The organism is Bacillus sp. DWP3-1, from assembly GCF_049896565.1.
Classification (GTDB): Bacteria; Bacillota; Bacilli; order Bacillales; family Bacillaceae; genus Bacillus.
This window is the reverse complement of sequence record NZ_JAFCUN010000001.1, coordinates 572619-630289: the sequence shown is the minus strand read 5'-3', so window position 1 is coordinate 630289 and position 57671 is coordinate 572619. Positions and strand designations below refer to the sequence as shown.

Annotated in this window: 47 protein-coding genes (2 of these 47 cut by a window edge); 29 read left to right on the top strand and 18 right to left on the bottom strand. The window is 43.1% G+C overall.

Annotated features, from left to right (window positions below):
* Positions 1-2016: the 5' portion of a molybdopterin oxidoreductase family protein gene (locus tag ACP7A0_RS03120; RefSeq protein WP_426004240.1), read on the bottom strand. 27 nt of this gene lie to the left of the window's left edge; 2016 of the gene's 2043 nt are visible here — the first part of the coding sequence; its start codon is at positions 2014-2016; its stop codon lies beyond the left edge, outside the window.
* Positions 2017-2144: 128 nt separating this feature from the next.
* Positions 2145-3341, bottom strand: a complete 1197-nt coding sequence (locus tag ACP7A0_RS03115) for a cytochrome P450 (protein ID WP_060596527.1) — start codon at positions 3339-3341, stop codon at positions 2145-2147.
* A gap of 470 nt (positions 3342-3811) precedes the next feature.
* On the opposite strand from ACP7A0_RS03115, the gene proC reads away from it, so the two are divergent.
* The 3 genes from proC to ACP7A0_RS03100 are packed head-to-tail and all read left to right on the top strand — an operon-like array spanning position 3812 to position 7042.
* On the top strand, positions 3812-4609 hold the full coding sequence (gene proC / locus ACP7A0_RS03110; RefSeq protein ID WP_426004238.1) for a pyrroline-5-carboxylate reductase: 798 nt from the start codon (positions 3812-3814) through the stop codon (positions 4607-4609).
* Between the two features lie 27 nt (positions 4610-4636).
* Positions 4637-5755, top strand: a complete 1119-nt coding sequence (gene proB / locus ACP7A0_RS03105) for a glutamate 5-kinase (protein ID WP_060596525.1) — start codon at positions 4637-4639, stop codon at positions 5753-5755.
* 18 nt (positions 5756-5773) lie between these two features.
* A complete protein-coding gene (locus ACP7A0_RS03100; protein WP_066030789.1) occupies positions 5774-7042 on the top strand; it encodes a glutamate-5-semialdehyde dehydrogenase in 1269 nt (422 codons plus the stop codon).
* 63 nt (positions 7043-7105) lie between these two features.
* On the opposite strand, the gene ACP7A0_RS03095 is transcribed toward ACP7A0_RS03100, so the two are convergent.
* Positions 7106-7675, bottom strand: coding sequence for a GNAT family N-acetyltransferase (locus ACP7A0_RS03095; protein ID WP_426004235.1), 570 nt, complete (start codon positions 7673-7675; stop codon positions 7106-7108).
* 90 nt (positions 7676-7765) lie between these two features.
* Here ACP7A0_RS03095 and ACP7A0_RS03090 point away from each other — a divergent pair, with 90 nt between their 5' ends.
* On the top strand, positions 7766-8587 hold the full coding sequence (locus tag ACP7A0_RS03090) for a MerR family transcriptional regulator (RefSeq protein ID WP_095285268.1): 822 nt from the start codon (positions 7766-7768) through the stop codon (positions 8585-8587).
* A gap of 49 nt (positions 8588-8636) precedes the next feature.
* On the opposite strand, the gene ACP7A0_RS03085 is transcribed toward ACP7A0_RS03090, so the two are convergent.
* The 3 genes from ACP7A0_RS03085 to ACP7A0_RS03075 all read right to left on the bottom strand — a co-directional run bounded on the left by ACP7A0_RS03085 (position 8637) and on the right by ACP7A0_RS03075 (position 13193).
* Positions 8637-10466: an ABC transporter ATP-binding protein gene (locus tag ACP7A0_RS03085; protein ID WP_275718178.1), complete on the bottom strand. Its 1830-nt coding sequence runs from the start codon at positions 10464-10466 to the stop codon at positions 8637-8639.
* Complete coding sequence (locus ACP7A0_RS03080; protein WP_060596520.1) at positions 10463-12196, bottom strand: ABC transporter ATP-binding protein; 1734 nt, start codon at positions 12194-12196, stop codon at positions 10463-10465. The genes ACP7A0_RS03085 and ACP7A0_RS03080 overlap by 4 nt, the downstream gene beginning before the upstream one ends.
* A gap of 94 nt (positions 12197-12290) precedes the next feature.
* Positions 12291-13193: a LysR family transcriptional regulator gene (locus ACP7A0_RS03075; RefSeq protein ID WP_034660886.1), complete on the bottom strand. Its 903-nt coding sequence runs from the start codon at positions 13191-13193 to the stop codon at positions 12291-12293.
* A 153-nt stretch (positions 13194-13346) separates the two neighbouring features.
* Here ACP7A0_RS03075 and gltB point away from each other — a divergent pair, with 153 nt between their 5' ends.
* Both gltB and gltD read left to right on the top strand, forming a co-directional pair.
* Positions 13347-17918, top strand: coding sequence for a glutamate synthase large subunit (gene gltB, locus ACP7A0_RS03070; protein ID WP_426004231.1), 4572 nt, complete (start codon positions 13347-13349; stop codon positions 17916-17918).
* A 16-nt stretch (positions 17919-17934) separates the two neighbouring features.
* Positions 17935-19419 carry a glutamate synthase small subunit gene (gene gltD / locus ACP7A0_RS03065; RefSeq protein WP_034660884.1) on the top strand — a complete coding sequence of 495 codons (1485 nt, stop codon included), beginning with the start codon at positions 17935-17937 and terminating at the stop codon, positions 19417-19419.
* Between the two features lie 62 nt (positions 19420-19481).
* Here gltD and ACP7A0_RS03060 read toward each other — a convergent pair whose 3' ends face one another.
* On the bottom strand, positions 19482-20684 hold the full coding sequence (locus ACP7A0_RS03060; protein ID WP_034660883.1) for a nitrate/nitrite transporter: 1203 nt from the start codon (positions 20682-20684) through the stop codon (positions 19482-19484).
* A 169-nt stretch (positions 20685-20853) separates the two neighbouring features.
* On the opposite strand from ACP7A0_RS03060, the gene nirB (ACP7A0_RS03055) reads away from it, so the two are divergent.
* The 9 genes from nirB (ACP7A0_RS03055) to ACP7A0_RS03015 all read left to right on the top strand — a co-directional run bounded on the left by nirB (ACP7A0_RS03055) (position 20854) and on the right by ACP7A0_RS03015 (position 33554).
* On the top strand, positions 20854-23112 hold the full coding sequence (gene nirB, locus ACP7A0_RS03055) for a nitrite reductase large subunit NirB (RefSeq protein ID WP_426004228.1): 2259 nt from the start codon (positions 20854-20856) through the stop codon (positions 23110-23112).
* Positions 23109-25247 carry an assimilatory nitrate reductase catalytic subunit NasC gene (nasC, locus tag ACP7A0_RS03050; RefSeq protein WP_106037296.1) on the top strand — a complete coding sequence of 713 codons (2139 nt, stop codon included), beginning with the start codon at positions 23109-23111 and terminating at the stop codon, positions 25245-25247. The genes nirB (ACP7A0_RS03055) and nasC overlap by 4 nt, the downstream gene beginning before the upstream one ends.
* Before the next feature lie 87 nt (positions 25248-25334).
* The gene (gene nirB, locus ACP7A0_RS03045; protein WP_066030796.1) at positions 25335-27749 is read left to right on the top strand and encodes a nitrite reductase large subunit NirB; all 2415 of its coding nucleotides are present in this window, start codon (positions 25335-25337) and stop codon (positions 27747-27749) included.
* 23 nt (positions 27750-27772) lie between these two features.
* Positions 27773-28096: a nitrite reductase small subunit NirD gene (gene nirD / locus ACP7A0_RS03040; protein ID WP_034660879.1), complete on the top strand. Its 324-nt coding sequence runs from the start codon at positions 27773-27775 to the stop codon at positions 28094-28096.
* 27 nt (positions 28097-28123) lie between these two features.
* Positions 28124-28867: a DUF421 domain-containing protein gene (locus ACP7A0_RS03035; RefSeq protein ID WP_170938391.1), complete on the top strand. Its 744-nt coding sequence runs from the start codon at positions 28124-28126 to the stop codon at positions 28865-28867.
* An 82-nt stretch (positions 28868-28949) separates the two neighbouring features.
* Positions 28950-29930 (top strand): pectinesterase family protein, encoded by a 981-nt coding sequence (locus ACP7A0_RS03030; protein WP_426004225.1) that lies wholly within the window; start codon positions 28950-28952, stop codon positions 29928-29930.
* Between the two features lie 127 nt (positions 29931-30057).
* Positions 30058-31542, top strand: a complete 1485-nt coding sequence (gene dacB / locus ACP7A0_RS03025) for a D-alanyl-D-alanine carboxypeptidase/D-alanyl-D-alanine endopeptidase (RefSeq protein ID WP_426004223.1) — start codon at positions 30058-30060, stop codon at positions 31540-31542.
* Positions 31543-31561: 19 nt separating this feature from the next.
* Positions 31562-32929: an MATE family efflux transporter gene (locus tag ACP7A0_RS03020; protein ID WP_060596512.1), complete on the top strand. Its 1368-nt coding sequence runs from the start codon at positions 31562-31564 to the stop codon at positions 32927-32929.
* A gap of 64 nt (positions 32930-32993) precedes the next feature.
* A complete protein-coding gene (locus tag ACP7A0_RS03015) occupies positions 32994-33554 on the top strand; it encodes a CatB-related O-acetyltransferase (protein WP_426004221.1) in 561 nt (186 codons plus the stop codon).
* A 20-nt stretch (positions 33555-33574) separates the two neighbouring features.
* Here ACP7A0_RS03015 and ACP7A0_RS03010 read toward each other — a convergent pair whose 3' ends face one another.
* Positions 33575-34057, bottom strand: coding sequence for a BclA C-terminal domain-containing protein (locus ACP7A0_RS03010; protein WP_426004219.1), 483 nt, complete (start codon positions 34055-34057; stop codon positions 33575-33577).
* A gap of 137 nt (positions 34058-34194) precedes the next feature.
* Entirely contained in the window at positions 34195-34446 is a 252-nt protein-coding gene (locus tag ACP7A0_RS03005) for a hypothetical protein (RefSeq protein WP_426004217.1), read from the bottom strand.
* 183 nt (positions 34447-34629) lie between these two features.
* Between ACP7A0_RS03005 and ACP7A0_RS03000 the strand changes: the two genes are divergently transcribed.
* Positions 34630-35649, top strand: coding sequence for an LLM class flavin-dependent oxidoreductase (locus ACP7A0_RS03000; RefSeq protein ID WP_060596504.1), 1020 nt, complete (start codon positions 34630-34632; stop codon positions 35647-35649).
* Between the two features lie 38 nt (positions 35650-35687).
* On the opposite strand, the gene ACP7A0_RS02995 is transcribed toward ACP7A0_RS03000, so the two are convergent.
* The gene (locus ACP7A0_RS02995; RefSeq protein ID WP_060596503.1) at positions 35688-36308 is read right to left on the bottom strand and encodes an acetate uptake transporter; all 621 of its coding nucleotides are present in this window, start codon (positions 36306-36308) and stop codon (positions 35688-35690) included.
* Positions 36309-36450: 142 nt separating this feature from the next.
* On the opposite strand from ACP7A0_RS02995, the gene ACP7A0_RS02990 reads away from it, so the two are divergent.
* Complete coding sequence (locus ACP7A0_RS02990; RefSeq protein WP_282066705.1) at positions 36451-37272, top strand: uroporphyrinogen-III synthase; 822 nt, start codon at positions 36451-36453, stop codon at positions 37270-37272.
* A 40-nt stretch (positions 37273-37312) separates the two neighbouring features.
* Here the strand turns inward: ACP7A0_RS02990 and ACP7A0_RS02985 are convergent, their stop codons facing one another.
* Entirely contained in the window at positions 37313-37915 is a 603-nt protein-coding gene (locus ACP7A0_RS02985) for a DedA family protein (protein WP_095285257.1), read from the bottom strand.
* A gap of 357 nt (positions 37916-38272) precedes the next feature.
* Here ACP7A0_RS02985 and ACP7A0_RS02980 point away from each other — a divergent pair, with 357 nt between their 5' ends.
* Both ACP7A0_RS02980 and ACP7A0_RS02975 read left to right on the top strand, forming a co-directional pair.
* On the top strand, positions 38273-38503 hold the full coding sequence (locus ACP7A0_RS02980; protein WP_034660863.1) for an excisionase family DNA-binding protein: 231 nt from the start codon (positions 38273-38275) through the stop codon (positions 38501-38503).
* Between the two features lie 79 nt (positions 38504-38582).
* Positions 38583-39572 carry a hypothetical protein gene (locus ACP7A0_RS02975; protein ID WP_223250437.1) on the top strand — a complete coding sequence of 330 codons (990 nt, stop codon included), beginning with the start codon at positions 38583-38585 and terminating at the stop codon, positions 39570-39572.
* A gap of 12 nt (positions 39573-39584) precedes the next feature.
* Here ACP7A0_RS02975 and ACP7A0_RS02970 read toward each other — a convergent pair whose 3' ends face one another.
* The 6 genes from ACP7A0_RS02970 to ACP7A0_RS02945 form a co-directional block, all read right to left on the bottom strand.
* The gene (locus ACP7A0_RS02970) at positions 39585-40685 is read right to left on the bottom strand and encodes a Ger(x)C family spore germination protein (RefSeq protein ID WP_426004213.1); all 1101 of its coding nucleotides are present in this window, start codon (positions 40683-40685) and stop codon (positions 39585-39587) included.
* On the bottom strand, positions 40682-41782 hold the full coding sequence (locus tag ACP7A0_RS02965; protein WP_426004211.1) for a GerAB/ArcD/ProY family transporter: 1101 nt from the start codon (positions 41780-41782) through the stop codon (positions 40682-40684). Before ACP7A0_RS02965 ends, ACP7A0_RS02970 begins: the two co-directional genes overlap by 4 nt.
* Before the next feature lie 12 nt (positions 41783-41794).
* A complete protein-coding gene (locus tag ACP7A0_RS02960) occupies positions 41795-43282 on the bottom strand; it encodes a spore germination protein (RefSeq protein ID WP_060596497.1) in 1488 nt (495 codons plus the stop codon).
* A gap of 73 nt (positions 43283-43355) precedes the next feature.
* Complete coding sequence (locus tag ACP7A0_RS02955; protein ID WP_426004208.1) at positions 43356-44699, bottom strand: (Fe-S)-binding protein; 1344 nt, start codon at positions 44697-44699, stop codon at positions 43356-43358.
* Positions 44696-46105, bottom strand: a complete 1410-nt coding sequence (gene glcD / locus ACP7A0_RS02950) for a glycolate oxidase subunit GlcD (RefSeq protein WP_426004206.1) — start codon at positions 46103-46105, stop codon at positions 44696-44698. The genes ACP7A0_RS02955 and glcD overlap by 4 nt, the downstream gene beginning before the upstream one ends.
* 77 nt (positions 46106-46182) lie before the next feature.
* On the bottom strand, positions 46183-47316 hold the full coding sequence (locus tag ACP7A0_RS02945) for a CdaR family transcriptional regulator (protein WP_426004204.1): 1134 nt from the start codon (positions 47314-47316) through the stop codon (positions 46183-46185).
* A gap of 125 nt (positions 47317-47441) precedes the next feature.
* Between ACP7A0_RS02945 and ACP7A0_RS02940 the strand changes: the two genes are divergently transcribed.
* Positions 47442-48020, top strand: coding sequence for a branched-chain amino acid aminotransferase (locus ACP7A0_RS02940; RefSeq protein WP_426004202.1), 579 nt, complete (start codon positions 47442-47444; stop codon positions 48018-48020).
* 24 nt (positions 48021-48044) lie between these two features.
* Here the strand turns inward: ACP7A0_RS02940 and ACP7A0_RS02935 are convergent, their stop codons facing one another.
* Complete coding sequence (locus tag ACP7A0_RS02935) at positions 48045-48815, bottom strand: DeoR/GlpR family DNA-binding transcription regulator (RefSeq protein ID WP_426004200.1); 771 nt, start codon at positions 48813-48815, stop codon at positions 48045-48047.
* A 122-nt stretch (positions 48816-48937) separates the two neighbouring features.
* Between ACP7A0_RS02935 and ACP7A0_RS02930 the strand changes: the two genes are divergently transcribed.
* The 9 genes from ACP7A0_RS02930 to ACP7A0_RS02890 form a co-directional block, all read left to right on the top strand.
* Positions 48938-49744: a tyrosine-protein phosphatase gene (locus tag ACP7A0_RS02930; RefSeq protein ID WP_060596491.1), complete on the top strand. Its 807-nt coding sequence runs from the start codon at positions 48938-48940 to the stop codon at positions 49742-49744.
* A gap of 24 nt (positions 49745-49768) precedes the next feature.
* A complete protein-coding gene (locus ACP7A0_RS02925) occupies positions 49769-51307 on the top strand; it encodes a glycoside hydrolase family 10 protein (RefSeq protein WP_426004197.1) in 1539 nt (512 codons plus the stop codon).
* A 142-nt stretch (positions 51308-51449) separates the two neighbouring features.
* Positions 51450-52592 (top strand): acyl-CoA dehydrogenase family protein, encoded by a 1143-nt coding sequence (locus ACP7A0_RS02920; RefSeq protein WP_106031129.1) that lies wholly within the window; start codon positions 51450-51452, stop codon positions 52590-52592.
* Positions 52593-52634: 42 nt separating this feature from the next.
* On the top strand, positions 52635-54272 hold the full coding sequence (locus ACP7A0_RS02915; protein WP_106071673.1) for an AMP-binding protein: 1638 nt from the start codon (positions 52635-52637) through the stop codon (positions 54270-54272).
* Positions 54273-54280: 8 nt separating this feature from the next.
* Positions 54281-55630 carry an acetyl-CoA carboxylase biotin carboxylase subunit gene (locus ACP7A0_RS02910; protein WP_275718186.1) on the top strand — a complete coding sequence of 450 codons (1350 nt, stop codon included), beginning with the start codon at positions 54281-54283 and terminating at the stop codon, positions 55628-55630.
* On the top strand, positions 55627-55842 hold the full coding sequence (locus tag ACP7A0_RS02905; protein WP_034660850.1) for an acetyl-CoA carboxylase biotin carboxyl carrier protein subunit: 216 nt from the start codon (positions 55627-55629) through the stop codon (positions 55840-55842). The genes ACP7A0_RS02910 and ACP7A0_RS02905 overlap by 4 nt, the downstream gene beginning before the upstream one ends.
* Before the next feature lie 11 nt (positions 55843-55853).
* The gene (locus ACP7A0_RS02900; protein ID WP_426004194.1) at positions 55854-56762 is read left to right on the top strand and encodes a hydroxymethylglutaryl-CoA lyase; all 909 of its coding nucleotides are present in this window, start codon (positions 55854-55856) and stop codon (positions 56760-56762) included.
* A gap of 14 nt (positions 56763-56776) precedes the next feature.
* Complete coding sequence (locus tag ACP7A0_RS02895; protein ID WP_413545475.1) at positions 56777-57559, top strand: enoyl-CoA hydratase; 783 nt, start codon at positions 56777-56779, stop codon at positions 57557-57559.
* An 18-nt stretch (positions 57560-57577) separates the two neighbouring features.
* Positions 57578-57671: the start of an acyl-CoA carboxylase subunit beta gene (locus ACP7A0_RS02890; RefSeq protein ID WP_106037285.1), read on the top strand. Its footprint extends 1430 nt past the window's final position; only the first 94 of its 1524 coding nucleotides appear in the window; its start codon is at positions 57578-57580; the stop codon falls past the right edge of the window.

Below are 57671 nucleotides of genomic sequence, written 5' to 3'. Positions count from 1 at the left end.
GCCAGAAAAGAACGTCGCGCCGCCGCCCATATCTGCCAAGCGATCTGGTGTTAATCCATTGACTAGATGTTTTTTGCCTTTTTGATCTGCCCATAATCCTTGACTGACCACAACACCAGATAATACATTTTGACCGACTGATACGACAAGCTCACATTCTCCTCGGTCATTCAGCACACGCACCATGTCACCATCTTCAATCTGTCTTGCCTTTGCATCTTGTTCATTCATATGAAGCTTAGGAAACTTCTCGAGCTTTTGATGCTTTTCATGAAGTGAGAAGGTTGAGTTAAGAAAATTATGATTCGGTCCCGGTATAAAGGTAAGCGGATATTCACTTTCCTGATAAAGGGGCATATAGGTTGGTAATGCTGGATAGCCGTCTTTTTTCATTTGTTCAGAATAAAGCTCAATTTTCCCGCTTGGAGTAGAGAGCTTTAAGTCATGGAAAGGTCCTCGTTTTGCTTTGATCCATTTCTTTTCTTTTAATGCTTCGTACGAAATGTCCTCATAATGCGGATTTTCCGGATGATGAAGGGCTTGTTCCATGAGCTCCGCATCTGTCTCGCGGAAGGCTTCATCTTCAAAGCCCATCGCATGGGCTAACAGGCGGAACACTTCCGTATTGGATTTACTTTCTCCATAGCGTTCAATCACCGGCTCTTGAATTTGAATATAATGGTGCCAGTATGATGTATAGAAATCCTCATTTTCAAAAGCGGATGTTGCCGGCAGGACAATGTCTGCATACGCAGCTGTCTCTGTCAGAAATAGGTCATGAACCACTGTAAATAAGTCCTCTCTCAGCAAACCTTCTCTTACTTTATTTGCTTCAGGTGTCACAACGGCTGGGTTGCACGAGTAGACAAAGAGTGAATCAATGGAAGGCGCTGCATTCGTCAGCACACTGCCTAGCTGATTCATATTAAATGATCTAGGCGTGCGGTCCTTTAATAGATCCGGCCGCTGAAGAGCGGTTTCATTATAGCCGAGAAAAGAAGAGTTTGATTTCATCGCACCGCCGCCCTTGTAGAGCCATTGACCAGTCAGGGCAGGGAGGCAGGAAATGGTTCGAATACTCATCCCGCCATTATCATGGTGCTGCAAACCATTGCCAATGCGAATGAGAGATGGCGATGTCTCTGCGTACATTCTCGCAAGTGTAAGGATGTCCTCTTTAGAAACCCCAGTGATACCCCCAACGGTATCTGGATCATACTGCTTCACATGCTCACGCAGCTCTTTATGACCGGTTGTATATTCCTCTAAAAAGGCTTCATCTGTCAGTCCTTCTTTAAAAAGGACATGCATGATGCCAAGGGCAAGTGCGCTGTCAGTACCAGGTCGAAGCGGAATAAACCAATCTGCCATCCGTCCGGTTTGGTTCTTGTGAACATCAATCACGACAATCTTTGCTCCTTGCTTTCGCGCTTTTTGTGCGAGGGTGATTTGGTGCATATTGGTCGACACAGCATTGATGCCCCAAAAGATAAATAGTTTCGTATGAATGGTGTCTTCTGGGTCTGTCCCGATGCTTGCACCCATTGTATATTTATAGCCAGTCGTTCCTGCTGACTGACAGATGGTCCGGTCTAACTGACTTGAACCAAGACGATAGAAAAAGCGGCGGTCCATGCCTTCTGCATTCAGATTGCCCATGTTCCCATAAAAGCTGTAAGGCAGAATACTTTCTGGACCTTTTTCTTCAATCAGCTTTGTCCATTTTTGACGAATGGTTTCAATGGCTTCTTCCCACGTAATCGGTGCAAATTGACCATCGCCTTTGCGTCCAACACGTTTCAAAGGAGTGGTCAGTCGTTTTTCATCATATAAACGGGCTGTGACATTCCGCACCTTGTTGCATATGTTGCCTTGGGTAACTGGGTGGTCTGGATCTCCCTGCACTTTTACGATCTTTCCATTTTCTTTATGTATCAAAAGACCGCACTGATCCGGGCAATCTAACGAACAAACTGATTTGAATATTCCGTCTTTCATTGCTGTATAATCGGTCATGAATTTTTGGCTCCCTTTCTGCAATCCGTTATCACTTTGTATGGACTTTATTTTAGCATGTTCGGAGATGGAAGGTAAGAAAGAGATGATGAATTGAGGAAAATGAAAAAGCCCCTCAAAAGGGACTTTTAAAAACGGGTGACCTGTACAGGAAATTCTTTTACCCCAAAAACAAATGTGCTTTGAATGGGTTTTAGCTGATCTGCCGCACAGGTGATGTCTTGAAACGTCTGGAGTAAAACCTCAAGGGCAATGTTGCTCTCAAGGCGGGCAAGCGGTGCACCGAGACAAAAATGAATGCCAAAGCCAAAGCTCATATGAGGATTTGATTTCCGGTCAAGGCGGAACGTATCTGGATCGTCAAATTTCTGTTCATCGCGATTTGCAGAAGCGACCCAGCTAATGAGATAGTCACCTTTTTCAATTTTTGAGCCTGCAATCTCCACATCCTCGGCCGCGATTCGCCCAATGGCTTGAACAGGCGGGTAATAGCGTAATGTTTCCTCGGTCAATTGAGGAATAAGAGAGGGGTCCTGCCGTACTGCTTCGGCGATATGCGGCTGCTCTGTAAGCAGTCGTACTGCATTTGTAATTAAATTGGTCGTTGTCTCATTACCAGCAACAAGTAATAGAATACAAAAGCCAAGCAGTTCATTCTCGGTTAAACGCTCACCATCGATTTCCGCTTGAATGAGAAGTGAGATCAGGTCATCAGCAGGGGATTCTTTTCGTTTTTGGATTAAGTGAGCAAAATAAGCGGACAGCTCTTCCTCTGCGCGTTTCTGCATATCGACAACTGCCTGAATGGCTTCTTTTGATTCATCCTTAGCACCTGCCACTAGGGCATCAGAATGTTTCTTAATCAGATCTCTATCTTTTACCTCTGCACCGAGAAGCTCAGCAATAATCATCACAGGAAGGGGAGCTGCTAGATCTTGCACGATATCAAACGTACGTTGATCCTTGACTTGTTGCAGCAGGTCATGTGTCAGGTCTTTAATCTTACCTTCTAATTGCTTGATCGCTTTTGGCGTGAATGCTTTATTCACGAGTGCTCTCATCTTTGTATGTTTTGGAGGGTCCATTGTTAAAATACTCGTTTTCGAGGTGCTTCTTCCTCGCTGTGAGGAGAACACTTTCGGCTGCTTGAGAACAGATTGGATATCCGCATATCGAAAGAGATCCCAGCACTTTCTTGTCTCATCATATCTCATATCACTCTGCGCACGTAGCTCATTGTAAATAGGGAATGGGAAAAGAAGGTCATCGGTAGAACGGATTTCTTTCATTGGAATGACATTGACATAGTTTTCTTTCACTTTCATTATGAACGCTCCTTTTTCACTTGGTTTCTCTTTCACCGTATCACCAGTAAAATGTCATTTCAACGGACATGTTTTCTAAAATATGTCAATAGTCTAATCGGAAGATTCAAGCACATTCATCGTATAGGAAAATAGAAAGTCATTAAAAATGATAGCGCTTTCTAAAAAATAGAATTGAAGTCACCGAATCAAAAATAAAATGGGGAATTCAGTCGAAAGAAAGGGTACTATGATGCTAATTCGAATAGTTCTTTTGATCTAAATTGTTGTTTCGTAAAAGCGCAGTCAGCATACATATAGCAAGCGGTTCGCTATACAATCGGGACTTTTGAAAAGCACTAGCTCTTTCTTGACACGATTTCTCATCATGTTACGATAACTAACGTGTGAAAAACACGAACAAAAAGCGAACAAGGGAGAGGATCCATATCATTGATCAAAAGAAAGTTGCTTTCATTGGAGCAGGCTCTATGGCGGAAGGAATGATTGCAGGGATTGTGCGATCAGGACAGATGCCGCTAGGCCAAATTTACGCAACAAACAGACAAAATCAACATCGATTGAATGAACTAACGAAACGATACGGAATACAAACAGCCACAATGGATTCTTTTCCTTTTGAAGAAATGGATATGTTGATCCTGGCCATGAAGCCAAAGGATGCTGAAACAGCACTTGAATCGTTAAAACCTCATATTCAGAGAGACCAGCTGATCATGTCTGTCCTTGCAGGCGTTAAGCAATCATATATTGAAAATATGCTGCATGAAGGGCAGCCTGTTATGAGGGTGATGCCCAATACGTCAAGTACGATTGGGGCTTCAGCGACCGCTTTATGTGCTGGACGTTATGTGAAAGACGACCATATCAGCATGAGTCAGGCTCTTTTATCTGAAATGGGCGAAGTCTATACCATTCAGGAAGACCAAATGGATATTTTCACTGGAATTGCCGGAAGCGGCCCAGCCTATTTTTATTTCTTAATGGAGAGAATCGAAGAAGCAGGAGAAGAAGCAGGTTTATCTAAGGAATTGTCTCGTCAAATTGGCGCGCAGACACTTCTCGGTGCTGCGAAAATGCTGCAAGAAACAGAAGAAGACCCTTCTACTCTAAGAGAGAAAATTACGTCACCAAATGGAACAACGGCTGCTGGATTGAATGCATTAGATGATTTTGGCGGTGGAGAAGCGATCAAGCAGGCCGTCAAACATGCTGCTAATCGATCAAAAGAGATCAGCAATCAGCAAAAACAAAAAGTATCTATATAAATAGAGCTCAGGTACAGGAGTGATAAGGTGTACGCAGATAAAGAGAGAAAACGAATTGTTGTGAAAATCGGAAGCAGCTCGCTTACTAGCTTTCAAGGGGAGATTAGTTTAAAAAAACTAGAAAACCTCGTCAATCAAATTGTGAAACTCAAAGATGCAGGACACGAAGTCATTTTGGTTTCATCTGGTGCGGTTGCAGCTGGTTACCGAAAACTAGGATTTATCGATAGACCCAAAACACTGCCGGAAAAACAGGCATCTGCCTCAATTGGGCAAGGCCTTTTAATGGAATCATATTCTACTTTATTTTTATCACACGGTTATATTGCCTCACAGCTTTTAATCACAAGAAGTGATTTTTCAGATGAAACGCGCTATCAAAATGTACGCAACACGATGAATGTGTTATTAGATCGAGGCATCATCCCAATTATTAATGAAAATGACACAGTGACGATCAATCGGCTGAAGTTCGGAGATAACGATACATTGTCTGCAAAAGTAGCTGGATTGATTGATGCGGATTTCCTTGCCATTTTATCTGATATTGATGGCTTGTATGAAGATAACCCGCATACAAACCCAAATGCGAAGAGAATTCTTGAAGTCACAGACATCACAGAAGACATCGAAGCAGCGGCTGGAGATGCAGGCAGCAGTGTGGGCACAGGCGGAATGAAATCAAAGCTTGATGCGTTTAAAATTTCCATGGCCGCTGGCATCAACGGCTTTTTAGGAAAAGCGGATACGCCTCACATTTTAGATAAAGCGATCAATGGGACAGAGGACGGCACTTATTTTACGGCTGATGAAAATTTAGCTCCGCTGAATTACAAGAAGCAGTGGATTGCCTTTCATTCTGGACCAAAAGGCGAGATCGTTGTTCAAAAAAAATCACAGGAGCACCTCATGCACCGCGAGAAAAGCCTTGATTCCGATGGCATTGTCAATGTAAAGGGTTCGTTTAAAAAAGGCGATGTCGTCCGTATTTTAGATCAAGATGGTAGAGAAATAGGGCTTGGTATTGTGAATTACCCAGCTGACGAACTTGCACTGAGCAGTGACTCGTTACAGGATGAAGTGGTTCATGTCGTCGATCTTGAAGCGTTTGTTTGTCATTTAGAATTATCGATACCAGTTTGCTAACCAAAAGGGAGGAATTCCATGACACTGACAGCTGAAGTTGTCACATCGGTCAAAGAAAAAGCAAAAAAAGCAAAGCACGTTTCAAAAAAACTAGGTTTACTTCATACAGAGGATAAAAACGAGGCGCTGCTTAAACTAGCAGAAGCGTTAGAACAAAAAAGCACCTTCATTTTACAGGAGAACCAAAAGGATGTAGATGCCGGGAAGGAAAAGGGCTTCTCAGAGGCACTCTTGGATCGTTTAATGTTAAATGAAGAAAGAATTCATGAGTTTGCGGAAAGCTTACGGCTTGTGACGAGATTAACAGATCCTGTTGGAGAAATATTGGATGAATGGACTCTTGAAAACGGCTTGCACGTGAAAAGCCGAAGAGTACCGCTCGGCGTGATCGGGATGATCTATGAAGCGAGACCGAACGTCACTGTCGATGCAGCAGGGCTTGCCCTCAAGGCAGGCAACGCAGTGATTTTAAAAGGCGGTTCCTCCGCTATTTCTTCCAACAAAGCCATTGTCCGTGTCATTCATGAAACATTAGATCAAACAAAGATTCCGCGTGATGCGGTGCAATTGATTGAACAAACAGACCGTTCATCGGTTCAAGCGATGTTCCATCTAAAAGAATGGATCGATGTCTTAATTCCGCGAGGGGGAGCTTCTTTAATCAAAACAGTGGTTGAACAATCCACTATTCCCGTCCTTGAAACAGGGACAGGAAACTGCCATGTCTTTATTGATCAAACAGCCAATGTAAAAAAAGCCATTGAGATTGTCATCAATGCAAAAACGAATCGTCCGGCTGTATGTAATGCACTTGAGACGCTGATCATCCATCGCGATTGGCTGAAAGAGAATGCGGCATCATTGAATGAAGCCCTGCTGGAGCACCATGTCACTGTACATGGTGACGAGGCAGCATTGTCTCATTTTTCAAACGCCATTCCTGCTGAGGAAGTGGACTGGACAGATGAGTATTTAAGTCTTGATCTTGCAGTAAAGGTAGTCGATTCAATCGAGGAAGCCATACACCATATTGATCAGTACGGTACAAAACATTCAGAAGCCATCGTGACAGAAGATGAAAAGCAGGCACTCACGTTTTTAAACGCAGTCGATGCGGCGGCGGTTTATCATAACGCATCTACCCGCTTTACAGACGGCGGCGCACTTGGGTATGGGGCTGAAATTGGCATCTCCACTCAAAAACTGCATGCAAGAGGTCCAATGGGACTTCCTGCACTCACGACAACGAAGCTGCTTCTATCTGGCGATGGCCAGATTAGAGGCTAGAAGAGATGCAAAAAACACTACCTTTTTTATGGGGTAGTGTTTTTTAGTGTATGATGAAGATTTTCATTTGCTAGAGCAAGTTTTCTTCATGACTTTCTCAAATTTAAAGAATTCAAATTCCTCAGGTGCTGAAAGCTCATTTTCTTGATCATCTGCATGAGGTGCGTTCGGATCTGGATGTTTCATGTGATAAAATTCAACAATTTGAAAGCCGCACTTATTGACATAAAAATGAATGTTGCGTTTTTCAAAATAGGGGGTCACAACCTCCCAAACAATCGTTTCTGGATATTGCGCCTCGATGGCTTTCCATGCTGCCTGACCAATGCCTTTTCCGTGTGAGGATGAAGAGATGTATAATAGGTCAACTGAGTTGTGATGGGTCTCTTTGTTGATTTTAATGACAACTCCGCCTGCCTTTTCACCATTTAGCTTAATATGATAAACAATGTGTTCATTTGATTGAAAAGATTCATCAATCACTTCATCTGGAGGAATCGGTCCATCATGCACATCGCCAAATGCATCGATCACGCCAGCTGTAAAAGCTTTCTGCAGCTCTTTTTTCATAAAAGGGAAATCCTCTTTATTTGCAATTTCTAATGTCACTTCATGTTGAGTTATGTTGTTCATGTTTTTATCCTTTCCCAGCGTAGTGGTGGTTCTGCATGTTATCATGATAAAGGATGGAGTAACTCCATAGTCAAGAGAGGAGCCTTAATCATGATCAATGATGTGCAAAAAACGTTTTTCACTGGAGAATTTGCCAAGCTATTTGATGTAAAAAAAGATACCCTGTTTTATTACGATAAAATTGATTTATTTAAGCCAGCTGGTGTCCATGAAAATGGGTACCGTTACTATACACTCGAGCAATTTGATCATTTTATAGCGATTCAATCCCTTCGAGCTGTTCAATTTCCGATAAAAGAGTTAAAACAATATTTTACAGAGCCTTCCCGCGAAAGGCTTCAAAGCCTAGCAGCCGAACAAATAGAAAAGGTCAAACAAGAGATTGAAAAACTTCAAGATATCCAGTCTTTTCTTATGCGGGTGATGGAGACGACGCAAGAACTATCATCTATAAAAATAGGAGAGGTTCTGTTTCAAGAGATGCCAGAAGAACCTGTTGTATTAAGTGCATCGAACCCAATTGACATGAATACATCCGTAGAAGAAATATCACGTATTGTTGGAAAATTTCTAAAGGGAATTGGTATAAAAGGTGCTGCGGCAAATGGTGCTGTCTTAAAAAAGGAGCAGTTTCTTCAGCGTCACTATCATCAGTCAGATCAGCTGTTTTGCCGAATGGAAGCGCCAGGAGCAGTTAAAAAACCTGCGGGCCTCTATGCGGTGATGTATGATCAAGGATCATATGAGGAGATTGAGTCTGCTTATTCGCGCTTGTTAGATGAAATCGAGAAAGAGGAAATGATGCTGGATGGAGATGTATTTGAGGAGTATTTGCTTCATTCACTCATGTCTAAAGATGAAGCAGAGTATATAACGAAACTCAGTGTAAAAGTGAAAAAGCGAGCTGATTAACAAAAAAGAGGATAGACCGCATGGGCGCGTGTCTATCCTCTCTTTATATTTAACCCACTTGATTCTCCGAAAATTGGCTCATATATAAGTCTGCATAAAAGCCTTTTTGTTTCAAGAGTTCACTGTGCGTTCCTTTTTCAATGATGGTGCCATCTTTCATGACTAGAATAAGGTCTGCATCCTTGATCGTCGACAGCCTGTGTGCAATGACGAAGCTCGTTCTGCCTTTCATCAATTCATTCATCGCTTTTTGAATGTGCATCTCTGTCCGTGTATCCACACTGCTCGTCGCTTCATCTAATATCAAGATCTTTGGATCAGATAAAATCGCACGGGCGATGGTTAACAGCTGGCGCTGACCTTGGGACAGATTGCCGGCATCTTCTGTTAAGAGTGTGTCATATCCGTCTGGTAGTGTGCGGATGAAGTCATCAGCATAAGCATGTTTGGCGGCTTTGATGACATCCTCTTTTGAGACGTTCTGCCTGCCATAGGCAATATTGTCGTGAATCGTTCCTTCAAAAAGCCACGTATCCTGAAGAACCATCGCAAATAAGTCGCGTACTTGCTGACGGCTGAGGTCAGTTGTTTTGACGCCGCCGATGCGGATAGAGCCTTGATCTAATTCATAGAAACGCATTAAAAGATTGATGATGGTTGTTTTTCCAGCGCCTGTTGGCCCGACAATAGCAACCGTTTGTCCTTCTTTTACATCTAAAGTCAAATCTTTAATAATCGGATGGTCTTTTTCATACCCAAATTGAACTTGTTCAAAGCTCACATCGCCTGAAAGTGATTCAAGATCAATTGCTGCATCTTCCTCGGCACTTTCTTCTTCCTCATCGAGGATTTCAAATACCCTTTCAGCAGAAGCAATCGCTGATTGAACCAAGTTGGCGACGCTTGATGCCTGCACGAGCGGTTGAGACATTTGCTGCGTGTATTGGATAAACGCCTGCACATCTCCGACACGAATATTCCCATTAATGACAAGAATACCGCCGGCTACACTGACTGCCACATAGCCAAGGTTCCCGATAAACGTCATCAATGGCATCATTAAACCAGAAATGAACTGCGCTTTCCTTGATGATTCATACAGCTGTTCGTTTAATTGATCAAACGTATCAATCGCTTTCTTTTCGTAGCCATACGCACGAACCGTTTGATGCCCTGAGAACATTTCATTAATATGTCCGTTGATCATCCCGAGCTCTTTTTGCTGCGCTTTAAAATGCTTTTGAGAAAATGACGTAATGCCGCGAATCGCAAACAGGCTGAGCGGCAGCGTTAAACAAACAAGCAAGGTCAATAGCGGACTAATCAATAGCATCATGACGACAATCCCAATGACCGTAATGACAGATGTAATCACTTGGGTGAGTGCCTGCTGAAGCGATGTATTAATATTATCGATATCATTCATCACACGGCTCAGCGTGTCCCCATGGGTTGTTTTATCAAAATACCGAAGGGGGAGACGTGTGAGCTTGTCATTTGCTTCTTGCCGTAATTCAGCAATGGTCTGTTGGGAGACACCCGCCATCACATATTGCTGAACGAATGAAAAGAGAGAGGCAATGACATATAGCGCGACAAGCAGTAATAAAATACGTGAAATGACATCAAATTGAACAGCTGTTCCTTGAGTAAAGCTGTCAAACAGGGAAGAGGTGGCATCCCCTAGCAGCTTTGGACTAATGACGTTAAAGACGGTTGAACCGATCGCTGCAATGAAGACAATGATCAATTGAATTTTCCTCGGTTTTAAATAACCAATCAAACGAAGCAGTGTTTTCTTAAATTCCTTCGGTTTTGCGACAGGTCCTCTAGGGTGGCCGCCTTTATGGCCCATGCCGGAAGACATTTTCTTACTCATCCTCGCTCCACCTCCTGACCTTCCTGGGATGCAACAATCTCTTGATAGACAAGATTGTCCTTCAGTAATTGTTCATGTGTTCCGATACCTGCGATTTTCCCATCATCTAGTACGATGATTTTATCACTATGCTTCACTGTGCTGATTCTTTGCGCCACAATGATGAGGGCTGCATGTGCTTTTTCGGCTTCTAATGATGCCCGAAGCTTCGCATCTGTTTTGTAATCAAGTGCTGAGAAACTATCGTCAAACAGATAAAATGACGGCTTTCTCACTAGCGCTCTTGCAATAGAAAGACGCTGCTTTTGACCGCCAGATAGATTCGATCCACCCTGGTCAATTTCCGCATTGATTCCGCCATCTTTTTGCAAAACAAATTCTTCTGCCTGCGCCGTTCGCAGCGCCTGCCAGACGTCCTCATCGCTTGCATCCTGCCTGCCAAAACGCACATTATCGGCAATGGTGCCGCTAAATAAAACCGCTTTTTGAGAGACATAGCCCATCTGGCTTCTTAGTTTCTCCTGAGGCAGCTCTCTAATGTCTACACCATCTAGTGTAATCCGGCCATCTGTTGCTTCATAAAAGCGTGTCATCAGCTGGAGAAGAGTGGTTTTCCCAGAACCTGTACTTCCGATAATAGCTGTCGTTTCGCCAGTTTTGGCTTCAAACGTAATGTCTTGAACTGCCGGTTTCTCAGCATTTGAGTAATAAAATGACACATCTTCAAAACGAATGGATTGGGCTGGCGCGCGCAGGTCAGTAACAGTTCCTTCATTGTCTTTAATCTTCGGTTCCATGTTTAACACTTCGTTCATGCGTTTAGCTGATGCTTGTGCTCTTGGAACCATAATAAAGCTCATCGACAGCATAATAAGTGCCATTAAAATCATCATCGCATATTGAATGAAAGCAATGAGATTCCCAACTTCCATCTCTCCGGCATCAATTCGGTTTGCACCTAGCCAGACAATGCCGATATTCGTGAAGTTCATGATGATCAGCATAAATGGAAACAAGTAAGCCATTAATCGGTTGACTCTAAGGCCAGTATCCTTGTAGGATGTGTTGGCTTCTTGAAAACGCTCCTTTTCATCATCTACACGGTTAAAAGCACGAATGACCCGGATGCCTGAAAGAGATTCTCGCATAATTAAATTCAGCCGGTCTGTTTTCTTCTGAAGCTGGCCGAATAAAGGAATAGCTTTTCTCGATACCAAATAGATAAATCCGCCAAGAAGGGGAAGAGCTGCTAAAAAGATGAGAGACAGGACAGCATCTCGGGATACAGCCAAAATAATTCCGCCCACAAGCATGAGCGGTGCTCTCGTCATCATTTGTAAAATCATGATCGTGACATCTTGGACTTGTTTCACATCATTTGTTGATCTTGTAATAAAGGAAGACGTCCCGATCCTTTGAAATTCTTCTAGTGAAAATTGTTCAACATGCACAAACAGCTGTCTTCTCATATCACGCCCGAAGCCAAGTGCAGTCTTTGATGACAAGTAAGACTTCCAGATCGTGAGCAAGATGGCAAGTAAAGAACAGGCCACCATCCAGCCGCCAACCTTCCATATGTAAGCAATATCTCCTTGGACGATTCCAACATCGACGATATCTGCCGTAAGCGTCGGTAAATACAGCTGGAGCATGCTGCTTAAAAAGGTGAGGATAACAATGGACACAACGGACAGCCGATACGGCTTTAAAAACGATAAAATTGATTTCATACGAATACCTTTCTTCCATATAGTGTGTTGTTCTGTAACCCATCATATACAAAGAGGGATTATTTCCACAAATGAAATGTCCTGTTTTAATAAATTATTTATATTGTTCAATTTTAGAAAAGAAATCCTTCACAAACACATAAAAATCATGGGCAGAAGGAGACATTTCTCGTGACTTAGACGCAATAATTCCAACCGTTCTTCTCACTTGCGGAAAATCGATCGGAATTTTCGCTGTAAATCGCGGTGTGGTTTCATAAAAGGCGCTTTCGGGTAATAAGGTAACGCCCATACCCGCTGATACAAGACCTTTAATGGCGTCTAAATCCTCTCCTTCAGATGAAATGGTTGGCTTATAGCCTGCCTGCTTGCAAGCATCAACTGCAATTTGTCTCAGCACATACCCTTCAGGAAATAACACGAAATGATCCTTTCTTAAATCACTTAAATGAATACTCTTTTGTCCGCTAAAGGGGTGGCTAACCGGCAAAAGGGCATAAATGCTTTCTGAAAACAAAATATTTCCTTCTATTTGAGGATCGTTTGTCGGTACGGGTCCTAAAAAGGCGAGATCAATATCCCGATTTTTTACAGCTTCAATGAGAAATTTATAGGATCCTTGACGAAGTAAAAAATCGACCTCTGGATATTCCTGCTTAAAGGCGGAAATGACTGAAGGAAGCACTTGGCTTGCTAGACTTGTAGGAAAGCCGATATTCACCGTTCCTTTGTGCGGATCTAAGTATTCATCAATTTGCTCTTTCGCATAATCAATGGCTTTTAGTGCCGTTCTGACATGATCTAAAAATTGTCTGCCGATTTTCGTTAATTTGATATTTCGGCCTTCTCGTTCGAATAAGGCCACTCCAAGTTCTTCTTCTAAATTCGCAATCTGCCGGCTGATAGCAGATTGGGCGACATGTAAGTTTTCAGCCGCTTCTGACACGTGCTCACGGTCTGCGACTTCTACAAAATAACGCAACTGACGAAGCTCCATTTTTACACTTCACACCCATCTATCTCAAAAAGAGATTGTTTTCATCTAAATTATATATTGTTTATATTAATTTGAAAACTTAAAATAAGTTACAGAGTTTGTGAGATTTTATGACTGTGAAAAAACGGATCTTTTAAACGGGGGAGAGAAACGATGACTTATAATCAACTACCACAACCACAAGGTCTCTACCGTCCTGAATTTGAACATGATGCATGTGGAATCGGACTGTACGCTCATTTAAAAGGGGAAGCGACACACAGCATCGTCAAAAAGGGATTACAAATGCTTTGCCAGCTTGATCACCGCGGCGGGCAAGGCAGTGATCCGTATACAGGTGATGGTGCCGGCTTAATGGTACAGCTGCCAGACGCTTTCTTTAGAAAAAGCTGCAAAGACTTTGCACTTCCTGAAAAGGGCCGTTACGGGGTAGGAATGGTCTTCTTTTCAAAAGAGGATGACGAGAAAACGCGTCAAGCCATCGAGCAAAAAATCAACGGATTCATTAAACAAGAAGGTCAAACATTAATTGGCTGGAGAACAGTCCCTGTCGATGCCGGGAAAATTGGTACTGTCGCAGCGAAGAGCTGTCCGGTTGTGAGGCAAGTCTTTATTGGGGCAAACGACAACATCACAGATCGTTTGTCATTTGAAAGAAAATTATATGTCATTCGTAAGCAGGCTGAGAACTGGGGAACAGCAGAGGAAAAGCAATTTTACTTTGTCAGCTTGTCGAGTCAAACCATTGTATACAAGGGGCTTTTAACATCAGATCAAGTCGATGCTTTTTATCTTGATCTTCAGGATGAAACATTTGTTTCTGCATTTTCACTTGTTCATTCACGATTTAGTACAAATACATTTCCTACATGGGAAAGAGCCCATCCAAACCGTTACTTGATTCACAACGGTGAAATCAACACATTAAGAGGAAACATCAATTGGATGAGAGCAAGAGAACAACAATTCGTATCTGAAGCTTTCGGAGACGATTTAGACAAGATTTTGCCAGTGCTGAATGCAGACGGAAGTGATTCATCCATTCTAGACAATGCCTTTGAATTCTTTGTGCTTGCAGGCCGTACACCTGCTCATACAGCGATGATGCTGATTCCAGAGCCTTGGACTGAAAACACGCACATGTCAAAAGAGAAACGGGCATTTTATGAATACCATAGTTCTCTCATGGAGCCGTGGGATGGACCAACAGCCATTTCCTTTACAGATGGTAAACAAATCGGTGCCATCTTAGACCGAAACGGATTAAGACCGGCAAGATATTACGTCACAAATGATGATCATATCATTTTCTCTTCTGAGGTCGGCGTGATCGACACAAATGAAGAGGATGTCAAATACAAAGACCGTCTCGAGCCGGGCAAAATGCTGTTAATCGATTTAGAAGAAGGACGAATTATTTCTGACGAAGAAGTGAAATCGACGATTGCGAATGAACTTCCTTATCAAAAATGGCTTGATGAAGAAATGGTTCATGTCAATCGCTCAGAAGAAAATTCAGAAAATTCTAGTATAATGGATGATTTATTGACTCGTCAGCGTGCGTTCCATTATACGTACGAAGACATTCAAAAATATTTAATTCCTTTACTAGAAGAAGGTAAAGACCCAATCGGTTCAATGGGAAGCGACACACCGCTTGCTGTGTTATCAGATCGTGCGCAGTCTCTGTTTCATTATTTCAAGCAGTTGTTTGCACAGGTGACGAACCCGCCGATTGATGCTATTCGTGAGCAGCTTGTGACATCTACCATGACTTGGTTGGGTGCTGAAGGAGATATTTTACATCCGAATGAATATTCATGCCGAAGAATTAAACTTTATACACCGGTCTTAACGAGTGGACAATTTAACGGCTTGAAAACGATTGTTCATAATGCCTTTAAAAGCAAAACGATTCATACTCTATTCACCGATGATTTAAAGCGCGGATTGGATGCGATGTTTGAAGAGGCGGAAAAAGTGATCCGCGAAGGCGTATCTTTATTAATCCTTTCAGATCGTGAAATGACAGAACAAAAAGTGCCGATTCCACCGCTTCTAGCGCTCAGTGCACTGCATCAGCATCTTGTACGCCAAGGCTTACGGACAAAGGTTAGTCTGATCGTTGAATCTGGAGAAGTCAGAGAGGTCCATCATTTTGCCGCACTGATTGGCTACGGAGCAGATGCGATCCATCCTTATCTTGTGTATGAAACGTACAAACAGTTGATTGCAGATGAAGCGATCTCTTTCAGCTTTGATGAAGCAGTCACAAAGTTTGGTAAAAGCGTGACCGAAGGTGTCGTCAAAGTCATGTCTAAAGTGGGAATTTCCACTGTGCAAAGCTATAGAGGAGCGCAAATCTTTGAAGCTGTCGGCATTAGTGAAGATGTCATTCAGGCGTATTTCACGGGAACAGCTTCTCAGCTTGGCGGGATTGATCTTGAGACCATTGCACACGAGGCAAAACTCCGTCATGAAGCAGGGTATCAGGCAGCGACTGACCAAACACTCGAATCAGGCAGTGATTTCCAGTGGAGAAAAAATGGAGAGCACCATGCCTTTAACCCAAAAACGATCCATACGCTTCAGTGGGCATGCCGCAATGAAGATTACGATCTATTTAAGCAATATACAAAGGCAGCGGACGAAGAAAGAATCGGCTTCCTCAGAAATTTATTTTCTTTCCAGCCAAAACAAAAGCCAGTTCGTCTGGAAGACGTTGAATCTGCTGAATCCATCGTGCGCCGATTCAAGACAGGTGCCATGTCATTTGGATCTTTAAGTAAAGAAGCGCACGAAGCGCTTGCGATTGCCATGAATCGAATTGGCGGTAAAAGTAACAGCGGAGAAGGCGGAGAAGATCCTGCACGCTTTACAGTTGATGAACGCGGCGATGATCGCAGAAGTGCGATTAAACAAATTGCTTCCGGACGCTTTGGCGTAAAGAGTCATTATTTGGTCAATGCAGATGAACTCCAAATTAAAATGGCGCAGGGAGCAAAACCTGGAGAAGGCGGACAGCTGCCAGGAAATAAAGTATACCCTTGGGTTGCCGATGTACGCGGCTCTACACCAGGCGTCGGATTGATTTCACCACCGCCGCATCATGATATTTATTCCATCGAGGATTTGGCGCAGCTGATCCATGATTTGAAAAACGCGAACCGTGATGCCCGCATCAGCGTCAAGCTTGTGTCTAAAGCCGGCGTTGGGACGATTGCAGCAGGTGTAGCAAAAGGGACGGCGGATGTCATTGTGATCAGTGGATACGATGGCGGCACAGGAGCTTCGCCGAAAACGAGTATTAAACACACAGGACTTCCTTGGGAGCTCGGTTTGGCAGAAGCACATCAAACCCTTGTGTTAAATGGTCTTCGCGAGAGAGTCGTTCTTGAAACGGACGGCAAGTTAATGACTGGACGCGATGTTGTCATGGCTGCGATTTTAGGAGCAGAAGAATACGGCTTTGCGACAGCTCCACTTGTCGTATTGGGCTGTGTGATGATGAGAGCATGTCATTTAGATACTTGCCCAGTCGGCGTCGCTACACAGAATCCAGAGCTTCGCAAAAAATTCATGGGGAACCCTGATCACATTGTGAATTTCATGATGTTTATTGCAGAGGAAGTAAGAGAAATCTTAGCGGAACTTGGCTTTACATCAATGGATGAATTAATTGGACGCACGGATGTTCTAGGAGTCAGTGAACGAGCAAAAGCACACTGGAAAGCAGGGCAGCTAGACCTTGAAACACTGCTTTATCAGCCAGAAGGAGCTCGTACATTCAGAACACCGCAAAATCATAAAATTGATGAATCACTGGATATGAATGAAATCCTCCCTTATGTACAGGAAGCGCTGAATCATCAAACACCGGTTGATCTATCATTGAATATTCGCAATATCAACCGTGTGGCCGGAACCATTACTGGAAGTGAAGTGTCTAAGCGCTACGGGGAAGAAGGCTTACCAGAGGATACGATCACACTAAGGTTCACTGGTTCCGCAGGACAAAGCTTCGGCGCATTTGTGCCAAAGGGCATGTCTCTCTATTTAACGGGTGATTCAAATGACTATATCGGCAAAGGACTCTCTGGAGGCAAAATTGCGGTCAAAACCTCTGATCACTTTGTACAAAATGGACATGAAAACGTCATTGTCGGAAACGTCGCATTCTACGGAGCGACAAGCGGAAAAGCCTTTATTAACGGGCGTGCAGGTGAGCGCTTTGCCGTTCGTAATTCAGGTGTGCATGTGGTCGTTGAAGGAATCGGTGATCACGGCTGTGAATACATGACTGGCGGACGTGTCGTCATTTTAGGAGACGTCGGAAAAAATTTCGGCGCAGGCATGTCTGGCGGCGTAGCTTACGTCCATACATCCGATGCGAAACAGTTCAAAAGAATGTGCAACATGGAAATGATCATGTTTGAAAAGCTCACAGATCATGAAGAAGAACAAGAAGTGAAACAGCTGATTAAAGAGCACCTTCATTATACAAACAGCTCAAAAGCATCGGCACTTCTAGAAAACTGGGCGCAAGAAAAGGATCAATTCATCAAAGTTATTCCGAGAAATTACAAAATGATGCTTCAAAGCATTGAAGAACAAAAACAAGCGGGCCTCAGTCATGAAGAAGCGGTCATGTTCGCCTTTGAAGCAAACACAAAACCGAAAAATCAAGAAACGGCAAACGGGCAAAAAGCAGCCCTCGCTCATTAAGAAAGGGGAGAGGACAATGGGCAAAGCAACAGGTTTTATGGATTATAAAAGAGAAAAGCCAAATGAACGTGACCCTCTCACTCGTCAAAATGACTGGAAAGAATATTCAGCTCCTTATACAGATGACGTATTGAAGAAGCAGGGCGCTAGATGTATGGATTGCGGCACACCGTTTTGTCAAATTGGGATGGAGATCAGGGGCGGCGTCTCAGGCTGCCCGATCTACAATTTAATTCCAGAATGGAATGACCTTGTGTACCGCGGGAGATGGAAAGAAGCGCTCGAAAGACTGCAAAAAACAAATAATTTCCCTGAATTTACTGGGAGAGTATGTCCAGCACCTTGCGAAGGGTCATGTACAGTTGCCATCAATGATCCAGCGGTTTCGATTAAAAATATCGAACGCACGATCATTGATAAAGGCTTTGAAAATGGATGGATCACACCAAGAATTCCTTCAAGCCGTACAGGCAAGAAGATTGCCATTGTCGGCTCAGGGCCAGCAGGACTTGCAAGTGCGGATCAATTAAACCAAGCAGGCCACGCCGTAACAGTGTTCGAACGGTCTGACCGCCTTGGCGGGCTGCTGACATACGGCATTCCAAACATGAAGCTGGACAAAGAAGTGGTGGAGCGAAGAGTCAAACTGTTGAGACAAGAAGGCATTGATTTTGTAACGAACACAGAAATCGGCGTCGATGTCACTGCCGACGAACTGAAAGAACAGTTTGATGCGGTCATCCTTTGTACAGGTGCACAGAAGCAGCGTGACCTGTTGATTGAAGGCCGGGAAGCTAAAGGGATTCACCTTGCGATGGATTATTTAACCCTCGCAACAAAAAGCATGCTTGATTCAGGATTTAAAGACAAAAACTTCATTGATGCAAAAGGAAAAGACGTCATTGTCATTGGCGGGGGAGATACAGGTGCGGATTGCGTCGCAACTGCACTTCGCCAAAAAGCAAAAAGTGTTGTTCAGTTCGGGAAGCACCCAAAACTTCCGGATACACGTGTAGGGGATAACATGTGGCCTGAACAGCCTTACGTCTTCTCACTGGATTATGCTTATGAAGAAGCACAAGCAAAATTCGGAGAAGATCCGCGTCAATATTCCATTCAAACCACAAAAATTGTGGCAGACAAAAATGGGAAATTAAAAGAGCTTCATACCATTCAAATGGAAAAGGTGAAAAACGAACAGGGGAAGTTTGAATTTCATGAGATTCCAGGGACAGAAAAGGTATGGCCTGCTCAGCTAGTCTTTATTGCAATTGGTTTTGAGGGAACTGAACAGCCACTCGTGAAACACTTTGGCGTGGACAGCAAAAACAATCGCATTGACGCAAAGTATGGGGAGTATACAACAAATGTAGAAGGCGTATTTGCAGCGGGAGATGCAAGACGCGGGCAAAGCTTGATTGTCTGGGCGATTAATGAAGGCAGACAAGTGGCGCACGAGGTAGACCGTTATTTAATGGGGAGTTCGGTTCTGCCAAAATAGGTCATACAAAGGGTGTTTACACATATATAGAAAAGCCATGGCCAAAGAGTGGTCATGGCTTTTTATGATTCAGAAATGGTGTGGTTGATGATGACTTTTTTGCGTTTAAGCTGCGATATGACTAAACAAATAAAGACAACTAGAACAAAAAGAGAAATGGTCAAAAAGCCAAACATATATGAGCCCGTCACTTCTTTTAAACTGCCCAGAATATTAGGTAAAAAGAAGCCGCCAATGCCCCCAGCAGCACCAACAATTCCGGTCACGATCCCAATTTCTTTATGAAATACTTGAGGCACCAGCTGAAAAACTGCGCCATTCCCCATCCCAAGACACATCATCCCGGTAAATAAAAGGGTAATGACCAAAGGTAAAGCTGGAAGACTGCTCACCCCTCCTAAGCAGATGCCGATGACTGCGAATAATCCAAGCAGTACTTTCATTCCACCTATTTTATCCGCAATGAGACCACCGATGGGGCGAAAGAAGCTGCCCGCCGCCACACAAAGAGTCACAAAATCACCTGCATGAATTTTCGAGATACCATATTGATCCACAAAGAAAATACTGAGAAAACTGGAAAGCCCGACAAATCCTCCGAATGTAATCGCATAAAGCAGGCAGAAAAACCATGTCGATTTCACCTGAAATACTGAAAAATACGACCGTAGCGGCTTTGGAGCGGGCTGATTTGGTGCATCTTTTGCTGTGAAAATAAAAAACAAAAAGACAAGACTTAACGGAATCAGGGCGAGCCCCATGACTGCATGCCATCCATAAATCTCGGCAAGACGTGGACCAAATAGTGTGGAGATCAGTGTTCCGCTGTTACCGGCACCTGCAATCCCCATGGCCACGCCTTGTAAATGAGGAGGATACCACCGGCTTGCCATTGGCAAAGCAACAGCAAAGCTTGCTCCTGCTACTCCTAACAAAATACCAATCAGCACGAGCTCGGAAAGGGTTGTACCAGCGATGAACCCCCAGATGAGCGGGATGGTGGTGAAAAGCATGCCAATTACCGCTGTCTTCTTAGGTCCTATACGATCAGTGAATAAGCCAAGTACAATCCGAAAAAAAGAACCAGATAAAATCGGAATGGCAACAATCATGCCTTTCTCTGCGGTCGATAAAGCAAAGTCTTGCGCAATAAAAGCACCCAGTGCCCCTAATAAGACCCAGATCATAAAGCTCACATCGAAATATAAAAAGGAACTTAGCAATGTCTTAGGGTGACCACTTGATTTTAACTCTGAGAGTTTCATAAAATGCCTCCTCTATTTTGAATTTTCTGACTTAAAGATAGCGAGTTATCCCAAGTAATAAAAGTATCATGTTAGAAAAATTGACATGATTACACACTTTTTTACAGGCATGTGCCATAATCTATCCATACAATGTGTTGGGCAAGATGCTTAGAGAGGTTGATTTCATATGGCAAAACGCAAACTCGTGTTTATCGGAAACGGCATGGCGAGTATGAAATGTATCGAGCAGATGATTCAAAAACAGCCAGAACACTATGCCATAACAGTTATTGGAAAAGAGAAGCGCCCTGCCTACAATCGAATAAAACTTTCATCGATTTTACAAAAAAGCGACTCATTATCTCAAATTGAACTCAAGGAAAAAGAATGGTACACCGCGCATGACATCATCATGTACAAAGGGGAAACAGTCGTCCAAATCGATACAAACAAGAAGTGTATCATGACAGAAGCGCGCCGGGAAATTTCCTATGACAAGCTCGTCATCGCAACAGGATCATTGCCGTATTTTCTTCCAATTCAGGGCGTGTCCAAAAAAGGGATTTATGCTTTTCGTACAATTGATGATTATGAGGCCATTTGTGCGGATGCGATGCGTTATCAACGAGCAGCAGTGGTCGGAGGCGGTGTGCTTGGTGTAGAGGTGGCGGCTGGCCTGCAGATTGCGGGACTTGAGACAACCATCATTCATCATGCCGAGTGGCTCATGCAGCGCCAATTAGATGAAACGGCTGCTAGTCTATTACAGCAGCAATTAACGCGTAAGGGCATCCAGGTGAAAACAAATGCCCATACCATTGCATGCTTAGGGGACGAGAGGGTAGAAGGCGTTCTATTGAAAAATGGCGACATCGTGGATGCTGATCTTGTTGTTTTCACAACAGGTATCCGTCCAAACATACAGCTTGCAAAAAATCACGGCATTCATACGCGAAAAGCCATTGTCGTCAATGACATGATGCAAACAAATGTCCAAGATATTTATGCCATTGGGGAATGTGCAGAGCATAAAGGAATGGTGCATGGCCTTGTTCAGCCCATTTATGAACAAGCAAATGCACTTGCCAATCATCTATTAGGCGAGCAAATTACATCTGTACCTCATCCCATTTACTCAACAAAATTAAAAGTACCTGACATGCCTATCTATTCTGCGGGATGTATTGAACTCCATTCCCCGTATACGTCAGTGGTGACATATTTAGATGAAGAGCAAGAAGTGTATAAAAAATTCGTCTTTGAACGCGAGGCACTAACAGGTTTTTTATTAGTTGGAGAGCTGGAGAAAGCCGATCAGCTTTTGCAAGATGTGAAAGTGGGGCGTGATAAAAGTGTCGTCATGAAAGCTCTTCATGAGGAGCAGCCATCTCCTCTAGATTCATTAAAAATGGACGATCTCGTCTGCCAATGTCAAAGCGTTACAAAAGGGACGATTTTGAACACCATATCCGTCCATCAGCTGACAAGCTTAGAAGAGGTTCAAAAACAAACAGGGGCAGCAACCGGCTGCGGCGGCTGTCAAGAGCTCGTCCGTGCCTGCTGTCAGTTATCATCACATGAACAAATAGATGAGCCGGCCTCTTTTTGTTCATGTACAGAAGCTGATGAGCAGACCATTTTTTCGTTTATCAAAAAGCAACTGCTGCTGAATGTGGAGGAAATCAGAAGACATTTTCATTGGAAAACGGAGAACGGCTGCAGCAACTGCAGGTCTGCCATTCCATACTATCTCGAGCAATTCCAATCACCGATTGAAAAAATCAGCGGTGCTGATCAAGAAGACATGTTGCCTCAGCTATACGGAGGGCGTCTTGAACTGGATTTCCTGAAAATCATTACGTCTTTGTTAGAACAAAAACTGATTGATCAGGCAGAGCTGACAGAGCATAAACGAATACGGCTCATCGGCGTGTCAAAACAGGCGGCACAGATCGTCAAAAAACATTGGCCCATCATGGCGAAAGAAAAAAGAAGACTATCTCATGTCCTTACATGTGATTGTAGTCACGATCCAGCTGTCACAGCACTAGTAATGGAGTTTGAAAGACAAGTAGAAGACACACTTTTACCAGCCGTCACCTCTATTCATGTCGCCGGCTCTTCCTGCACGTGTAAACTATCTCCAATATATGACATTTGCATGAAGAAACAGCTGGGGGAATGGAACATTTATATAGGAGGTGACGTATGTCAGCCGAAGGCCGGCCAGCTTTTTTACACTTTGCCTCAATCAAGTGAGCTGATCCCTTTTTTAAAAGCGCTGCTTGAAGATTATAGAAAAAGTGCATACTTTCAAGAATCCATCGGCGATTGGCTTCTCCGTTATGGACTCATTTCTATTCGAGAAAAATTGCTTGATGAGGAAAGAAGAAAAGAGCTCTGTGAACAATTTGACCAAAGCAGACAAAAGGATGTGAAGGTATGAGTCAGTCTTTTTTACGATATGCCCAGCAAATATCAGAGCAGGAAGAACGAAAGCGAGTGTATCCATCCCAATGTCCATTTTGCAGTATGCAGTGCAAAATGCAGCTAGTAGAGCAGCATGTGGAAGGACGAACCAGATATCAAACGATTGGCGTACACAATCCAACTACGCACGGGAGACTTTGTATAAAAGGACAGCATGCACACCAGCACGCACTGCACAAAGAACGTTTGAATCACCCGCTCATCAAAAGAAACGGGCAATTTGTAAAAGCGTCATGGCAGGAGGCACTTAATGAAATCAAAACAAACATGGAATCCCTTCAGATGGCACACGGGCATGATGCCATCAGTGTGTACGGAAGCGCATCTATTACAAATGAGGAGGCGTACTTACTCGGAAAGTTTGCGAGAGTGGCGCTGAAAACGAAATACATCGATTACAACGGGAGACTTTGTATGTCGTCAGCAGCAACTGCGGCGAATCAAACATTCGGACTTGACCGGGGTCTTACGTTTCCTCTCAGTGACATCAAGCATACACGGGTATTGATATTGGTTGGAACGAATATAGCAGAATGTCAGCCAACCTTCATGCCGTACGTCGAAGAGGCGAAAAAAAACGGTGCATTTCTCATCGTCATCGATCCGCGCAAAACACCGACAGCCCAATTAGCCGATTTACATGTCAGCCTGAAACCAGGATCAGATGCTGCACTGGCAAACGGCATCTTGCACATTATGCTTCATGAACATTTAATAGATGAATCATTTATTCGTCATCGAACGTCAGGGTTCCAAAAATTAAAGGAGCACGTCTCGCGCATGTCCCTCTCAAACATTGCTGAGCAAACCGGTGTGATGATTGAAGTTCTGCAGAAAATAGCAAGGAAATTCGCACAAGAAAAGACAGGCATGATTTTCACAGCAAGAGGCATTGAGCAGCAAATAGACGGGACAGCATCTGTGCGAAATTTCCTGAATATTCTGCTTGTTACTGGGAAGATCGGCCGCGTTGGGTGCGGCTATGGCGCAATAACCGGGCAAGGAAATGGCCAGGGGGCAAGAGAGCATGGACAAAAAGCAGATCAGCTTCCAGGGTATCGAGATATCACAAATTCTGCTCACAGAAAAGAAATAGCTGACATATGGAACATTGATGAAAAAGAACTCCCTGGAAAAGGCGTGTCTGCTTTTGAGATGTTTGAAAAAATGCAGGAAGGAGAGATAAAAGCGCTCTTTTTAATGTGCTCTAACCCCGTTCAGTCAGGCCCGCACGCGCGCTTTATTCAACAAGCCATCAAGAAATTGTCCTTTTTTGTAGCTGTTGATTTATTTATGTCTGAGACAGCTGCGCTGGCAGATGTAATTTTACCTACTTCGTCATATTTAGAGGATGAAGGTACGGTGACAAATGTAGAGGGGCGCGTTACGCTTAGAGAAGCAACCTATCCACTTAAGCATCAAAGAAAACACGATTGGCAAATCATTTGTGATATAGCAGCTGTATTAGGCAAAAGCGGCTATTTCTCCTTTTCATCCGCAGAAGAGATTTTTGAAGAATTAAGAGCCGCAACGAAAGGCGCAAAAGCGGATTACTCAGGCATGACCTATGAAAGACTGAGGAAGGAGCAAGGCATATTATGGCCTTGTACGCATCTAGAAGACCCAGGAACCGAAAGATTATTTGAACATGCATTCTCACATTCTGACAGTTTAGCAAAGTTTGCCGTCGTCACACACGGAAAAAATGTGGCAAAGGAACCAGTCAGTCAAGAATATCCTCTTTATTTAACGACGGGCAGAGTGATGGCTCACTACCAAACGGGCGTTCAAACAAGAAAAAGTACCTCTCTTGTTGCCCGGCAGTTTGAATCTTATGCAGAGCTTCATCCTGACACAGCAAAAACGTATGGACTTCAGCACGGGGAGCTTGTGACCATCCAGTCAAAAAGAGGAAGTGTCATCATGAGATGCCGCATATCAGACACCATTCGAAAAGATACCGTGTTTGTTCCATTTCACTGGAGTAAACATCAATCCATTAATCAATTAATTAGTGAACAACTAGATCCGCACAGTAAAATGCCAGGCTTTAAATATTGTCCTGTAGAGCTGTCAGCCTATGTGAATTAAAAAATATGTGAGAAATCATAACATGTATTTTCCATCTATGTTTAGATGATGGTACTTTCTAAAAAATGATCACATGAGGGGTGTTTTATCGTGAAAGAAAAACTCGTATTAGTGGGGAACGGTATGGCTGGCATTCGAAGCCTCGAAAACATTTTAAAAACAGACAGCGAACGATTCGACATGACGGTATTTGGAAGTGAACCGCATCCTAACTATAACCGGATTCTTTTATCGAAGGTGCTTCAAGGAGATACGAAGGTTGAAGATATTACACTAAACGATTGGAATTGGTATCAGGAGCATGATATTCAGTTGTTTACAAATGAGACCATTGTGAAGATCGATACAGATAACCAAACAGTCACCAGTGATCAAGGACGGACCGTGCATTATGACCGATTGATTTTAGCAACAGGGTCACTTCCGTTTATCCTGCCGATTCCAGGGCGTGATAAAAAAGGCGTGACGGCCTTTCGTACATTGCAAGACACAGAGGAAATGGTCAATGCCTCTAGCAGGTACAAAAAAGCAGCAGTCATTGGAGGCGGCCTTCTTGGACTGGAAGCAGCACGCGGCCTACTCAACTTAGGCATGGAAGTGAATGTCATTCACCTCAGCTCTCATTTAATGGAACGCCAGCTAGACCCTATTGCAGGTCAGCTTCTACAAAAAGCATTAGAAGAACAGGGCATGAACTTCCTGTTAGGAAAACAGACAAATGAGATTTTAGGAGATACAAGAGTTGAAGGGTTATCATTTTCAGATGGCACGACACTTGAGACAGACCTAGTCGTCATGGCTGTAGGAATTAAACCAAGTAAAATGCTTGCAGAAATAAGCGGCCTTGAAGTGAACCGAGGTATTATCGTCAATGATTTCATGGAAACGAGTGTCCCAGGCATTTATGCCGTCGGAGAATGTGTAGAACACAGAGGACAAACGTACGGGCTTGTCGCTCCTTTATACGATCAAGCGAATGTGCTTGCTGGGCATGTATGTGACATGAATCCTGTGCCATATGAAGGCTCTGTTCTGTCAACGCAACTGAAAGTATCGGGGGTTGACGTGTTTTCAGCTGGTGACTTTATAGAAAACGATGAGAAAAAAGCGATCAAAATCTTTGACGAACAAAAAGGCATCTATCAAAAACTAGTCTTCCAGCAAAACCGATTAGTAGGTGCCGTCATGTTTGGAGAAACAAGCGATGGACCTCGTCTATTCTCGTATATTAGAGAAGGGGTAGATATGTCGGATATGGAGAAGGTATCTGTCTTAACCTCGAATGATCCGGCGCAAGAAAGCATGATTGAAAGCATGGCAAATGACCATATCGTTTGCGGCTGTAATGGTGTCTCAAAGGGTCAGATTGTGGAAGCCATTCAAAAAGAAGGCTTAACAACGATTCAAGAAGTGAAGCAATGTACAAGTGCCTCACGATCATGTGGAGGCTGCAAGCCCGTTGTCGAAGAGATTCTTTGGCACACGTTGGGCGATGATGCGAACCGAACAGCCCAAAAAGAAACCATCTGCGCCTGCACCACTCGTTCACGAGATGAAGTCATTCATGAAATCAAAGAGAAGGGCCTGCAGCATGTCAAAGAAGTGATGAACGTACTTGACTGGGAGACAGAGGAAGGCTGTTCAAAATGCCGACCTGCCCTGAATTATTATTTAGGCATGCTTCAACCTCTTGAGTACAAAGATGAAAAGAGCTCACGATTTGTGAATGAACGCATGCATGCCAATATTCAAAAAGATGGCACCTATTCGGTTGTTCCGCGGATGTACGGCGGCGTGACAAATGCAAATGACCTGAGAAAAATAGCTGATGTCGTCGACAAATATGAAATACCGCTTGTGAAAATGACTGGCGGCCAGCGTATTGACCTTCTAGGTGTCAAAAAAGAAGATTTACCTAAAGTATGGGCAGACCTGGATATGCCATCTGGTTATGCTTACGGAAAATCTTTAAGAACGGTCAAAACTTGTGTTGGAGAACAATTTTGCCGGTTCGGCACACAGGACTCGATGGCTCTTGGCATTGCACTTGAAAAGAAATTCGAAGGTCTTGCGACACCGCATAAAGTCAAAATGGCTGTCTCTGCTTGCCCTAGAAACTGTGCAGAATCTGGCATTAAAGACCTTGGCATTGTGGGAATTGATGGAGGGTTTGAATTGTACGCCGGCGGAAATGGCGGCACACACTTGCGGGCTGGAGATTTATTGATGAAGGTCAGTACAGCAGAAGAAGTAGAGCAAGTGGCAGCTGCGTACCTTCAATATTACAGAGAAACGGCAAATTATCTAGAAAGAACCTCTGCTTGGGTTGAACGACTTGGATTAGATCATATTCAATCAGTACTCCTAGATGATGAGAAACGAGAAGCCTTAATCCAAAGAATGGACATCGCACTGTCAACGTATGAGGAGCCTTGGCAGGAGCTGCGCGAGAGTCAAAAAGACACGAAACAATTATTTCAAAAAGCGACGGCTTCTGTATAAATCAATTGAAGGGATGAGATCATATGACAGTTTCAGTTGTAAAAGTTCACATTGGCACCCTTTCAGATTTTCCGCTGCAGCTAGGGAAAACAGTCGCAGCCGGTACTCTTGAATTAGCTGTCTTTCAAACCTCTAATAAGCAGTTCAAAGCCATTGAAAACCGCTGCCCTCATAAAGGCGGTGTTCTGGCTGAAGGAATGGTAAGTGGAGACCATGTCTTCTGTCCAATGCATGATTGGAAGATTGATCTTTCGTCAGGGAACGTTCAAGCACCAGATCACGGATGCGTTAAAACGTATGAAACATTGGTCGAGGGGGACGATGTCTTTATTTTATTGCCCTCATAAATAGTTTAGATCCTTCCTTTCATGTATATGCTGTATGTAAATGCAGCAAGAAAGGAAGGAATTTCTGTGCCGTTTTTTAGTATTTTGATTGAACTATTTATCGGGTTTTCCGCCTTATTTTTTATTACAAAATTATTAGGGAAAACACAGTTTGCACAAATCACGCCGTTTGATTTTATTTCTGCACTGATTTTAGGCGAAATGGTCGGAAACGCCATTTTTGACCCAGAAGTCAAGATTCAGCACATTTTGTTTGCTGTTGCAGTGTGGGGCGTTCTCATCTATACAGTTGAATGGTTTTCACAACGCTTTAAAGGTATTCGAGCCTTTTTAGAAGGAAGACCTACGCTTGTCATTGATAAAGGGAACATTCACTACAATCGTTTGAAGAAAAATATGCTTGATCTCAATCAGCTGCAGACACTGATTCGCGCGAAAGGTCATTTTGCCTTGCATGAAATAGAATATGCCATTTTGGAAACAGACGGCTCTGTCAGTGTTCTTCCGAAAATGAAATACGCAACTGCCACAGCAGAAGATGTGAACGTGAAGGGAAAAGAAGTCAAATTGCCTAGAACATTTATTATTGATGGCGAAATTTTAAAAGATGACCTACAAGAAGCTGGCTTTGACGAAACATGGCTGAGTGAGCAATTAAAAAAGCAGCACATTTCTTCTCATCGAGACGTTCTATTTTGTGAATGGATTGAAAATGAAGGGATTTATGCGATAAAATATGAAAAATCTAAAAAACATCCACAACAAAATTAAGTGGGTGTTTTTTTTGTGTGTCATGAATAGGATCAAAAAGAATGTTTGATTGAAAATGTTCACAAAGAGGAGGAGATGTGCGATGAAGTATGGAAAGGTATGGCTTGTATTCGTTTTGTCTTTATTACTATTTGACTCAGCTTCACTTCAAGCAGCCGGACATCAGAATCAAACAAACCGCGTCCTTGTGGTCGATCATAAGGGAAATGGCACGTTTCGAACCGTTCAGTCTGCCATTGATGCGATTCCAGCGAACAATCAACAGCGCGTAACGATCTATATTAAAAATGGTGTGTATAAAGAAAAGATCCTGCTTCCGCAAAATAAACCGCACGTGTCCTTTATCGGCGAAAACCAGCACAAGACGATTCTGACGTATGATGATACAAATGCAAGAACTGGCAGCACAACAAATAGCTCCAGCACTATGATTCGTTCGAACGACTTTTACGCAGAAAATATCACCTTTCAAAATACAGCTGGCAGACATGCTGGTCAGGCGGTTGCGCTGTATGTGTCTGGCGACCGGGCTGCGTTCAAACAAATACGGGTCTTAGGGTATCAAGATACACTTTATGCAACAGGCTCAGACCGGCAATATTATGAAAACTGCTATATCGAGGGCACGGTCGATTTTATTTTTGGATCAGCCACAGCTGTGTTTAAAAGAGCTGAAATAAAAAGTCTTGGAAATGGGTATATTACTGCAGCATCCACAACAGAAGCACAAAGGTATGGCTATGTATTCATCGATTCTACGTTGAAAAAGGGGACGGCAGCTGCTCAATCGGTTTATTTAGGACGTCCGTGGAGGCCTCATTCCGCTGTGACATTCCTCTATACAAAAATGGATGAACATATTAAGGCAGAGGGATGGCATAACTGGGATAACCGTGATAACGAAAGAACAGCAAGATATAAAGAATATGGATCGACTGGGACCGGAAGCAATGTAGCAAATCGCGTTAAATGGTCCAACATTTTAACGAAAAACGAAGCAAGTCAAATCACGGTGCAAGCTGTTCTTGGCGGAACCGATGGCTGGAATCCAGAAAAGAGGTAAAGGGCTTGTCAGTTTTCGTCAAAGAAAGCTGACTTTTCTGTTTAAAAAACCTTTGAGAACAAACGTTCTTTTGTGTATAATGAACATATTCTTCTAAAATTGGCTGCGATAAAAAAGGAGGGATTGCGTGAAGCGTTTTTCACAGCTCTTGTTTTTACAAATATGTATCCTGTCGATTTTATTTCTCCCTTTTTCAGCAAAAGATGATCAACTTACAGCTCGTGACGACTCACTGCCGTGGATGACAGCTTTAGATGAATTCATACGAACAGCACCTGATTTAGAGGGCGCGATCTCCGGCGTCAGCGTCCGCAATACTTCTGACTCCTCTCTTCTTTATGAACATCAAGCCGATATTCGTCTTACTCCTGCTTCTAATATGAAACTGCTCACATCAGCCATCGCCCTTGATATACTAGGAGAAACACACACATTCCTGACAGATATCTGGATGGATGGTTCTATTCAAAAGAAAACGTTACATGGCAACCTGTATCTACGCGGTACCGGGGATCCGACTTTATTAGAGGAGGATTTTGCAGCACTTGCCAAACAAGTGAAAAAGGCCGGAATACATACGATTCGCGGACAGCTTGCGGCAGATGACACTTGGTATGATGATACGCGATATTCTATTGATTTGCCTTGGAGTGATGAAGATCAATATTACGGTGCACAAATCTCTGCTCTCACAGCTTCACCGAATCAAGATTATGATGCAGGAACCGTGATTCTCGAAGTAAAACCAGGAAAGAAAGCAGGGCAAAAAGCGACCTATGACATCATCCCGAAGACTTCTGCCCCTCAAGTCATGAATCAAGTAAAAACCGTGCCAGAAGGCGGAAAAAAGAAAATTTCTTTTAAGCGCTCTCACGGCACAAACAAGATTACGTTGACTGGAACCATTCCGGTTAAAGCGAGTTCATCTAGACAATGGGTAGCGTTATGGGAGCCAACCACTTATGCGTTAGATTTAATGAAACGAGCGTTAAAGGCGGAAGGGATTCAAGTAAAAGGACCGCTTAAAACAAAACAAGTTCCTAAAAAAGCCAAGAAAATTGCCACCCATTCATCGATGCCTTTATCAGATCTGCTTGTTCCCATGATGAAACTCAGCAACAATACCCATGCAGAAATGTTGCTAAAGGAACTTGGAAAACAAGTGAAAAGCAAAGGGAGCTTTGAGGATGGACTGGATGTCATGAATGAAAGGCTTCCTGCTTTTGGCATCAATCCTTCGCATGCAGTGCTGCGAGATGGGTCGGGCATATCACCTATTAACCTTGTTTCTGCCAACCAGTTCACGTTATTTTTGACAAACATTCAAAAGGAAAAATGGTTTAAGACCTATGAACATGCGCTTCCGTTAGCAGGGGCAAGTGAACGAATGGTCGGAGGGACGTTAAGGAACAGATTGAAAGAACCAGCTACACTAGAAAAAGTACGTGCAAAAACAGGTTCATTAACAACGGTTAGCACACTTTCTGGATATATTGACACGAAGAGCGGAAAGACGGTCGCCTTTTCCATTTTATTAAATCATCTTGTTGATGACGAAAAAGGGAAAGAGATAGAAGACCATATTGTCAGCATTTTAGCTGAGAATCTTTAGATAGAGAAGGAGTACCATCATGACGTTAGATAACAATCAATCTTTAGTAAAAACCATGTCCATTTTTCTCGTCCCGCTTTTGCTTAGCAATATTTTGCAATCAATCGGACAGCTTGTATCCATCGTTCTTGTCGGTAGATGGATTGGAGAGGATGCAGTAGCTGCTATTTCTGCATTCTTTCCGCTTTTCTTTTTACTCGTTTCTTTTTCCATTGGAATTGGATCGGGAAGTTCCATCCTTATTGGACAAGCGTATGGCGCGAAAAATGAAAAAAGATTAAAAGAAATTATTGGCACAACGCTTTCATTCACCTTTTTAATCGGACTTTCTTTAGCGATCATTGGAGGTTTATTTGCAACAGACATCCTAAATCTCATGGGAACACCTGCAAATATTGTGGAGGAAAGTGCGGCATATGCCAGAATTCTATTCATCTCAATGCCGATCTTATTTCTTTATTTTGTTTACACGACCTTCCTGCGAGGAACTGGGGATTCAAAAACGCCTTTTTATTTCTTAATGATTAGTACGGCAACGAATATTTTGACGCTGCCCATTTTATTATTTGGCTGGATGGGACTGCCGGCATTTGGTTTATACGGCGCTGCATATGCTTCTGTGATTTCAACCATTGTGACGTTTATTATTCTACATATCTACTTATATAAGACAAAGCACCCGCTTCGCATTGATGCATCAGTGAGAAAGCATTTATTGATGAAAGGGGATCTACTAAAAACATTATTAAAGCTCAGCATTCCATCGAGCATTAATATGATCCTTATTTCTTTATCAGAAATTGCTGTTATTTCTTTTGTCAACGATTATGGATCACAGGCCACAGCTGCCTATGGTGTTGTCAATCAAGTCGTGAGCTATGTGCAGATGCCGGCAGTGAGTCTTGGCATTGCAGTCTCTATCTTTGCAGCACAATTCATCGGTGCAGGGAATATCAACCGCTTGAAAGATGTGATAAAAATCGGGTTAGGGCTCAATTTTGCCATAGGCGGATTCATTATTATCATCGTTTATCTCTTTGCACCACAGATTTTATCTATCTTTTTAACAGATTCTAAGACGATTGACATTGCCTATAGCTTGGTCGTCATTACATTATGGAGCTATCTTATTTTTGGAACGGCCCAAATTGTTGCAGCCACGATGAGAGCAAGTGGAACAGTTTTATGGCCAACAATCTTTAGTATTTGCTCCATTTGGCTTGTAGAAGTACCAGTCGCTTATGTGCTATCGCACTACACATCCCTTGGCATCAAGGGCATATGGATTGGCTATCCTGCGGCTTTCTTTGTGAACTTACTCCTTCAATACGGCTACTATCAGCTCGTATGGAAGAAAAAACAAATTGTAGCGCTTGTTCAGTCATAATGTGAAAGTGTGAAGCAGCATATACATACGAAGATCTATCACTTTTCAGGAGGTCTGATCTTCTATGTTTTTGAATCAAAGAAGTGAACTGAGCTCGCACAATATCGGTGATTTTTCTTATGCCGGACCAGATTTCCAAGTGCTGACATGGGGGGAAGGTGCGACACTAAACATTGGGAAGTTTTGTTCCATCGCAAACGAAGTGAAAATTTTCCTTGGCGGTGAACACCGGACAGATTGGGTCACAACGTATCCGTTTAATCAAATTTTCAAAGAAGCTGCCCACATCAAAGGACATCCCAAATCAAAAGGAGATGTGCAGATAGGACACGACGTATGGATTGGATATGGCGCGACGATTATGTCAGGAGTATGTATAGGGAACGGAGCAGTGATCGGAGCAAATAGTGTCATCACAAAAGATGTGCCGCCATATGTAATTGCTGCAGGAAATCCGCAGCAGTTCATGAAATATCGGTTTTCATCGGAAATAATTGAACAACTTCAATTATTAGAATGGTGGAATTTAGAGTTTGCAATCATCCAATCTATTTTTCACCTTTTGCAGTCTCATGATATTGAACATTGTATAAATGTAATAGAAGACATAAAAAAGAAAGGCTGAAAAAGCCTTTCTTTTTTCGTTTAGCTGAGCCGTATAATGGTCAAGGCAGCACCTGCAGCAGCACCCCCGCCAACTAAAACAGCTGTGGCAACAGCCCCAAAAAACTGCAGTGAAATGATGCTTCCAGCTGTTAAATTAACGATTACAGTATTATGGATAAACGAAGTAGAGATAACAGGTGATTGAACAGAACTAGGCACAGTGGTTGCTCCATTTAAAAGCAAACATGTATTAATTAAAAGAGCTGCAGTGGTGTTGACTTGATACGTAATATAATATTTATCAGTTTGCAGAACGGTAAAAACAGTACTTGTGCCGTTTGCTGTAAAACCAGTAATGTTTTGAAAGTTTGGCAAAGGAATATTCGTTCCTCCGGCTACAGTAACAATGGTAGGGCCAGAACTATTAGCAGCATAAAGTGCTGTATCCGTAAAACCACCTGTTCCAGCAACACTAGTGATTCCTGTAACTCCAGTCGGACCAGTTCCCCCAGAAGCTGCCAAAAGTGTATAGTCGGGGGAGAGCCCAGGTATTCCTGATGGAGCATCTACATTGGCTATATAAATACTGCCATTAAACGTGACAACTTGACCCGCCTCGTAATCTTGTGATTGTGAGGGGTTAAAAGGGAGGGTGCCGGTTAATCCGCCAGCAGGTCCGGTTGGCCCAGCGGGACCTGCTGGGCCTCTTCGTCCAACCCTTTGAATTGTTTTTGATTGTTTTTCTCCTTTTTCACAGGGGGATTCCCTCGAGACCTGTTTTGTTTTGAATGTTCTTGATTGATAAATGGACAGTCTCTTCTTTGAGGACGGTCAAGACGTAATCTTTTGTAATGAGGCTGCTCATGATATTTACCGCAAAAGGGACATTTGTGATCGAATTGATTGTACAAATTGCCCATCTCCTAAAATTGATATTTCATTCTATGTGCAAATTTTCAAATTTGAAGTAAAACCTAGAAACTCATCATTTCGAAAATCATCGAATCAAATCATTTAAATGTTTCATGATTTTATGTTATGGTGTTGAAAGTATATAACTAGTATGATTTTTGACAGAAATGGGGACATCATTTATGAGTCAATCAGTTTTACAGCGCACAGCTTATTCCGTTTTAAATTTATCCTCTGTGACAGAAGGAGGCACCATTAAGGAGTCTTTTGAACATAGTATGGATTTAGCAAAAAAGGCGGAGAAGTGGGGTTATCATAGATACTGGCTAGCAGAACACCATAATATGGAAGGTGTTGCGAGCTCTGCAACGTCCGTTTTAATTGGATATATTGCTGGGGGAACCGAAAAAATTCGAGTAGGATCTGGCGGGATTATGCTGCCAAACCACTCTTCACTTGTCATTGCTGAACAATTTGGGACACTTGAGACATTATATCCGGGGAGAATTGATTTAGGTCTTGGAAGAGCACCAGGGACAGATCAGTTAACGGCAAGAGCTCTCAGACGTAACCTTCATAACGGAGAAGACTTCCCTGAGCAGCTAGAAGAACTTCGGCAATATTTTAAACCAACCGGACAGGTCAAAAAACATGTAAGAGCCGTTCCAGGAGAGGGTCTAGACATTCCGATTTGGCTGCTTGGTTCAAGCGGTTTTAGCGCAAGACTTGCAGGAGAGCTTGGATTGCCATTTGCCTTTGCGGCACATTTTTCACCTAAAAATACAATTCCTGCTTTAGAGTTGTATAGACAGTCATTTAGACCTTCTGATGTGTTAAAAGAGCCTTATGCCATGGTGGGTGTGACAGTTTTTGCTGCAGATCAAACAGAGCGAGCTGAATATTTGGCGACCTCTCATTATCAGCGGTTTTTGAGTCTCATTCGAAATACTCCAGGAAAACTCAAAGCGCCTGTCGACAGTATGGACGGCCTTTGGAGTCCGTATGAAAAAGCGATGGTGGATGAACAATTAAGTTCGACAATGATCGGGGATAAAGAAAAGGTGAAAAAAGAATTGGAAGCCTTTATTGAAGCCACTCAAGCAGACGAAGTGATGATTAATTCGGATATGTTTGACCATCAAGAAAGAATGCGCTCGTATGAAATCATCGGAGAGATCTTCCAAGAGGCACAAGAAAAATAAACATGAAAAAAGAACTGCACAAAGCAGTTCTTTTTTATTTATGCTTTTGTAAAAATACGAAATGGTTGTCCAATTGGCAGCACAGTACGGCCAAAATGAGTATTGAGCACAACTGCTGCTGAACCATAAAACGAAAGCAGGGAAATGATCAATTCTGCGATACCTGCAATGGTATGAGTCACATCGTACATCACACCAAACGAGCTAAGGGAAAGACCAAGGAATAAGAAATCAATAAAGACGAAAATCAAAAATAATACTTTATGTGTTTCCATTGCACCAATCGTCATAAACAAGCTGAAAATCAAATAACCGATAAACGCAAAACCTAGTTGTTTTGGATCTGCTGCTCCCGCAAGCGTTTTCCCAAAAACGCCGGCTTGAATGAGCCAAGTCGTTCCAACGCCCATCCAAAAAAGACCGAATGCGCCAAAGGCAGTGGCTCCAAAAATATTATGATGCTTTGAATCTTGTATGGACGCGATTAGCTGCGCGATGCCTCCAAGGAAGATAGCCCAAGGTAAAATAAGGGAAGTGCCATCTGTAATTCCTAGTTTTTGTGAGGACGCAACGAGCGTCACCATTGCTAAACCAAACAAACCAAGTGGTGTTGGGTCTGCAATTGATAATCGAATAGCTTGAACATTCTGTTTTTCCATAATGACCTCCTACAATTTGCACTTACAAAAGATACTCGAATTAGACCGAAACGTCAAGCTCTTTTTTAGTAGACACTTGCAACGTCTTCCAAATAAATCTATATTTAATACATATCAAATGTGATAGAAAAAGAGGGATAAAATGAGTAAAGGCTTAGCTGGAAAAACGATTGCCATTTGTGGAACGAGAAAAACAGAAGAAATGCGTACACTTGTCGAAAAGCAAGGGGGACAAGCCGTTATTCGTTCTCTTCAAGGAACTGTATTTTTAGCCAAAGAGGAGTTAAAGCCAGGCATTGAAACCTTTGTGAAGCAAGGTGCGGATTGGGTGATTTTCACAACAGGCATCGGGACAGACACATTGATTGAGAGTGCAGAAGAGCTTCATCTGGGGGAAGCATTTATGCACATTCTATCAAATGCGCATATTGCTTCAAGAGGGTATAAAACCTTTGCAGCACTCAAAAAACGCGGAATTCAGCCAGACGTATCTGATGAAGATGGAACGGTTCGTGACATGATCTCAAAGCTTGAAGACAAGGAGTTTCATGGCAAACGCGTCATGGTGCAGCTTCACGGGGAAAACGCTCCGGCTCTCATCCAGTTTTTACATGACAAAGGGGCTGATGTTTTGCCGCTTTTACCTTATCAGCACACACCTCCTGAACCAGAGGCCGCAGAAACATTGCTTCAAGAAATGAAAGATGAAAAAGTCCATGCCGTCTGTTTTACAACCGCTGTTCAGGTTCACGCCTTTTTCACATTAGCGGCAAAATGGGGCAGAAAACAAGAACTCCAAGAGCTATTCGAGCAGCACGTACTGGCAGTGGCCGTCGGAAAAGTCACAGCTGAAGCTTTAAAAGAAGAGGGAATAGACAGAATTCTAGCTCCGTCACTTGAGAGAATGGGTGCAATGATTATGGAATTATCCCAATATATGAAAAAACAATCATCACATTCATAGAAAAAACGCCTTTCACCCGATCAGTGGAAGGCGTTTTTCATTAGATTGTCCGTTTTCGGTTCGTACGAATTTTTTTGAGGACAAAATAGAGAACGATCAGGACGATCGCAATGGCCATAATAGGGGTTGTATAAGCGTGAGCAACACTTTGAATGTGATCCCACTTTGTCCCAAGCTGCATACCGAGATAGATAAATAAGATCGACCAAGGGATGGCAGCTAATCCTGTCAAGAGGACAAATTTCAAAAAAGGCATTTTGGCAATACCTGCTGGAATGGAGATGGCGTGGCGGACAACAGGAATAAAGCGCGCTGTAAACACCACACCGGTTCCATATCGGTCAAACCAGCGCTCTGCAGTTGCGATATGGTGTTCATGGATGAATAAGTATTTTCCGTACTTTGTTAAAAAAGGTCTTCCGCCATAAAGGCCGATCCAGTATATAAAACACTGTGCGAGCGTACCTCCGATGACGCCAGCGATAACAGCTCCAACAAAACCGATTGTTCCTGTTGACACCATATATCCGCCATAAGCAAGAACAATTTCGCTCGGAATGATTTCAATCATCAGACCTAGTGCTACACCTACATAACCAAGGCTTGTCAGCCAGGTTAAAATTTCATTGAACAAGGTTCCCATTCATTTCACTCTGCCTTTAAATACGAATTTTCTTCAAGCATCCTTATAAAAGCCTATGCTTGTTTTGCTTTTCTCATGAGTATGCTTTCCGCTTACCTCCCACGGCTAAACCGAAAGACGCCTCATGAATGCCTGGCTTTTCCACCAAGTCTGTGACGATAAACTCTCGTCTAGCAAACTTTATCATACCATATTTGCTTGTACCTAGACGATCTACTTGCTGAACACTTGTTATGTGAAGAACTATCATGATGTCAGTGGTCAAATCAGTAAAGAAAATATGAACAGGCTGCATCCGTTTTTTTCAACAGATCATGATATAATTTGTTAGATGAAACGAACGGGTGGTGCACAAACATGTATTTAACAATCGCAGAAACAGCTGAATACTTAGAAGTAGCTGAAGCGTATATTGAGAAATTAATCCAGCAAAAAAAGATCCGCTATGTATTTGACGGCGAATCCTATCTGATTTATCAAGGACAGTTTCAAACGCATATGAAGCAGCTTGAACAATACAAAGAGCTCGTCCAAGAGATTTTAAATGAACCGATTCCTGAAGATCCAGATGTAAAGGACGAAGATTAGAAAACATTGTTCTTTTCACATGATTCAATGATGACAAATATAAAAGATCATACATATGCAATAAAAGGAAGTGAATGGAGTGGAAAAAGCCGCTTTATGTGAAGCCTGTCAAAAAAACGCAATGAATGTAGTAGAGAATTCTGATGAGCCGAAACAGCCTTATCAATTATGTCATCCGTGTCACAAGAGACTACTCAACTATTCATTACGACCTATTGAATGGTATAACTTAGCCGTTCTCCATTCTCCTAAACAATTTTTACTGCACGATGACTTTTATGGAGAGGACGGACAGGCTTTCCAATTAGAGGATGATGTCATCGTCACCAAAGAAGATAAAGCACCCACATTACAAGACGTTCGGCAAGATTTGGCGTCTTTATTAGACTTTTCAATCACTAGGTGGTTTCTTGAGGGTGATGTCATCGATGCTCTGAAACAGCACGATGAGAAAAAGATCTTAGACTCTGTTCAAAGTCGGTTTGATGAAACTCGGCATGTCGAAGTGAAATCACGAATGATAGAAATCGCGGCTGATGTTTTAGGTACATCTGCCGCTGGGTGGGTTAGGGAACTTTTGGATCAGGCTGACGAAGAATTTCTTTATCCACTTTCCTGGGCAGCAGCCAGCAGCCTGCCAGAAGATGAGGGTTTACAACATGTGATAGAGAAATTGAAATCGATCAGTGAAAAAGAATTGCCGACAGCTGCTTTTATCTGCCTGTACCGTTTCCGTTCTTACAAAATCATGGATTGGATGGAGTCTGCCTGTACCCAATTTCACGATCATTGGGGAAGGCTGGCAGCCGTAAGCTGTCCAACCTGGGATAGAATGAAAACATGGCTCGACAAAGGAAGACCTTTCAGCTTAATTGCACTGGATACAATGGCAAACTGCGCTAAAGGGAATAGACCAGTCCTTGTGGAACAATGTTCACCTAAAATCCTTAGAACAGATAAAAATGAAGTAGAGAACACTTTAAATGACTATCTTCAAAAAGATCGCGTGCCACGAGTCAAAATGAAAGTGTCTAAAATAATGAATAACAAAGAAGACATTTTCGAATAATTTTTCACTCATTTATTGACTGACACCGGTTTGAACAATTTTCATATGGCATTTAATTTGTACATCCGCATCAGGATAGATTTCCTGCCATTTTTCTGGTGTCATTGCTTTGTCTTTTGATCGATACCTCAAACCCAGCCCAAGCGGATCTATGTTTTGCTTTTTAAAGGACTGAACAAGGTCTTGTCCTTGCTGAGCGACACGTTTTTCAACTTTTCTTTCAACATGGTCCAATATAGAAGGTTTATCAATTTTTTTGGACTTCATAAATTCTTTTAATTCACCTTTCAGCTTGATATCAATCGTGATATGAGGCTTTTTTGTTAGGTTTTTCGTTGGTTTGATCTGGTAAGACACATGTGATTTGATATTTTCAATGACGACATGGGTCTTTGCTTGATCATCCAATTGAAACTCGTAGATGCCATTTTTATGATTTTCAATCATCGCTTTAAATGTGAACGTTTCTTCTCCAGGGATATGATCCACCATTTTTTCTTGATCAAACAGAGCGACTCCTGTGACCTTGATGGCATTGCTTGTTTTTTTGATGTAAGGGAGGTAAGCATCGACCCCTTTTGCCAGCATCTGATTCATAAAAATATGCTGATTGGTTACAGGTTCATTGCCATTTCGCATATTTTGGGTTAACAGATCAGAGAGATACACGCCAATATTCAAGTTCGTTTGATTCATTTTTGTGTATAATAACTCTTCAACTTCTCCGCCTACAATCGCAAACACTTGGCGTGAACCAATGATAGGATCACGATAAATGTAATTCATTAAATCGATCATGCCGACTTCTTTTGCTAATTTTTCACTGATTAAAATAACGAGCACCTGGCCCATGACCACTGGAAAAGGTGATTTTTCTGACACGAGAAACTGAATATTACTAATGGTGTTTGACCTCGCACTTAATATTTGATAACTTCCTTGCTCTTCACTTTTAAAGACAGGGAAGACGAAGAAGCCCTTCATTTCGCCATCTTCTACTAAATCAAATCCTGCCGCCTGAGAGATATTTAATTCATCTAAAAGGCGAGGCTGTGCACAGCTAGTTAACAAAAGACTAAACAACATGAGACCCATGAGTATATAACGTTTCATGCTCGTTTTTTCACCCACCTTTTTTTCAGCATCAGCCCAATGACCATACAGACAATCAATCCATATATAAGAATGTATCCGCTATATTCCACCCATTGATTAAAGGCTTCAAAAGAGGTTGCCCCGGCAAAAAACGAAAACATGACCAAAATGAGGATGCTGAGACAGATTAAAGTGACGCGCTGACTCGTATGAAATACTTGTTTCGCCATTCGGCTCGCTGACCATAATGGAATGGCGATATTTGGAATGATCAGAAGCAGCCAGAGGGACACTTCAATAAATTCAAAGCGCTGGATAAAGGGAAGTTTCACAATACTTGTTAACGTTAATGTCGGCCATTTTGTTAATTTGAGCTGAGCACTAGAGTAATACGCAATGGAGACGAGAAAGACAAGTAAATTTAAGCATGTCGTGAATAATGCCCCCATGTGGGCAAATTTTTGTGACGTCTGTGCTTGTTTAATAAAGGGAAAATAGACAAGCAGCGTGCCAAAACCAAACATGGATAAGGAGGCATCTTTGACGCCCATTACCAGCTGCGAAAATGTATGATCAAACATCGGAAACATGAAGCGAATGTGACTATATTTCATGACATAAAAGCAAATAAACGTCATCCAATACGTCAGTACAATGCTAAAAAATGCCCATCCAGCAATGGTTCTAAAGCCGCCGGTATGAATGTAATACACAAGCAGCAGCAGTACAGACGCAAACAATAGACCAGGAATTTCTTTAAACAGCCATACATGGATCACATCCATATAGTGGACGAGAACGGTCAACGACAAAGAAGCAAAATATAAGATATAGAGTATGTTGAATAATTGCCCAATCCATTTGCCAAATACGTATTGCGTGATATCACCAAATTCATCCGAAGGGGCCTTTCTAAACATCAAGTACATCAGAAAGATCATCACATTGACGCTGATGCCAGAAATAAGAATGGCGATCCATCCATCATTATTCATAGAACGAACAAGGTTTGTTTGAAAGTTTAAAATGCCGACACCTACTTGATTGGCATTGATGAGAAAAAACACAAAAAAAGGGGAAACTTGAAATTTTTCTTTCACAGAAGAAGAACTCATGCTTTCACTTCCTTATTCATAAAAATCATTTTTCCCCTTACGGCCTTGCTTAGGCTTTTGCCGGTGAATCGTTTCATTTTGCGGGCGTAAATTTTCCGGTCTTTTATTCAAAAAGCGGAGCTGAGGACGAATCAAGCTACCCTTTAAATCCGTCAGACGCAGCGGAAAAATAGGCTCTAGATACGGCCTTCCAATAGACGTTAATTTCATTAAATGGGTGAGTAGGAAAGATCCCATCACGGCAATGCCTAATGCACCCCAAATCTGTGCTGCAAATAGAAATGGAAATCTCAGCAGCCGAATGGCACTGCCCATTTTGTAAATAGGGGTGACAAATGAGGCAAGAGCAGAAAGGGCGACAATAATGAGTAAAATATTACTTGTTAAGCCTGCTGCCACAGCAGCCTGTCCAATGACAATCCCGCCAACAATCCCGAGCGTCTGCCCGACTTTAGCTGGGAGCCTCGAACCTGCTTCTCTTAGTAATTCAATCGAAATCTCTAAAAATAGGGCCTCAATAATCGGAGGAAATGGAACAAGATAGCGCGAGGACACAATGGTTTCTAATAAATCCTTTGGGATCAGCTCATAATGAAAGGTTAAAACGGCTACATATAAAGGTGTCGCAAAAATGGAGAATATCACTGCAAATATGCGTAACAGCCGAAAGCAAGAAGCCGCCATCCACGACATATTGTAGTCTTCCATTGTGGAAAAATACTCAAGTAAAATAGTCGGGGCAAGCAAGACATGAGGCGATCCATCGACTAAGATGGCAATTTTCCCTTCTGTTAAACCTGACGACACGCGGTCGGGTCTTTCTGTATTTAAAAACAATGGAAAGATCGTATTGGATACATCATAAAGCATTTGAGCGAGGTAATTCGCATCTAAAATCTGATCATAATCAACGTCCTCAATGCGCTGGAGAACGGTTTCGATGTTTTGCGGGTTGGCGATTTCTTCAATATATAACACCGCTACTTTTGTTTGAGATAGCGTGCCAACTGTCTTTTCTGCCACTTTCAGGTTCGGCGTCGGCAGCCGCCGCCTGACCAAATTTAAATTGGTATCCAAAACCTCCACAAATGCTTCCTGGGCACTGATAATGCCAAATTCAATCTCGGGGGGCCCAACTTGTCTGCCTTTCTTTTCTTCAATCGGTATCAGAAGTGCTTTGCCCCAGTCCGTTTCGAGCCGAATGGCCATATTGCCCAGATGAAGGGCTTCTTCCACTTTTTGAAGATCGGTCGTGATGACAGACTGTTCAATGGGGATTCGTTCTTTCAGCTCCTCAAGAGTGGGGGTGAGGTGCAACTCTTTCATGCAGGGCAAAATTTGTTCATGGAGTAGATGACCATTAATTAAAGAACGAAAAAAAGAGATTCGATAAAGAAAACCTTCACTTCGTGACAATTCGTTTGTAAAATCAGAGGAACGTGACAATGCCTCAAATACTGAATTTGGGTCCTTTTGATGTTGTTTGTTTTTCTTCAGCACTTGAATCATCTCCTTCCGCGATTTGCCTCTATTATCCAACTAATTGTCTGAAGATATGCATGAAAAAAAGCGTTCAGCTTGATGAGCTGGACGCTTTTTTTCCATATTGAACGGCTTCTAATAAAAAATCTGCGAGATGGACGGCACGCATGCTGGGCGATTGTCCTGAACGTTTGATACCCGCTGCCATTTGCAATTGACAGCCTGGATTGGACGTGACAATGGCAGCCGCCGCTGTTTGACTAGCTTCTGTCATTTTATGATCTAAAATTTGCATCGACATCTTTGGCTGCAAAATATTATAAATTCCGGCGGATCCGCAGCAGCGGTCGGCATCCTTCATTTCTTTAAATGATACCCCGTGAATCGCCTTCATCAGCACCCTTGGCGCTTGCTCTACACCCATTCCATTTCGTAAGTGACAAGAGTCTTGATAGGTGATGATCTGCTCTGGCAAGGCAAGCGATGTACGCCGGTGAAACTTAAGCTCCACGAGAATATCTGATATATCCGTGATTTTATTTGAGAAGGCTTCACCTCGCTTTTGAAAAGCCGGATCATCCTTTAGCAAATGATCATAATCACTTAAAAAGGCACCACATCCGCCCGCATTCATGACAATGGCATCTGCCTCAATCTCCTCAAATGCTTCAATATTCCGCCTTGCTAACTGTTTCGCTTGCTCCTTTTCTCCGCTATGGCCATGAAGTGCACCGCAGCAAGTCTGAACAGGAGGGACGACAACGTCACAGCCGGCCAGCTGCAAAAGTTGGATGGTCGCTTCGTTTGTGCTGGAAAAAACGGTGTCCATTAAACAGCCAGTAAAAAAGGCCACACGCTTTCTTGCCGTGCCAATGGCTTTGTATTCTAACGCACGGCTTTTTTGTTGACGCGGCACCTTTGGAAGGGCCTGCTCCATCAGCTGTAAATGCGGCGGAAGCACCTTTAGCATGCCAGACTTGCGGGCGGCCGTTTGCAGACCAGAGGTTTGATAAAATCGCAGAAGTCCAGCCGCTTGACGCATTCGGCTTTGTGAAGGAAAGAGTCCTTTAAACACAACACGTCTCACAAATTTGACAGGAAGAGATTGTTTTTTGTGCTGCTGAAGGATGTCTCTCGCATCCTCAAGTAAACGTCCATATTTGACGCCGGAAGGGCAGACCGGTTCACATGCACGGCATCCAAGACAAAGGTTCAGTGAATGTTCGACATCTTCATCCGGCTCAATCACGCCGTCTCTCACCGCCTTCATTAAAGCAATCCGGCCGCGGGGAGAGTGAGTTTCTTGTTGACCGGATTCAATATAAGTAGGGCAGGAAGGGAGGCAGAAGCCGCAGCGCATGCAGTTGAGCAGCTCCTTTTCATCCATTTGCTGCTGAAAGTTTTGCTGAATCTCTGATTGTTTAGGGGAATTCATGAGACCACCACCCGCTTTCTTGCTGCTTTTCCAAACACCTTATCAGGATTCATAATATTTGCTGGATCTAGCGCTTGTTTGATTGCTTTCATTGCAGCGATTCCTTCTTTTTTGACCTTTAGCTCTAAATAGGGGGCTTTCATCAGACCCACGCCATGTTCACCCGTAATGGTGCCGCCAAGGGAGACTGCTTTTTCAAAAATGGCCTGAAAGGCTTCTTCGACCCGCTTCATTTCTTCTTCATTTCTTGCATCGGTTGCACAAGTAGGATGTAAATTCCCGTCACCTGCATGACCAAATGTACAGATTTTCACTTCGTACTCTCTCGCAATGTCTTCGATCGCCCGCACCATGTTCGCAATTTCAGACCGGGGGACTGTAGCATCTTCTAAAATCGTTGTGGGGCTTAAACGGGCGAGGGCAGATAAAGCGGCTCGTCTCGCTGTTAAAAGGGCACTTGCCTCTTCTTCAGAATGTGCGATATTTACTCCTTTTGCACCGTGCTGCTGACAGACCTTTGCGATGTTCTCTATATCACGGGAAACGGCCTCAGGGTTGCCGTCCTGTTCGATTAATAGCACCGCTTGAACGTCAGTCGGCAGGCCGATTTTGGCAAAGTCTTCGACGACTTTCAATGTCGGCTGATCCATAAATTCTAATGTGGCGGGGATAATACGCTCTGCAATAATCGCCGAAACTGAAGCGGCTGCTTCCTCTAGGCTTTCATATAAGCAAAGCATCGTTTGTTTGGTTTCTGGAAGCGGCAAAAGCTTCAGCGTGGCTTCTGTGACAATTCCGAGCGTTCCTTCTGATCCAACAAATAAACGGGTCAGATCATATCCGGCCACGTCCTTTGCGAGCTTGCCGCCCGTTTTGATGATGTCACCGTTTGGCAGAACCACTTCAAGTCCAAGTACATAATCTCTCGTCACGCCATATTTTAACCCCCGGAGACCACCTGAATTTTCATTAATATTGCCGCCTAACGTGGAGATTTTCATCGAGCTTGGATCTGGTGGGTAGAAGAGACCTCTTGCCTCTACTTGGCGAATAAGTTCCTGTGTGATCAAACCAGGCTGGACCGTTGCGGTGAGGTTTTCTTCGTCTATTTCGATGAATTGGTTCATTCTTGTAAACAACATCACAAGTCCGCCTTGTGTAGGACAGGTTCCTGCACAAAGGTTCGTTCCTGATCCTCTTGGCACGATCGGCACCTTATATGAAGCGCAGAGCCGGACAATTTGCTGGATGTCCTCAGCCGCGCGCGGGCTTACGATGACATCTGGCATATGCTGAAAATTAGGTGTTGCATCATAAGAGTAGGCAAGCCGATCGGCTTTACTGTCTTGTACATAGGGCGCCCCGACAATCTTTTTTAATTGACTTAAAAATTCAGAATTTAACATGCGCATTCACTCCTACTGATTAGACATACCGTTTCTTTCAGTATAAAAAAAGAATCGTCTCATGCCTATGGACGATTCTACAAAATATTGGGCTGTTCGCCTCGTTTATTTGGATGATGATCTAATAGCATCAAGGCTAAATAAAAGAGCATCGCATCTTGCATGCGTTTTGGATCAAGTGTCGTTAAATCTTGGATACGTTTTAGTCTGTAATGCAGTGTATTGATATGTACGTGCATCGCTTCCGCGGTATACTTCAATGAGTAATCTGATGTTATGAGTACACGCAATGTTTTCACTAGTTCAGGGTAGGGGAGAAGTGGGGCGATCGTTCGATCAAGGAACACTTCTTTTGTTTCCTGACTCACTTCTTCTATAAAAAGTTCAAGTGTTAAATCCTCATCAAACACAATCGGTGTATCCACATTCGCCAATTTTAAGGCACGAAAGGCTTGATGAAAGGATTGCTTCATCATATGTCCAGCTGCTGGTTTTCCCGCACCTATCAAAACCTTTGACGTGGAACGTGAGGTGAGGGAAGCATGGATGTGAAAAAGACGCTGCTGCAAGGTATCACGATCATTTGCCGAGGTTTGCAGCATGAGCAAAAAGCGGGCATGTCCCCAGCGGACGATCATTTCCTGATTTGTGAGATGCAGCATTTCCTTAACTTTTTTATATTGATCCTGCTTCATAAATGATTCATCGTGACAATCAATGAGGACGACGATACGCTGTTTTTTGACATCAAGCTGAAGCCGCGCTGCTTTTTCAGTGAGATTGATTGCTGTCTCTGGCAGATGAAGCCAGTCGAACACAAACGCTTCAAGCTGCCGTTCATCGGTTTCCGTTTCTAGAAAAAATTCATGCTCTTGAATAAGCAGTTCGGTCATTTTTCGTAATATTTCGCCAAATGGAGAGACATGGACGGGATTTCCTGTCATCCCAATCACCCCAATGACCTCTTGCTTAAAATAAATAGGCAGATTGATGCCGGCTTTGACCCCTTTCATTTGCTGCTCATCATCCTTTGTGAGGATTCGTTTTTGTCCTTCAAAGGATGTCAGATACGCCCCTTCATGAAATTGACCAATGCGCGCTGGATCTGTTGCCGCAATGATGGTGCCGTTTGTTTGTGCGATGATGATTTCCTCAGTCAGCACTTTTTTGACCTCGTCTACGATTTTTTCTGCCAGTGTCATTGTGAGCAAAACGTACCCCTCCGAGATGTTTCTTTTGACACTATCATACCATCATATGCTGAGTCATATCTTTCTTTTCATGAGTTATGCTAAAATAATAAACGCACATGAAAGAGAAGAAAGGAGACATAGCCATGTCATTGCAAAATCGCTTACAAGATCTATTGAAAGAAGGACAAGCGCTGACAGACTTTGAATATGACGAAGCGGCGCGCCACAATTGGCCTTTAGAAGGTGCAAGAATAAAGGAAGAGGCACGCTTTAGCGATGTATATATAGAGCGTGTAGACAAAGAATCCGAGGACATGATTCAAACAGAAGGCGCCTCATTTCTAAACACACCGCTTACATATGTAAAACAACATCAAAAAGAATTCATTTATATCGAATCGAAGTGGTTTGATGTGGTGAGAGTCGATGGATTAGCCATTGAATGGGACGAAGTGTTTCAAACGTATACCGTGTTATTCGGTTTAAAACGTCCTAAAAAAGACACAGGCATTTTAAAAGACATGCTGGCTCCATTAAATGGTGCGCAGCTTCAATTTAATGGGCAAGACGGCTTATTCGATGTGAATTTACAGCTTCTTGAGCTTGAGGACATCCACGAAGATATGCCTTTCATTGAAGTCATCTCAGCCGTATACCGTTTTTTATTCCGCATGATCATGCAGCTTGAAATGAATGAATCAAAAAACGGCTCAAATTCCTGAGCCGTTTTTTTGTGATCCATTTATTTACGTCTGCTCATTTGATGAAGGCGTGGCAAACCGTACATCATGCTCTTTTCCATATTGAAGATAATCTTCACTTGGCTGTTTATTCGTCACGACGACATCAAGATCGTGTAAATCACAAAACGTGGTCAAAGCGTAGTGATCGAACTTACTATCATCAACTAATAAAAACGTTTTGGTACTTTTTTCAACAACCGTCTTTTTAATATCCGTTTCAAGCGGGGACGAATTCGTGACTCCGTGATCAATGGATAAACCAGTTGATGCGATAAAGGCTTTATTGACATTGTAAGCTTTCAAACGCTCTACACTTTGATAGCCAACGAAAGAATTCGTTTTTCTCTCAAGCATCCCGCCGGTGGAAAAGATAGTGAGATTTTCATAAGGCATCGCCTGTGTAATAAAATCTACATTATTGGTCACAACGGTCACCTGTTTCTCAGTCAAATAGGGAAGCATCTCAAGTGTTGTCGTACCAGAATCAACAAAAATCATATCCCCATTTTCCACAAAAGCAGCAGCCGTTTGACCGATCAATTGCTTTTTACTCAGCTGACGAATCTTTCGTTCCTGATACACCACTAACGTTGAGTGGTTCACAGCCACTCCGCCATATACTTTTTTGAGCACGCCGGATTCGACCAATGCTTGTACATCTCGGCGTATCGTGTTTTTTGAGACGCCAAAATGCGCCACAAGCTCATCAAGTGAGGCAGATTCCCGGTCAAACACATACTCTTTGATTTGCTGAATCCGTTTTGTTTTTATCATGCTTCATATCTCCAATCCATCCGAATCTCCTTTTTCCATTATACCAAATGGCTTCTCTTTTCCCCATCTCAATAAAAGCGTATGATAGAGAAAAGAACGTAACGGAAAGGATTTTCACTTCTATGAATCAATCAAACAACCCATTTTCAAAGCTTGCGAATTTTAGAGAAGTAGGGGGACTTCAAACAACAGGTGAGATGGTGATCAGGCAGGGAATGATTTATCGATCCGCAGATCTATCGCGTCTCACAAAACAAGATATGTTGACGTTCTCAAAGCTTAGGATTCAAACCATTTGTGATCTCCGAACAAGCTCAGAACGCAAATCACATCCGCCAAAAATCAAGGAACACAACAAAATCGTTCATATCCCGATGCAGCCTGACAGTAAGATGCCAAGTAAGTGGACCATGTTTCGTATGCTGACAACTGAAGGGAAATCTCTTTCATTTGCACCGATTATGAAAGATTTATATCAAAGTATGCTCACAGAGCGTAAAGAAGAGATTCAGCAGCTGTTCTCACTGCTTTCAGATAAGAGCAATTACCCGCTGATGCTTCACTGCACGAGCGGTAAGGACCGGACAGGCTTTTTATCTGCCCTCATTCAATTAGCAGCAGGTGTACCGATGCCGGCCGTTTTAAGTGAATATATGCGTTCCAATGAAGGTGTGAAAATGCTTGTCAGAAGGCAGCAGCGATTTGTCCGCATGATGAGTTTATACCGGGTGTCAAAAGAGCAAATTCAACCGCTTCTCGGTGTGCAGCAAGATTACCTGGAAGATGTGCTAAACGAAATGATGGACACATACGGAAGTGCAGAGCGGTATTTAATCGAGGCTTGCGAAATACCTGAAGCTCAGCTCAAGGAAATGAAAAACATCCTGCTGACACCATCTGCTGGCATTCGATCTCAAAAAGCGGAATAAACTGAATATGAGGTGATGCAAAAAATGCTGAAAAAAATCAGTATGACGTGTCTAACACTAATTTTGATGCTTGTATTCTTATTGATTCCTTCTAGCAGTCTAGCTCGTCCAATGCCAAAAGGGAAGCTTGAAAGCACAAGAGAGATGCGCGCGGTATGGATCGCATCGGTTTATAACTTAGATTGGCCTTCAAAGAAAGGACTGCCTGTCAAAGAGCAGAAACAAGAGTTTATTCATTTGTTAGATGAGATCAAAGCGATGAATATGAATGCCGTGATCATGCAAATTAAACCGACAGCAGATGCCTTTTATCCTTCGGCATACGGCCCGTGGTCCGAATATTTGACCGGGACACAAGGGAAAGATCCCGGGTATGACCCGCTTGAATTCATGATCGAAGAAGCTCATAAACGCGGGCTCGAATTTCACGCTTGGTTTAACCCGTATCGAATCACAATGAATCATACCGACCTCAGCCGTTTATCAGCCGATCACCCTGCAAAAAAACATCCAGATTGGACTATTGCGTACGGTAATCAGCTTTACTACAATCCAGGCATTCCTAAAGCTCAGGAGTTCATTGTCGGCAGCATAGAAGAAGTCGTGAAAAACTACGATATTGATGCAGTGCATATGGATGATTATTTTTACCCGAATAAAATAGCCGGTGTGCCGTTTCCAGATCAAGAAACGTATGAAACATATGGGAAAAAAGCATTCACGCATATAGAAGATTGGCGAAGAGATAATGTGAACCAATTGGTCAAGCAAATCAACGACACCGTGAAGAAAGTAAAGCCGTATGTGAAGTTTGGTATTAGCCCCTTCGGAGTCTGGCGCAACATAAAGGATGATCCGACTGGTTCAAACACCACAGCAGGGATGACCAACTATGATGATTTGTATGCTGATACAAGAGAGTGGATTCAGCAGCACGATATCGATTATGTCACCCCGCAAATTTACTGGAGCATCGGCTTTCAGGCAGCCGCATACGATGTGCTAACAAAATGGTGGTCAAATGAAGTGAAGGGAGAGCCTGTTCACCTGTACATTGGTCAGGCGACGTATAAAATTAATCAAAACAGTGATCCTGCTTGGTCTGATCCAGAAGAATATTTTCGGCAGATCAAACTGAACAGACAGTCGCCTCTCGTGCAGGGAAGCATGCACTTTAGCCTAAAGGATATCAATCGCAACCCTTTGAATGTCAAAAATCGATTGATAGAAGATGCTTACCGTAAACCGGCTCTCATTCCAGAAATGCCTTGGCTTCATCAGAAAGCGCCAAAAAAACCAATCATTCAATCTATTAAAAAGACAGCAGAGGGTGCGGCTTTACAGATCAAAAATGATCCGCAATCTACCGCATCCTATTACGCGGTCTATCGCTTGACGACGAAAGGAACATATGAATTGCTGCAAACCGTTAGAAAAGAAACCGGCACGCTGACATCTGTCAAAGATCTTTCAGTTCATCAGAATAAGAGTGATACTTACAAAGTAACGGCTCTCAATCGACTTCATCACGAAAGCAAGCCTTCTACAAAAAGAGTGAGATAACGAAAAAGCATGAATGAGGATTTTCTTCGTTCATGCTTTTTTCTATTATTTTTGTTTTAATTTTCTGAATTCAGCCAAGCTTGGCATGAAGCAGCCACTTGATTAATAAATATGATAGAAAAGAGCCAAAGGGGGAAACAAGATGGATTTTGAATTAACGAAAGAACAACAAATGATTCGGCAGATGGTCAAAGAATTCGCCAAGGAAGAAATTGCTCCACTCGCTCAAACCATTGATGAACAGGCCGTATTCCCGGTCCAAACTTTTCAAAAAATGGGGGAACTCGGCTTGATGGGCATTCCTTTTCCAGAGAAATACGGAGGCTCAGGAGGAGATACGATCTCATATGCGCTCGCTGTAGAAGAAATCGGAAAACAGTGTGCCAGTACAGGTCTTAGCTATGCCGCAGCCGTTTCCTTAGGCGCAAGCCCGCTTTATTACTTCGGTACAGAGGAGCAAAAGATGGATCACCTTGTCCCGCTGGCATCTGGAACAGCACTCGGTTCCTTCGGATTAACAGAGCCAAATGCAGGATCAGATGCAAAAGGGACGAAAACAAAAGCGGTCAAAGACGGACAAGAGTATGTGATTAGCGGGGAGAAGTGCTGGATCACAAATGCCAATTTTGCCAGAACCATTATCGTCACAGCTGTCACGGATCATGATGAGAACGGCCGCCCGATCATCTCCGCCTTCATTGTAGAAAAAGGTCAAAAAGGGCTGTCCATTACAAATCCATACGACAAAATGGGGGTGCGCGGTTCAGATACGGCTGAAATCATTTTAGACAGCGTACGTGTACCAGCACATCATATATTAGGAGACCCAGCCAAAGGCTTCAAGCAATTTTTATATACATTAGACGGGGGACGCATATCAATTGCTGCCTTATCTGTTGGTATCGCGCAAGCTGCACTAGATGCTTCTCTCTCCTATGCAAAGGAAAGAAAGCAATTTGGGCAGACCCTCTCGTCCTTTCAAGCCATTCAATTTAAACTGGCAGATATGGCGATGCAAATAGAACTTGCTCGTCAAATGGTGTGGAAAGCCGCTTGGCTGAAAGATCATGGAAAGCCATTTACAAAAGAAGCTGCCTATGCCAAGCTTTTCGCTTCGGAAATGGCCACAAAAGCAAGTCTTGATGCTGTCCAAATTCACGGAGGAACAGGCTACATGAAAGAGTGCGGGGTAGAACGGCTTGTGAGAGATGCCAAGCTCATGGAAATCGGAGAAGGCACCTCTGAAATTCAGCGTCTAGTCATCGCGAGACAACTGCTATCATAACCCTTTTATGAAAACGCTTACCACTGATGGAGGAGGAAAATCATGATGTCGATTCATCCACAAACGATCGGCTCCCTATTAAAAGAGAAAAAGGAGCAGCACCCAGCACATGAAGCCATTGTGTATCCAGAACGTTCATTACGTTATTCATACGAAGCGTTTTTTAGAGAGGTCAAGGAAACAGGGAAAGGTCTTATGGCATTAGGGGTTCAAAAAGGGGATCATATCGCCATCATGGCACCTAATGTCCCTGAATGGCTCATGCTGCAATTCGCCTGCGCCTCCATTGGAGCCGTTCTTGTCACCGTGAATACGAACTTTCAATCACAAGAACTCGCTTACTTACTAAAGCACTCTGATAGCAGCATGCTGTTTATCGTTGACGGGTTTAAAGAGACATCATATGTCAGGATGCTTGAAAACCTCATTCCAGAGCTTCAAACAGCTCATCAAGACGAGATCACTTCATCATCATTTCCATATTTAAAAAGTGTTGTATATATTGGCGAGCACACGCCAAAGGGCATGCGCAGCTGGGACAGTATTCAAGCTGCTGCTAAAAGAATGGAGGATGATGCATGGGAGAAACGAATGGATGAGCTGGCGCCTGATGACGTTATTAATATGCAATATACCTCTGGCACAACCGGCTACCCAAAAGGCGTCATGCTCAGCCATACAAACATCGTCTGCAATGCCAGTCAGATCGCAGATTGCATGAAGCTCACCCATGAAGACCGCATGTGTATCCCCGTGCCGTTCTTTCATTGCTTTGGATCTGTTCTTGGCGTACTTGCTTGTCTCGCAAAAGGAGGCACGATCATTCCAATTGAATCTTTCCACCCAGAGCGAGTCCTTCAAACAGTGGAACAAGAGAAGTGCACTGTTCTTCACGGCGTCCCGACAATGTTCATTGCAGAGCTCGATCATCCGAATTTCCACCAATACGATCTGTCCACATTACGAACAGGCATTATGGCAGGATCTCTTTGCCCATCCCATGTGATGAAAGCAGTCATTGAACAAATGGGCCTGAAGGAGCTCACGATTGCCTACGGTCAGACCGAAAGCTCACCTGTCATTACCCAAACAAGAACAGATGATTCATTTGAAAGGCGGGTTCAAACAGTCGGTCGGGCACTTCCTCACATCGAGGTAAAAATCACCGCCCCAGGTACGCCGGATGAAGTACAAAGAGGAGAACAAGGCGAGCTGTGTACAAGAGGCTATCATGTGATGAAAGGCTACTATAAAAATGAAGAAGCCACAAATGAAGTCATTGATGAGGACGGGTGGCTTCATACAGGGGATTTAGCGGAGATGGATGAGGATGGCTATGTGAAAATCACAGGACGGCTGAAAGATATGATCATTAGAGGCGGGGAAAATGTTTATCCAAAAGAGATTGAAGACGTTCTTTACACGCATCCAGCCATTCTTGATGCACAGGTCGTTGGTATTCCTGACGAGACCTATGGAGAGGAAGCCGCCGCATTCATTCGGCTCAAACAAGGTCACACAGTGACGATTGAGTCATTAACCAGCTATTGTCAGTCACAAATGGCTCGCTACAAAATTCCAAAATATTTTTTCATCACAGACGAGTATCCGATGACCGCATCAGGGAAGATTCAAAAATTTCGTCTGAAAAAACAGGCGCTTGATCTAATAAAGGAGTGAGGGCAGCGATGTTCAAAAAAGTACTCATTGCGAATCGAGGCGAAATTGCTCGTAGAATTATTCGGACTTGTAAAAGGCTCGGGATCAACACCGTGGCTGTTTATTCAGAGGCAGATCAGCATGCGCTTCATGTGCAAGAAGCAGACAGCGCCTATCTCATTGGAGGAGCGAAAGTATCTGAAAGCTATTTAAACATGGAAGTGATCATCGAGGTTGCCAAGCAGACAAATACAGATGCCATCCATCCTGGATATGGCCTCTTATCTGAAAATGCGGCCTTTGCTGAACGCTGCCGCAGCGAAGGAATTATTTTTATTGGACCATCCGCACAGGTCATTCAGCGAATGGGGAATAAAATTGAAGCGAGAAAAACGATGGACCATGCGGGGATTCCCATTGTACCAGGCGTTTCAGCCCCGCTCCATGACGCAGAAGAAGGAGTCAGTAAAGCCCAGTCACTCGGTTATCCGATCATGCTCAAAGCATCAAGCGGAGGCGGGGGAATTGGCATGCAGCTTGTGCGAAATGACGAGGAGCTGCATAAAGCTTTTGAAGGAAATCAAAAAAGAGCGCAAAGTTTTTTCAACGACGGGACGCTTTATATGGAAAAGGTCATTGAAGACGCGCGGCACATTGAAATTCAAGTCCTCTTTGATTCCTTCGGCCATGGGGTTCACTTATTTGAGCGCGACTGTTCACTCCAAAGAAGACACCAGAAAATCATCGAAGAAGCACCTGCCGCCTGTCTCGATGAATCGGTGAGACAACAGATGGGACAGATGGCCGTCAAAGCAGCCAAAGCCATTGGCTATGAAAATGCAGGGACGATTGAATGTTTAGTCGATCAAAACCAACAATTTTATTTTCTAGAGATGAACACGAGATTACAAGTAGAGCACCCTGTCACAGAAGAAATTACAGGTATTGATCTTGTCGAGGAGCAGCTGAAAATCGCTGCATCAGAGCCGCTTTCCTTCATTCAGGAGGATATTCATCAAATTGGGCATGCCATCGAGGTCAGAATCTATGCGGAGGACCCCGTTACCTTTTATCCGTCACCAGGAACAATCACTCGGCTATTTATGCCAGAAGCTCCCTATATACGCCATGAATCAAGTGTGACAAGCGGGAGCGTCATTACCCCATATTACGATCCAATGATTGCGAAGATGATCGTTTACGGTGATACACGAAAACTTGCAATAGAACGATTAAAAAATGCGTTACAAGCATATGAAATAGAAGGGATCAAAACCAACTTACCGCTTTTAAGGGAAATGGCTGGATCTTCTGCTTTCTTACATGGCAGCATCACAACCGATTTTCTCATGAAAAAAAGGGAGGGGAACCGTTCATGAAAATGGTCACGATACAAATGGCCGGAAACTTATGGAAGCTTCTTGTGAAACAAGGCGATGAAGTGCAAAAAGGACAGGAGGTCGCTATCTTGGAATCAATGAAAATGGAGATTCCAATTGTTGCAGAAGAGGCTGGTGTCATCAGCAAAGTGTATAAGGCAGAGGGGGAATTTGTCGATGAAGGAGAGGTCCTTCTAGAGCTGACAGAATAGGAGGGAGCGAGATGGCATTACCAAAGCGTGTACTTATCAGAGAGGTCGGCCCGCGGGACGGACTGCAAAATGAATCCACTTGGCTGGACACAAGCGAGAAGCAAAGGTGGATTGAACTGCTCACAGCAGCCCGGCTCCCTTATATTGAAGTCACCTCATTTGTTCATCCTAAATGGGTCCCAGCCTTAAAAGACGCCAAAGAGTTAGCTCAATCCTTACACAAAAATGACAACATCACCTATGCTGCACTCATTCCTAATGAAAAAGGCTTGGCTCACTTTTTTGAAGCAAATCTTGACGCAGGCGCTATGTTTATCTCTTCGAGTGAAACACATAACAAAAAAAATATGAATCAATCCATCCACGAAACACTTCCTGTCATCAAACAAATGACAGCTGATTTAAAAGCAGCAGGAAAGATCACGCGCGCATATATTTCTACCGTGTTTGGCTGCCCTTATGAACATCAAGTGCCAATGGATCAAGTTCTGCGGTTAACGGATATTCTGCTCTCTTATGGCATTGATGAAATATCACTCGGCGACACCATTGGAGAAGCCCATCCGCTTCAAGTAGAAAGGCGATTAGACATTTTACTTGAACGTTTTCCTGCTGATAAAATCGCTCTACATTTTCACGATACGAAGGGGATGGGTCTTGCCAATATTTATACGGCATTAAAAGCGGGAATCACAACATTTGACTCCTCTAGCGGCGGACTTGGTGGCTGCCCATATGCACCTGGCTCTAGCGGAAATGTCGCGACAGAAGATGTAGTGCATATGCTTCAAAAACTAGGAATTGAAACCAAAATCGATTTTCCAGCATTGATAGACGCGGCAGAATGGATCGAAACAAAAGTAGATCGAACCCTGCCTAGTCATTGTTTACGTGCTTTTCACTCTCATACTACTTCATAAAGGATGAATGTGACATGACATCATTGGTTAATTTTATGATACAAGATGAACGGATTGGGATCATGACCTTAAACAGGCCGGAACAAGCGAATTCCCTATCCGCTGCGATGCTTGAGGAAATCAATCAAATCATTCAAGAAATCAAACACGATCAAAGCATCCGCTGTCTGCTCATTACAGGAGCTGGTTCTAACGTCTTTTGCGCAGGAGCTGATTTAAAAGAGCGACGATTGATGACAGAAGAAGAAGCAAAAGCGGCGGTTCTGTCGATTCAGCAAACCTTTACAGAAATTGACTCCCTTCCTGTGCCTGTCATTGCCGTGATGAATGGACACGCACTCGGCGGAGGCCTTGAGCTCGCACTGGCTTGTGATCTCCGCATCGCACGAGCCGGAGCAAGACTCGGCCTGCCAGAAACTGGACTAGCCATCATACCAGGAGCCGGAGGAACCCAGCGGCTTCCGCGCCTGATTGGACTCGGTAAAGCAAAAGAACTGATTTTCACAGGTGGTTCATTACAAGCTGAAGAAGCCATTCAAATCGGGTTGATTGAGCACCTCTCTTTAGCAGATTCTCTTATGGATGACGCCATTTCTCTCGCAAAACAAATCGCCAAAAACGGCCCAATTGCTTTAAAAGAAGCGAAACAAGCGATTCAAATGAGCCTTGATCATGATTTACGTACAGGTCTGATGAAGGAATACGAAGCCTATGTACGGCTCATTGATACAGAAGATCGAATGGAGGGACTTCAAGCTTTCCAAGAAAAACGAACGCCTCATTACCGAGGCAACTAGCAAGAAAGGGGAATGGGCATGATCGAAGAATATGAAGTGAAAAAACAGCGGATTGTAAAAGGAGGAGCCGAACGATACCATCAAAAAAACAAAGAAAAAGGAAAATTGTTCG

What these genes read in the sequence shown, in the direction of transcription:
- glcD (WP_426004206.1), bottom strand. Translation starts at nt 46,105, where the DNA reads ATGTTAAATTCTGAATTTTTAAGTCAATTAAAAAAGATTGTCGGGGCG.
- ACP7A0_RS02900 (WP_426004194.1), top strand. Translation starts at nt 55,854, where the DNA reads ATGGCATTACCAAAGCGTGTACTTATCAGAGAGGTCGGCCCGCGGGAC.
- ACP7A0_RS03085 (WP_275718178.1), bottom strand. Translation starts at nt 10,466, where the DNA reads ATGAGTAAGAAAATGTCTTCCGGCATGGGCCATAAAGGCGGCCACCCT.
- ACP7A0_RS03060 (WP_034660883.1), bottom strand. Translation starts at nt 20,684, where the DNA reads ATGAAACTCTCAGAGTTAAAATCAAGTGGTCACCCTAAGACATTGCTA.
- ACP7A0_RS02940 (WP_426004202.1), top strand. Translation starts at nt 47,442, where the DNA reads ATGTCATTGCAAAATCGCTTACAAGATCTATTGAAAGAAGGACAAGCG.
- ACP7A0_RS02895 (WP_413545475.1), top strand. Translation starts at nt 56,777, where the DNA reads ATGACATCATTGGTTAATTTTATGATACAAGATGAACGGATTGGGATC.
- ACP7A0_RS02985 (WP_095285257.1), bottom strand. Translation starts at nt 37,915, where the DNA reads ATGGGAACCTTGTTCAATGAAATTTTAACCTGGCTGACAAGCCTTGGT.
- gltB (WP_426004231.1), top strand. Translation starts at nt 13,347, where the DNA reads ATGACTTATAATCAACTACCACAACCACAAGGTCTCTACCGTCCTGAA.
- ACP7A0_RS02990 (WP_282066705.1), top strand. Translation starts at nt 36,451, where the DNA reads ATGAGTAAAGGCTTAGCTGGAAAAACGATTGCCATTTGTGGAACGAGA.
- ACP7A0_RS03100 (WP_066030789.1), top strand. Translation starts at nt 5,774, where the DNA reads ATGACACTGACAGCTGAAGTTGTCACATCGGTCAAAGAAAAAGCAAAA.
- ACP7A0_RS03115 (WP_060596527.1), bottom strand. Translation starts at nt 3,341, where the DNA reads ATGAAAGTGAAAGAAAACTATGTCAATGTCATTCCAATGAAAGAAATC.
- ACP7A0_RS03090 (WP_095285268.1), top strand. Translation starts at nt 7,766, where the DNA reads ATGATCAATGATGTGCAAAAAACGTTTTTCACTGGAGAATTTGCCAAG.
- ACP7A0_RS02980 (WP_034660863.1), top strand. Translation starts at nt 38,273, where the DNA reads ATGTATTTAACAATCGCAGAAACAGCTGAATACTTAGAAGTAGCTGAA.
- ACP7A0_RS03095 (WP_426004235.1), bottom strand. Translation starts at nt 7,675, where the DNA reads ATGAACAACATAACTCAACATGAAGTGACATTAGAAATTGCAAATAAA.
- ACP7A0_RS02920 (WP_106031129.1), top strand. Translation starts at nt 51,450, where the DNA reads ATGGATTTTGAATTAACGAAAGAACAACAAATGATTCGGCAGATGGTC.
- ACP7A0_RS02925 (WP_426004197.1), top strand. Translation starts at nt 49,769, where the DNA reads ATGCTGAAAAAAATCAGTATGACGTGTCTAACACTAATTTTGATGCTT.
- ACP7A0_RS03015 (WP_426004221.1), top strand. Translation starts at nt 32,994, where the DNA reads ATGTTTTTGAATCAAAGAAGTGAACTGAGCTCGCACAATATCGGTGAT.
- ACP7A0_RS02965 (WP_426004211.1), bottom strand. Translation starts at nt 41,782, where the DNA reads ATGAGTTCTTCTTCTGTGAAAGAAAAATTTCAAGTTTCCCCTTTTTTT.
- ACP7A0_RS03020 (WP_060596512.1), top strand. Translation starts at nt 31,562, where the DNA reads ATGACGTTAGATAACAATCAATCTTTAGTAAAAACCATGTCCATTTTT.
- proC (WP_426004238.1), top strand. Translation starts at nt 3,812, where the DNA reads ATGGCGGAAGGAATGATTGCAGGGATTGTGCGATCAGGACAGATGCCG.
- ACP7A0_RS02915 (WP_106071673.1), top strand. Translation starts at nt 52,635, where the DNA reads ATGATGTCGATTCATCCACAAACGATCGGCTCCCTATTAAAAGAGAAA.
- ACP7A0_RS02955 (WP_426004208.1), bottom strand. Translation starts at nt 44,699, where the DNA reads ATGAATTCCCCTAAACAATCAGAGATTCAGCAAAACTTTCAGCAGCAA.
- ACP7A0_RS02930 (WP_060596491.1), top strand. Translation starts at nt 48,938, where the DNA reads ATGAATCAATCAAACAACCCATTTTCAAAGCTTGCGAATTTTAGAGAA.
- nirD (WP_034660879.1), top strand. Translation starts at nt 27,773, where the DNA reads ATGACAGTTTCAGTTGTAAAAGTTCACATTGGCACCCTTTCAGATTTT.
- ACP7A0_RS03035 (WP_170938391.1), top strand. Translation starts at nt 28,124, where the DNA reads ATGCTGTATGTAAATGCAGCAAGAAAGGAAGGAATTTCTGTGCCGTTT.
- ACP7A0_RS03080 (WP_060596520.1), bottom strand. Translation starts at nt 12,196, where the DNA reads ATGAAATCAATTTTATCGTTTTTAAAGCCGTATCGGCTGTCCGTTGTG.
- ACP7A0_RS03030 (WP_426004225.1), top strand. Translation starts at nt 28,950, where the DNA reads ATGAAGTATGGAAAGGTATGGCTTGTATTCGTTTTGTCTTTATTACTA.
- ACP7A0_RS03075 (WP_034660886.1), bottom strand. Translation starts at nt 13,193, where the DNA reads ATGGAGCTTCGTCAGTTGCGTTATTTTGTAGAAGTCGCAGACCGTGAG.
- nasC (WP_106037296.1), top strand. Translation starts at nt 23,109, where the DNA reads ATGAGTCAGTCTTTTTTACGATATGCCCAGCAAATATCAGAGCAGGAA.
- ACP7A0_RS02905 (WP_034660850.1), top strand. Translation starts at nt 55,627, where the DNA reads ATGAAAATGGTCACGATACAAATGGCCGGAAACTTATGGAAGCTTCTT.
- ACP7A0_RS02935 (WP_426004200.1), bottom strand. Translation starts at nt 48,815, where the DNA reads ATGATAAAAACAAAACGGATTCAGCAAATCAAAGAGTATGTGTTTGAC.
- ACP7A0_RS03000 (WP_060596504.1), top strand. Translation starts at nt 34,630, where the DNA reads ATGAGTCAATCAGTTTTACAGCGCACAGCTTATTCCGTTTTAAATTTA.
- ACP7A0_RS02910 (WP_275718186.1), top strand. Translation starts at nt 54,281, where the DNA reads ATGTTCAAAAAAGTACTCATTGCGAATCGAGGCGAAATTGCTCGTAGA.
- ACP7A0_RS02995 (WP_060596503.1), bottom strand. Translation starts at nt 36,308, where the DNA reads ATGGAAAAACAGAATGTTCAAGCTATTCGATTATCAATTGCAGACCCA.
- gltD (WP_034660884.1), top strand. Translation starts at nt 17,935, where the DNA reads ATGGGCAAAGCAACAGGTTTTATGGATTATAAAAGAGAAAAGCCAAAT.
- ACP7A0_RS02970 (WP_426004213.1), bottom strand. Translation starts at nt 40,685, where the DNA reads ATGAAACGTTATATACTCATGGGTCTCATGTTGTTTAGTCTTTTGTTA.
- nirB (WP_426004228.1), top strand. Translation starts at nt 20,854, where the DNA reads ATGGCAAAACGCAAACTCGTGTTTATCGGAAACGGCATGGCGAGTATG.